This is a genomic window from Lysinibacillus sp. UGB7, assembly GCF_049058285.1.
Lineage (GTDB): Bacteria > Bacillota > Bacilli > Bacillales_A > Planococcaceae > Lysinibacillus > Lysinibacillus sphaericus_B.
This window is the reverse complement of sequence record NZ_JBMGUV010000035.1, coordinates 1-55,170: the sequence shown is the minus strand read 5'-3', so window position 1 is coordinate 55,170 and position 55,170 is coordinate 1. Positions and strand designations below refer to the sequence as shown.

Genomic DNA, 55,170 nt, shown 5'->3' with positions numbered 1-55,170 from the left:
TGTAAAAAGGTCAAAGAGAAATCTTTGGCCTTTTTTTATTTTAATTGAAATAGTAATGAGGAAGACTATTTTGTTTGGCACTAGAACGGAAAAAAGTGTTTGATTAAAGAATAATAGTATATCCATATTGTATTGGCATTGATTGAAGTTGTTAGGTGCTAGTCTATAAAGACATTAGAAAAGTTATTTTTAATGGAGTATAGTGGGGAATTTGAAGAAAATTATGAGATGCAAAATTTGAGAGAATTAAAGTCAATACTCTTGGCGTATTAAAAGCAAATGATAGACTCCGTCTAAGAAGTATAAGATGACAATAATGTCTACCCTTTATAATGAATCATATTGCGAGGAGGCGATCTTATCTATTTTGTAGGATCGCTTTTTTATCTAGCTAGAATCCCGTATAATTAAAGGACAATATAACGGAAATGGGTGTCTTGTTTTGCAAAAGAAAAAGCCAATTGTGGAAGGATTAGAACGTTTTCGACAACAACAAAATATATCTTTTCATGTGCCAGGTCATAAGCATGGTGAATTGTCTCATTTGCCGCAAGCTTTTAAAGATGTAATGCGTTATGACGTGACCGAATTATCAGGTCTAGATGATTTACATCATCCAGAGGAAATGATTTTAGAGGCAGAGGCTTTACTGGCTGAAACATATGGTGCGATGAAAAGTTTCTTTTTAGTAGGAGGCACAACTGTTGGGAACTTAGCAATGATTTATGCCACGTGCCGAAAAGGCGATAAAGTTATTGTACAACGTAATGCACACAAATCTATTTTCCATGCTATTGAGCTTGTTGGAGCAAAGCCTATATATGTTTCACCGCTTTGGGATGATCAAACATTAACAGCCACACATATTTTATTTAAAGACCTTAAAGAAGCAGTGGATAATTATCCAGAAGTGAAGGCAGTTGTTTTAACGTATCCTACTTATTATGGTATGGTTTCAAAAGAACTGCAGCAACAAATTGCCTATTGTCATGAAAAAAGGATACCTGTCTTGGTAGATGAAGCGCACGGAGCTCATTTTAGTGTTTGTGCATTATTTCAACCTTCTGCATTAACATATGGGGCAGATGTTGTAGTGCAATCTGCGCATAAAACATTACCTGCCATGACAATGGCATCGTTTATGCATGTTAACTCACAATTAGTTGATGTTGATAAAATTAATCACTACTTACGTATGCTACAATCCAGCAGTCCGTCCTATTTATTGTTAGCATCTTTAGACGATGCACGCTATTATGTACAGACATATATGGAGAGTGATGGTGCATATATAATAGAGAAAAAAAATCAGTGGGTAGAAGCATTACGTGCCATTGGTTCGCTGCAGGTAATCGAAGTAGATGATCCTTTAAAGTTATTGCTTCGTGTGGATGGTTATAATGGTTTCCAATTACAAGAGGCATTAGAAGCTAAACATGTTTATGCGGAGCTAGCAGATGCTCATCAAGTGTTACTTGTATTACCACTTTTGAAGCTTGGACATATCTATCCATTTGCCGAGATACGTGTGCGTATTAAAGATGCTGTGACAGCGTTATTATGCACAGAAAAAAAAGAAATACTAACTGCTACGCAAACAGCGTATCATTTTATTGCCATTTCCGAACCTACTTACACGTTCGAGGAAATAGCCGATATGGATAAGGAATGGCTTCCGTATATGCGTGCAATGGGACGAACTGCTGCAAGTATGATTATACCTTATCCGCCGGGTATTCCATTATTAGTTCCAGGAGAAAAAATAACAGTGGCAAAGTTGAGTCAGCTTGAGGAGTTATTAGCAACTGGTGCAACTTTTCAAGGAAATCATCGCTTAGAAGAAAAAATGATCGAGGTCATGAAATAGTTGGAGGCAATAACAGTATGAAATGCAATTTATTTATAACATTTGAAGGGCCAGAAGGTGCTGGAAAAACAACAGTCATTCAAAAGATTACTGAGCGATTTGCAGAAAAAAATATAAATGTGTTAGCGACAAGAGAGCCGGGTGGCATTGAGATTGCTGAAAAAATTCGTACCATCATTTTAAACCCGGCACATACGGCGATGGATGAACGTACAGAGGCGTTATTATATGCAGCAGCGAGAAGTCAACATTATTTTGAAAAGGTACGACCAGCTTTAGATGCTGGTAAGATAGTTATTTGTGATCGCTTTATCGATTCATCTTTAGCTTATCAAGGATATGCACGTGGTATTGGTGTAAATGAGGTATTATCTATTAATGAGTTTGCCATTGGGAAGGAATTACCGGATATTACAATTTTATTTGACCTTGCACCAGAAGTTGGTTTAGCGCGTATTCATGCACATGATGAACGCGAAGTGAACCGTTTAGACGTTGAAAGCTTGGCCTTCCATGAGAAGGTTCGTGAAGGATATTTACAATTAGTTGAACGTTACCCTGAACGTATACGTGTTATCAACGCAGACCAAAATATTGAGCATGTTATTGAAGATGTATGGTCATTATTGACTGAAGCAATGCAGTAAAAGTGTGAAGTTGTCTACCGTATTGTGATATAATGGTAACATCTAATTAATTTTTGTTTTACAGGTGAAGGCCTTTAAAATAGATTTTCATTAGATGTTAGTGAATCTGGATTGTGATTAAACAATTTTAAAACCTTTCAAGGTTAATTTTATAATAGGGGTGAGTGCGGATGAAGTTAGTCGTAGCTGTGGTGCAAGATCAGGATAGTAGCCGCTTATCGAATGCTTTAACGAAAAATCAGTTTCGCGCAACAAAGTTAGCGAGTACAGGAGGCTTTTTACGCTCTGGTAATACGACGTTTCTCATTGGAACGGAAGACTCCCTCATACCTAAAGTTTTAGATATAATTCGTGATAATTGTCGAGCGCGTGAACAAATGGTTGCACCGGTTTCACCATTAGGCGGTAACGCAGATTCATATATACCTTATCCTGTGGAGGTAGAGGTAGGAGGCGCTACTGTTTTTGTATTACCAATCGAACAATTTCACCATTTTTAAATTTAAATCAGAAAGTACTTACAGATAGAGAACATCGCGTCAGGCTTTGAATTAGTATTGTATGCCCAATGTTAATTTAAGACGCGAGGTTTTCTGTGTGAAATTTTGAATAGATATAGATAAGGGCAAGTTCGTTAAGGCGAATTTGATATGACAGCGTGTGGGGGCGAATACAGCTTGAAAATCAATCAAGATATACGTGTTGGGTTAAATACTAATCGCAAAGAGCCACTACAAAATAATAATCTAAATAACCGATTTGGTGATATGGTCGTCAAGCAAGGTTCTAAATTGCAGACTGAACAGCTAACACGATTATTGGGGGATATTTCTACTGCTGGAGATCGTGTTGCAAGATCCCGCAATTTACGTGAACTTGCTCGATTTAAAATGCTTGTGAAGCGCTTCTTACAGGAAACTGTAGAGCATGGTATGGAATTAAAACAATCACATACATGGAATCGCTTTGGCGAAGGGAGACGCTTAAAAATAATCGAAACGATCGATACTCGTCTCGTGGAGCTTGCACAGGATCTTTTAGATGAAGAAAAGGAAGCAATAGACCTTCTCGATAAAATCGGAGAGATTAAAGGCTTATTAATTAATTTATATATGTAAAACCCGTGTCTTTTCACTTGTAGGCGCGGGCTTTTTTCAAATTTATTCAACAGGAATCCTTACTCCACAGCATATAGGGTGAACTTCAGGGTTCAATTAAACAGTGGATGATAAAAGAGCTGGTTAAGGTCGTTAGCTTAGAGAACACTTTAACCTAGGAAATAATTTTATCTGCCCAAAGCCTAGAAATGTCAGCGGCAGGCACAAAGGTTAATAGAAAACACCATGACTAGTGTTAATCGTTAAATGACCAACATAGTGTTGACTTAAACACAATTCAGAATCAGGACAGATATGTTTATCAGCGCCAAGGCGAAGTGATAACAAAGCGTCAGCTACAGATATTTTGTAGAGACAGGGTATATTACGCCAAGGCGTAGTTGATAGAGGAAGGAATTTAATGAAAATGGCCAAGAATGTTGAAGAGCTATTCACACTACAACCAGTCGTAATGAAACAGCTTCAAACGATTTTTGACAAAAATAGATTGGCCCATGCTTATATTTTTGATGGCGAAAAAGGGACAGGAAAAGCAGATATCATGCAATTTTTTGTCAAATTAATGCTATGTGAGCATCCGCAACATAATGTTCCATGTGAAACATGTCGAAATTGCAGACGTGTTGAATCGGGAAATCATCCTAATATTCATCAAATTTATCCAGATGGACAATTCATTAAAATTGATCAAATTAGAGAACTTATTGCAGAAATGAAGATGGTGGGTGTTGAGGAAGGGCGTAAAATCTACGTACTTCATCATGCAGACCGTCTCAATATTGCATCAGCTAACATGATATTAAAATTTTTAGAGGAACCAGAAGGCGAAGTCACGGCTATATTATTAACTGAGCAAATGCAGTCTATTTTACCAACAATACGCTCGCGCTGTCAGCATATAAAATTTCAGAAAATGCCACGTCAAGTACTGTTAAAGCACTTGCAGGAAAACAATATTCCTCAATCGATGGCTTCTACCGTGAGCATGATGACGAACGAGCTCGAAACGGCTATTTTTTTAGCAAATGATGAGCAGTTTGCACATGCTCGAAAAACAGTGTTAAAATTAGTAGAGGCAATTCGTAAAAATGTACATGAAGCGATGCTCGTTGTACATGAAGAATGGTTGCCACTGTTTAAGGAAAAAGGCGAGATGGAGCAAGCATTGGATTTACTACTATTTGCTTACCGTGATATAGTGTCAATAAAAACTAATCCCGAAGCAGCTTGTACTTATCCAGACATGTTACAGTCCTTTAAAGAAACCGCGTTACATTCGACTTACGAACGCCTGTCTAGTCAAATGGAAGCCATATTACAGGCTCGCGCATCTTTACATCGTAACATGAATAGGACGTTAATGATGGAGCAGCTAATGCTAAATCTGCAGGAGGGATATACATTTGTATAATGTAGTGGGAGTCCGCTTTAAAAAAGCGGGTAAAATATATTATTTTGATCCAGCATCATTTCTACTTGAAGACAGCCAATATGTCATAGTAGAGACAGCTCGCGGTGTAGAGTACGGGAAAGTGGTTGTTCCTCAAAAAGTAGTGGGGGATAATGATGTTGTATTACCACTTAAGCAAGTACTACGGCCAGCAGATGAACGTGACCGTATACAAGTTGAGGAAAATGCGGCTGAGTCAAAGCGGGCATTTGAACTAGCAAGTACAAAAATCATCGAGCATAAACTAGAAATGAAGCTTGTTGATGTTGAATATACATTTGATCGTAATAAAATCATCTTTTATTTCACAGCTGAAGGGCGTGTTGATTTCAGAGACCTTGTAAAGGATTTAGCTTCTGTTTTTAGAACACGTATTGAGCTTCGTCAAATAGGTGTTCGTGATGAAGCAAAGCTATTGGGAGGCATTGGTCCTTGTGGCCGTATGCTATGCTGTTCAACATTTTTAGGTGATTTTGAGCCAGTTTCTATAAAAATGGCAAAAGATCAGAATCTATCTTTAAATCCTTCCAAAATATCTGGACTTTGTGGTCGCTTGATGTGCTGCTTGAAGTACGAAAATGATGAATACGAAGAAGCTAAAGAAGGTATGCCAGACATTGGTGAAATAACAATGACACCAGATGGCCGTGGGAAAGTAGTAGGTTTAAATGTGCTGGAAAGACTCATTCAAGTATATTTACAAGAGCAAGAGCGCACAGCTGAGTATACACTAGAGGAACTACTAGCAGGCGAAAAAAATCTTATATAAGATAGAGAATTAACGAGGTGGCTTGGGTGAAGGACCGTAATTTCTTAGATACCGTTATGGAGTTCGAACAACAGCTCGAAGCAATGCAGGAGCAGTTTAGTGCATTGAAGCAATTTGTAGCGTTAATGATGGAAGAACATAAGGCACTCGAAACAGAAAATCATCACCTTCGTACACGTTTAGAAGAACTGCTTTCGAAAGAAAACATCGTACAAGCTACAAACGAGAAAAAAGAGACTCCATTAGATATTGGCGAGGGATATGATAACTTAGCACGTCTATACCAAGAAGGTTTTCATGTTTGTCATGTTCACTTTGGTAGTTCACGTAAAGGTGAAGATTGCCTGTTTTGTCTATCATTTTTAAATAAACAAAATGTGTAATAGAAGACTGATTCCCGCTTCGGTGGTATCAGTCTTTTGTTTTGTATAGTAGGAGGAAGAATTATGGAAAATTGGTTGAAGGATGATGAAAGGCTGGACTACTTATTGGCAGAGGATTTACGTATTATCCAGAGCCCATCTGTTTTTTCTTTTTCATTGGATGCAGTGCTACTTTCGAAATTTGTCAATGTGCCATATCATAAAGGGAAAATTGTTGATTTATGCTCTGGTAATGGTGTAATTCCATTGTTTTTGAGTGCGCGAACAAAGGGGCAAATTACAGGAGTAGAATTACAACCTCGTTTGTTTGATATGGCAGAGCGAAGTATTCTATACAATAAATTGGAGAAACAAATTCATATGGTGCTTGGTGATGTGAAACAAATTCCATCACAACTTGGTATTGAAAAGTATGATGTTGTGACTTGTAACCCTCCGTATTTTCTAGCTCATGAAGCGAGCGATAAGAATTTAAGTGAGCATTATGCCATTGCACGTCATGAACTTCATTTAACGTTAGAAGAAGCAGTGCAGTCTGCCAGTAAATTATTAAAGCAAGGTGGAAAAGCCGCATTTGTTCATCGTCCTGGTCGTTTACTTGATATAGTCACAGCTATGCGTTTAAATCGACTAGAGCCCAAGCGTATCCAGCTGATTTATCCGAAAGAGGGTAAAGAAGCGAATACTTTATTAATAGAAGGAATTAAAGATGGTAAGCCAGATTTGAAGATTTTAGCACCTCTATATGTGTACGATGCAAACAACGAATATACAGCTGAAGTGAAAGAAATGCTTTATGGAAAAGAACAATAGACATTACTTCTATGTACTAGAATGTGCAGATCAATCTTATTATGCAGGCTATACAAATAATGTAGACAAACGTGTTGCAACACATAATGCAGGTAAGGGTGCAAAATATACAAGAGCAAGAGGTCCGGTGAAATGTATTTATGTAGAGGCCTTTAATACAAAACAAGAGGCAATGCGTGCAGAATATGCTTTTAAGCAATTAACACGGACGCAAAAGACAAAATATGTAGGGAGGAATGAATTATGATATCGCAAAAAAGTACGATGCATGATGGAGGATGTTTATATCTAGTAGCGACACCCATTGGTAATTTAGAGGATATGAGTGTACGTGCACTGCGTATTCTAAAAGAAGCGGATGTGATTGCTGCGGAGGATACACGAAATACGAAGAAGTTATGTAATTATTTTGAAATTGAAACATCGTTGGTGAGTTATCATGAACATAATATAAACGTGGGAGGAGAGAAACTTTTAGGCTTCTTACGTGAGGGAAAAACGGTAGCGTTAGTAAGTGATGCGGGGTTACCTTGTATTTCAGATCCAGGTGCAGATATTGTTGTAAAAGCAATCGAAGAAGGTTTTGCAGTTGTACCAGTGCCAGGAGCGAATGCTGCATTATCAGCTTTAATTGCTTCCGGTTTAACCCCGCAACCATTTTTCTTTTATGGTTTTTTAAACCGTGGTAAAAAAGAACGTCGACAACAATTGGAGGTGCTAAAAAAACGCCAAGAAACGATTTTATTTTATGAGGCACCTCATCGATTAAAGGAAACATTAAAGGATATGGAGCTAATTCTCGGCAATCGTCGTGTTGTACTAGCACGTGAGCTAACAAAGAAATTCGAGGAATTTTTACGCGGTACATTAACAGAAGCAGTAGAATGGTCGCAATCTGAGGAAATCCGTGGAGAATTTTGTATTGTCCTAGAAGGCAATAGCAATGTAGAAGAGGAAAATACAGAAGTAGCATACTGGGAGGCAATGACTGTTGTCGATCATGTCGATTATGTGATTGCTGAATCAGGTGTTACTTCAAAAGAAGCAATTAAAGAAGTAGCCAAATTACGTCAAGTAGCTAAACGTGATATTTATAATGAATACCATAGCGAGTAAATATGAAATCGGTTGTCTCTAAGGAGGCAACCTTTTTTGTTAAGCTAATTATTTATCTTCCATCGTGAGGCATGAAACTACTATAAATTGTCTAAATTCTAAATTGATAATAATTTTAAAAAAGGGTACTCTTAAGGAAGGGAAGTCTGACATGGACAGTATGAGTCAATGTTGAGATATTTCCAATGAGAAATAATTAAATTTCTCATATAAAAAAGCAATTTATAGCAAATAATAAAAAAACACCTAAATCCCCGTTGTCGATTTAGGTGTAGGAAAGTGATTATTTTTTTAAGTTATTTTGAATTTCATTCATTAACATTTCTGCGCCTTCTGGACTTAAAATTAATTTGCCTCCAACTAGACGGAAGTTATCATCAGAAACTTCACCAGTAACAGCACAAGTCATATTAGGCATATATTTCTTTAAGATAATTTTGTCATCATCGACATAGATTTCTAAAGCGTCCTTTTCAGCAATACCTAATGTACGGCGAAGTTCGATAGGAATTACTACACGACCTAATTCATCGACTTTACGAACGATTCCTGTTGATTTCATAATTTTTTTCCTCCTGAAAATTAAAAGTTATATTGGTGTTTCGTCAAATTTCGACATTATTTCCTTGTCTGATAGTTATCATACCAAGTAATGCCATAAACGTCAATTAATTAATACAGCATTAATTTTCTAAGTGTAAAAATTTCTGAGAAGAAAACAGATATATTGGTTTTTTTAAAAGGTTTTTATTATAGATTTAAATTTATAGTAAAAAAGCTTCCTTTAAAATACATTAAATGGATTTATATATTATTCGACAATTTTCGCAATCAATAATCTTTCATTGAAACGAATTTCGTACTTCGTTAGAATAGATAGTATATTGTGAAACAATGGAGGCAGTACTCGTGAGCGAACAAAACAAAACATTCTATATAACAACCCCAATTTACTATCCAAGTGGAAAATTTCATATTGGTACCGCGTATACAACAGTAGCTTCTGATACTATTTCTCGTTACAAACGATTACGTGGATATGATGTACGCTTTTTAACTGGGATGGATGAACATGGTCAAAAGATTCAAGAAAAAGCTACTGAGGCGGGAAAACATCCTCAAGAATATGTAAATGAGATTGCAGATACTGCGAAAGAGCTATGGTCTTTGATGGACATCTCTTATGATGATTTCATCCAGACTACTGAGGAGCGTCATACGAAAGCTGTCGAAAAGATTTTCCAAAAGTTTTTGGATAATGGCGACATCTATAAAGGCGAATACGAAGGGTGGTACTGTACACCTTGTGAATCATTCTTTACGGAGACACAATTAGTAGAAGGTAACTGCCCAGACTGTGGACGTCCTGTTCACAAAGTAAAAGAAGAATCGTATTTCTTTAATATGAAGAAATACGCAGATCGTCTATTAGCTTATTATGGAGAAAACCCTGAATTCATTGAACCGGAATCTCGTAAAAATGAAATGATCAACAACTTTATTAAACCAGGGCTAGAAGATTTATCTGTTTCAAGAACTTCATTTGATTGGGGCATTAAAGTACCTGGTGATCCTAAGCATGTTATTTATGTATGGGTAGATGCGTTAACAAACTATATTACATCTTTAGGCTATCTTTCAGACGATGAAACATTGTTTAACAAATATTGGCCTGCAGATGTACATGTTGTAGGAAAAGATATCGTGCGCTTCCATACAATCTATTGGCCAATTTTCTTAATGGCTCTGGATTTACCTTTACCAAAAAAAGTGTTTGCACATGGTTTCATCATGATGAAAGATGGAAAAATGTCTAAATCAAAAGGAAATGTTGTTTATCCTGAAATGCTAATAGAGCGCTATGGGTTAGATGCTACACGTTATTTCTTATTACGCGAACTACCATTTGGCTCTGATGGAGTATTTTCACCAGAGTCATTCGTTGAACGTACAAACTTCGACTTGGCTAATGATTTGGGCAATTTATTAAACCGTACAATTTCAATGATTAACAAATATTTCGACGGCATTATTCCTGCTGAAAATCTACAACCGACAGAATTTGATACAGCATTAAAAGCGCAAGCAGAATCTGTTCGTATTAAATATGAAGAAAGTATGGAAAAAATGCAGTTTAGTGTCGTATTAGCAGACTTATGGACGCTAGTTTCACGTACTAATAAGTATATTGATGAAACACAACCATGGGTATTAGCGAAAGAGGAATCAGACAAGCCGAAACTAGGGTCCGTTATGCGAAATTTAGCAGAAAGCTTACACCAAATTGCTGTCATGTTACAACCATTTATGACATCTACACCGATACGCATTATTGACCAACTCGGTTTAGATAACAAATTCTTAGCATGGGAAACAATTGAAACATTCGGCAATACTATTCCAGCAAACATTAAAGTGGCAGATAAAGGTATTCCTATTTTCCCTCGTTTAGATAGTGAAATCGAAATCGCCTATATACGTGAGGAAATGCGTGGCTCAGTGAAAACCCCTCAAGTCGAAGAACCAAAAGCAGAGCTTGCATCTGAGGAGATTCCAGTAATTCCAGAAATCACCATAGATGATTTTATGAAAATAGATTTCCGAGTAGCGACGGTTACTGCATGTGAATCTATACCGAAAGCAGACAAATTATTAAAGCTCCAAGTAGACCTTGGATACGAGCAACGTCAAGTAGTTTCGGGAATTGCTAAGTTCTATTCGGCAGAGGAGTTAATTGGTCAAAAAGTTATCGTGGTAACAAACTTAAAACCAGTTAAATTACGTGGTCAATTATCGCAAGGAATGATCCTAGCTGGTGAAAAAGATGGGATTTTAAAGTTAGCAACAGTTGATCCAAAACTTGAAAATGGTGCAAAAGTTAAGTAAAAAATTCATGAAAGGCCTGCTGAATGGAAAAAAATTCAGCAGGCCTTTCCAATCTGTCTTAAAAATATTCAATTTGTTATTTCAAAATAATTCTTTCGTATTATTTAACGGATATTGGTGGGTATATAGTAACAAAAAGCCTAATAGCAGTTGTGTGAAATGTCATAAAGACAAATTGTTTGTAACGCATTTGTAATGTTTACGCAAAATATGAAATAATATTTTTTAATAAAATCAATGTTAGGAGAATGACAATGTTTATCGATACACATGTACATTTGAATGCAGATCAGTATGAAGAAGACTTACAAGAAGTAATTAGTAGAGCACTTGAAGCTAAGGTTGAGACTATGGTTGTTGTTGGTTTCGACCGTAAAACTATCGAGAAAACAATGGAACTAATTGAACAACATGATTTTATTTATGGTGTTATCGGTTGGCATCCGGTTGACGCGATCGATTGTACCGAAGAGGATTTGAAGTGGATTGAAAACTTAGCAGCACATCCTAAAGTGGTTGGTATTGGTGAAACTGGTTTGGACTATTATTGGGATAAATCGCCAAAGGATGTTCAGCAAGCACTATTCCGCAAACAAATTCATTTAGCGCAAAAAGTAAAATTACCGATTGTTATTCATAACAGAGACGCTACAAGTGATGTTGTACAAATTTTACGTGAAGAGAATGCTGCTTCTGTAGGAGGCGTTATGCATTGTTATAGTGGCAGTGTAGAAACTGCACGCGAATGTATTGCTATGAATTTTATGATTAGTCTTGGGGGGCCGGTGACTTTCAAAAATGCCCGGATGCCAAAGGAAGTCGCAACAGAGATACCTTTAAAGCATCTGATGATTGAAACAGACGCCCCATATTTAGCCCCACATCCATATCGTGGGAAACGTAATGAGCCAGCATTAGTGCCATTAGTTGCAGAAGAAATTGCCCGTTTAAAAGAGTTACCAATTGAGGATGTAGCGAGGGAAACTACAGCCAATGCGAAAAAATTTTTTGGGATTAACGATTAACTAGCTGAGACGCCTCCAATACTGGATTTGTGGTGGGCTTAAAAAAGCACAGTCATTTTTTTTGAATTACATTTGGGTTGACAGTGCTAAATCTAGTCCGTATAATCCAACTTTGTATTAAGGAGGCGTTTTTTCATGTCAAATAAATCCATGAAAAACTTGTTCTTAGGATCATTGAGGAGTAAGCAAACAATGATAAGAATTACAACACTTATCTTGTTTGTAACTGTAATATCATTCGTACTTTATCAAGGTACCAAAAAAACCGTAACGCTTGACGCTAACGGAGAAGCAATTGAAGTAGCAACGCATGCCAAAACTGTAGAAGAATTTTTACAAAATCAAAATATAGATGTAGCAGCGCATGACAAAATATCACCCTCTCTGAACACCAAAATTGTTAACGGAATAGCAATTACATGGGAACAGGCAAAAGAAGTAACCATTTCAGTTGACGGAAATCAGTCAAAAGTTTGGACAACTGAAAAACTAGTGAAGAACATTTTGAAGGATGCCAATATCGAAGTATCAGAGCATGACGCATTAGTTCAAGGTTTGGATACAGAAGTAGGAGCAGATAACAAAATCGATATTCAAAAAGCGTTTCAGGTAGCGCTTGTCGATGGCTTAGAGAACAGACAAGTTTGGTCCACTTCGACTACGGTCGCTAACTTTTTAAAACAACAGGGAGTTCAGTTAAATGAATTCGATCGTGTCGAGAATAACCTGGAGGACGTTATCACTCCAGAGAGTAAAATCGCAATAGTTCGCGTAGAAAAGGTTATCGATGTAGTGGAAGACTCTTTAGATTTCGCAGTTGAAAAGAAGCAAGACGCTTCTTTGCAAAAGGGAAAAGAGAAGGTAGTAACAGCGGGCGAGAAAGGTTCAATTTCTCGAACGTATGAAGTCGTGAAGGAAAATGGCAAGGTTGTGGCGAAAAATCTACAATCTGAAAAAGTAATAAAAGAGCCCACTAAGAAAGTGGTTTCAGTGGGAACTAAGAAGCTTGTAGCGAGTGCAACGACTGTATCACGTGGTTCAACGGAGCCCGCTAGTGGGAAAGAATTTTATGTAACTGCAACAGCTTATACGCCTTATTGTAAAGGTTGTTCGGGGACATCTGCTACAGGCATCAATTTACGTTCGGACTCTGGCCTGAAAGTAATTGCAGTAGATCCATCTGTTATTAAGCTTGGCTCAAAAGTATGGGTTGAAGGTTATGGAACAGCGATTGCTGGGGATACTGGCGGCTCAATTAAGGGTAATAAGATCGATATACTAGTACAATCAGATGCCCAGGCTCGTAAATGGGGGCGTAAGAAAGTGCGCATTAAAGTATTAAATTAAAAAAATTGTAAAATATATCAAACGTTATTCACTAAGCATTGGCTTTCCTGTATTGACTGGCAGGAAAGCTTTTTTACGTAAAAAAACAAAGAGCCGAGTATTTCTGTACAATCCTACAGGGCAGTTGTAAAATGGTCTGAAGATAAGGTAGAAAAGAGGAGCTTTTTTTGCAAATTCAAGAAATCATCGTTGTTGAAGGAAAAGATGATACGACAGCAATAAAACGAGCTGTTCAAGCAGATACAATAGAAACGAATGGGTCTGCTATTTCAGAGGAGACACTAAAGCGTATTCAACATGCACAGGATAAACGTGGTGTTATTGTTTTTACAGACCCAGATTATCCAGGACGTCGAATTCGTGCTATTATCGAGCAGCGTGTAGAGGGCGTGAAACATGCATTTTTGCCAAAAGCAAAAACAATCGCGAAAAACGGTAAAGGTTTAGGGATTGAGCATGCCGCAGATGAAGATATTCGTGAGGCGTTACTGCTAGTCTATACCCCAAATAGTGAAAATCAAATCGCCGATGATATCACACTTGAAGATTTAATGACAGCAAGTTTAATTGGCCATCTACGAGCAAAAGCACGTCGTGATCGTCTAGGGGAAATATTGAATATCGGCGCAACAAACGGTAAACAACTTCATAAAAGATTAAAAATGTTTCAAATAACAGAAGAGCAATTTGGTGCGGCTGTCGCACAGTTAGATCAGGAGGAAAATAATGCATAAGGATATTGCAACGCCGATTCGAACACAGGAAATTTTAAAGAAATACGGATTTTCATTTAAAAAGAGCTTAGGTCAAAACTTTTTAATTGACCCAAACATTTTACGAAATATTGTTAGTCATGCAAACTTAACCGAAAACAGTGGTGCTATTGAAGTGGGACCTGGTATTGGCGCATTAACAGAGCATTTAGCACGGAGCGCAAAAAAAGTCGTTTCGTTTGAAATCGATCAGCGTTTATTACCAGTACTAGAGGATACATTAAGTCCATATAATAATGTATCGATTATTCACTCAGATATTTTAAAGGCAGATGTAGCAAAAGTAATTGAAGAGGAAATGCCCGGTATTGAAGATATTATGGTCGTGGCTAATTTACCTTATTACGTTACAACACCGATTTTACTGAAATTATTAAATGACCGTCTACCAATCCGAGGCTTTGTTGTGATGATGCAAAAGGAAGTTGCAGATCGTATAACAGCAAAGCCAGGAACGAAGGAATATGGCTCGTTGTCGATTGCAATCCAATATTATGTGAAGGCTGAAATTGCGATGACAGTACCGAAAACTGTATTTATGCCACAGCCTAATGTAGATTCTGCCGTTATCCGCCTTATTAAACATGATGAACCACCAGTAAAAGTTCTGAATGAGGATTTTCTGTTTGTAGTCACACGTGCATCATTCGTACAGCGTCGTAAAACAATCTTCAATAACTTACAGTCAGGTTTACCGAACGGCAAGGCGCATAAAGAAAAAATATTAGAAGCTTTAGCGGCTGCAGATATTGAACCTACACGTCGAGGAGAAACACTTTCCATTTTTGAGTTTGGGAAATTAGCCGACTGCTTGTATCCAACGTTTGCAAAGTAATAAATTTTGTTAACATTTTCAAGAAGTATGAAAAAAAATATAGTTTTTTATAAAAAATAAGTTGACAACATTTATTGTTGGCTGATAAAATATTATATTTTGTTGACATTTTTGGGCGTATCGCTTATAATATTTATTAGTGAGGTGTAAGCGAAAATGCCAAAAACTTTAGCGGACATTAAAAAGTCGTTGGATTGTCATTTGGGTAAACGTTTGCAGTTGAAAGCAAACGGTGGTCGCAAGAAAACGGTCGAGTGTGCGGGGATATTGCGTGAAACATATCGTGCAATCTTTGTAGTCGAACTTGATCAAGAAGACAATACGTGCAAGCGCGTATCGTATAGCTACACAGATATTTTAACTGAAGCAGTAGAGATTACATTTTTAGACGAAGCTCAGGCTGCTGTCGCAAAATAGTTTCTAGTACTTATTTCTATATTTTGAAGCACTCATGCATGTTAAAACTGCATGAGTGTTTTTCGTTTTATGGGACATACTAAATTCGTCAGTTGTAAAAGGAGGAGTTTATATGCCTAGAAAAGGTATCATGTCACCTCGATTAAAAGAAGAGATTGCCAAAGAACTTGGATTTTATGATGTTGTGGAAAGAGAAGGCTGGGGCGGCATAAAAGCTCGAGATGCGGGTAATATGGTTAAACGTGCCATTAAAATGGCAGAACGAGCAAGTAGTGAGCAAGAGCGTAATAAGTAGTTTATTTATAATAGAATAGACTATTTATCAATTTTACTTCATTCAACGGCAAAGGATTTAAAACCTCTGCCAACACAACAAAACAACTGACGAAAGAGAACCGTTAAGCCGTAGAAGGTAAACGGTTCTTTTTTTCAGTTTTCGTTTTCTCATTATGGTAAAATAAAATGAATAATCTTGCGCGAAAAGTGAACGCGGATGTCACGGATTTTGAATTGTGCATGCACAATTCAAAATCTGGACGCAATCACGCCAAGGCGAAATTGATACGTGCTGTTGTTATGAGGGAGGAAGTAAGATGCTTTATGTAAAGGCGCCTGCGAAAATTAATTTAACATTAGATGTGCTATATAAAAGACCGGATAATTATCACGAAGTAGAGATGGTTATGACGACTGTCGATTTGGCAGATCGCATTAGCTTAGAGTCTCGAGAAGATGGTGTAATTGAAATTATCTCAACTGATAATTTTGTGCCAAATGACCACCGTAATTTTGCTTATCAGGCAGCGCGTCTTATTAAAGATACATACGGCATTGGGCAAGGTGTATCCATTACAATTGAAAAAGAAATACCTATTGCAGCAGGGCTTGCAGGCGGTAGTAGCGATGCAGCGGCTACATTAAAGGGCTTAAATGAGCTATGGAATTTGGATTTATCAATAGATGAGTTGGCCGAACTAGGCGCTAAAATCGGTTCAGATGTTTCATTTTGTGTATACGGGGGCACAGCACTAGCAACCGGACGTGGGGAAAAAATTCAAGAATTGCCTGCACCCCCAAACTGTTGGGTTGTGCTAGCCAAGCCGAAAATAGGTGTATCAACAGCAGAAGTATACGGTGGGTTAAAGGTTGAAGGCTTATCGCACCCAAATACTAAGCAAATGATTCAAGCCATTGAAACAGAAGATTATGAGTTGCTTTGTGCATCATTAGGAAATGTTTTGGAAACTGTAACATTTGATTTACATCCAGAGGTTGTGATGTTAAAAGAACAGATGAAGCGTTTTGGGGCGGATGCGACATTAATGAGCGGAAGCGGTCCTACGGTGTTTGGTCTAGTGGATAGTGAAGCTCGAGTGAGCCGTATTTATAATGGCTTACGAGGTTTTTGCGAGGAAGTTTATGCTGTGCGCATTTTAGGAGAGCGAAATACGCTTGCTTAAAAACGCATAATTGTGTTAATTTTACCTATAAATATTCGTGTTTAGGAGAGGGTCGCATGAAATGGAAACGTAGTGAACGACTAGTTGATATGACGTACTATTTACTAGAACATCCACATCAGCTGATCCCGCTAACTTATTTTTCAGAACTATATCAATCTGCAAAGTCTTCGATTAGTGAAGATTTAACGATTGTAAAAGAAACTTTCGAAGAAAAAGGAATCGGGTTATTGATGACAGTGCCGGGCGCTGCAGGGGGAGTAAAGTATATTCCTAAAATGTCCGAAGCAGAAGTTCGATTAGTCACACAGGATTTAAAGGCAGAGCTAGAACATTCAGATCGGTTATTGCCAGGTGGTTATTTATTTATGACAGATTTACTTGGTAATCCGGATTTAATTAATCGGGTAGGAAAGGTGTTTGCATCTGCATTTGCTGACCAACAAATCGACGTTATTATGACCGTAGCAACAAAAGGAATTTCAATTGCCCATGCTATTGCGAGACATTTGAATGTACCTGTTGTTGTTGTGAGAAGAGATAGTAAGGTAACTGAAGGTTCTACCGTTAGTATAAACTACGTATCTGGTTCTTCCAGAAGAATTCAGACAATGGTATTATCAAAAAGAAGCATGAAGAGTGGGCAGCGCGTGCTTATCACCGATGACTTTATGAAAGTCGGTGGTACGATGAATGGCATGAAAAATCTATTAGAGGAGTTTGACTGTCAGTTAGCAGGCATTGCGGTGCTTGTCGAAGCAGAGCATGCAGACGAAACGTTAGTAGATGATTATTACTCACTTGTAAAGCTTCATGAAGTTAATGAAAAAGATCGTACAATTGCATTAAGTGAAGGTAATTACTTTTCAAAAAGGGAGAAATGACAAATGAATGAAGTAGCAACAACGAATGCACCAGCAGCAATCGGACCATACGCGCAAGGAATGATCGTGAATGGCATGTTTTATAGTTCAGGTCAAATTCCGCTAACTGCATCTGGTGAATTAGTAGACGGTGACATTGTCGCTCAAACGCACCAAGTATTTGCTAACCTTAAGGCAGTATTAGAAGCTGCGGGCTCATCACTAAACAATGTAGTGAAAACGACAGTCTTTATGAAAGATATGAATGATTTTGTTGAGATGAACGAAGTATATGCTAGTCATTTTGGACAACATAAGCCTGCGCGCTCAGCAGTAGAAGTCGCACGTTTACCAAAGGACGTAAAAGTAGAAATTGAAGTTATTGCCATTGTAAAGTAAAAATATAGAAAACCCTTTGAAAGAATAGCAAGCTCTTTCAAAGGGTTTTTTTACTAAAGAGAAGAATAGTTGACAAACAATTGTCAAACTTTCCGCAAATTAGAGAAAATATTATAAAGAATTAGAGATGAAGTATTCAAATTTTTTAGAAAATTTGGTAGACTATAAAAAGGAAAATATTCGGTAATGCAGAATATGATATTTTCATTTAGGCATCTAAGAAGAGAGGTGGTGAGAAAATGGAAGTTACTGATGTAAGATTACGTCGTGTACAAACGGATGGCCGCATGCGTGCGATTGCTTCCATTACACTCGACAATGAGTTTGTGGTACATGATATTCGTGTAATTGATGGTAATACAGGTCTATTCGTCGCTATGCCTAGTAAACGTACACCAGATGGAGAATTTAGAGATATTGCACATCCCATCAATTCTACTACACGAAATAAAATTCAAGATATTATTTTACATGCGTATCACAATTCTAGCGAAGCTGAAGAGGCGGAAGAATTAGAAGGAATTGGTGTGTAGCAAAAAGAGAATTAATGCCAGCTTAAAGATTTATTTCTAATTTACTATAGTTTTGGTGATAGTTATTAAGAACTCTTCGGAATGAGGGGTTCTTTTTATTTTATGAAAAAATAAAAAAGTGCAAATTTAAGGCATACATAATAACATTCGAGCATAAGGCGTGATTGAATTAGGAATTCATCGATTTGTCAAGTCTACATGCCTTGAAATGAGTTGAATTTTGCTATATAGTCATAAGAGAAAATGAGCGTATTGGAGGACTTACAGATGAGCAACATTTTTGCTGTCATTTTGGCTGCAGGTCAAGGTACACGTATGAAGTCCAAATTATATAAAGTACTACATCCAGTATGTGGGAAGCCCATGGTACAACATGTAGTGGATCACATTCAATATTTAGGTGTTAATCGCATCGTGACGGTTGTTGGACATGGTGCAGAAAAAGTGCAGCACCAACTTGGTGAAAAAAGCGAGTATGTTTTACAAGCTGAACAGTTGGGTACAGCACATGCTGTTCAACAGGCACAGGCTATTCTAGGTAATGAAGAAGGCACAACTTTAGTTGTATGTGGTGATACACCACTTATTCGCCCTGAAACAATGAAGGCTTTGTTCGAACATCACCAAGCTAAAAATGCCAAGGCGACAATTTTAACAGCTGTTGCTGAAAATCCAACAGGCTATGGTCGCATTTTACGTGACGACCATGGACAAGTGAAGCAAATTGTTGAGCAAAAGGATGCTACTGCAGCGCAACAACTTGTGAAGGAAATTAATACTGGCACATATTGCTTCGATAACAAAATGTTATTTGAGACTTTAAAACATGTAAAAAATGATAACGTTCAGGGAGAGTACTATTTACCTGATGTGATTGAACTTTTACAAAAACAAGGTGACATCGTCGAAGCATTTGTAACGGAAGATTTTGAAGAAACATTAGGGGTTAATGACCGTGTTGCGTTGTCACAAGCAGAGACGTTAATGCGTGCGCGTATTAATGAGCGTCATATGCGAAACGGTGTAACAATCATTAATCCAGAGGCTACGTATATTAGCCCAGATGCAGTTATTGGCTGTGATACTGTTATTCAACCAGGTTCTATGATTGAAGGCGTTACTGTTATTGGTGAAGATTGTATTATTGGACCAAACACGCAAATCATAGATAGCCGTGTTGGCGACCGTACTTCTGTGCATTCATCTGTAGTGCGTGAAAGCGCTATAGCAGAAGACACGGCTATTGGACCGTTTGCAAATATTCGACCACTTTCAGATATTGGTAGCCACGTGAAAATAGGTAACTTTGTAGAAGTGAAGAAAAGCAAGTTAGGGAATGACACGAAAGTATCGCATTTAAGCTATATTGGTGATGCTGAAATAGGAAGTAACGTCAATGTTGGCTGTGGTTCCATTACAGTGAATTATGATGGGAAGAATAAGTTCCAAACAATTATTGAAGATGATGTATTTGTAGGATGTAATACTAATCTAGTTGCACCAGTAAAGGTTGGTAAAGGTTCATTTATTGCAGCGGGATCTACAATTACAAAAGAAGTTCCTGAAGATGCATTGGCAATCGCCCGTGCAAGACAAGAAAACAAACCGAATTATGTAAGCAAATTAAATTCAAAATAATTATCAACTATACAGGAGGCCATCATGCCGTATCAATATGCAAACTCACAATTAAAAATATTCTCACTTAACTCTAACAATCCACTTGCTCAAGAAATTGCGCAGGAAATGGGTGTAGAATTAGGTAAATCTTCTGTGAAACACTTCAGCGATGGAGAGGTTCAAATTAGTATTGAAGAAAGTATTCGTGGTTGTGACGTGTTTATCGTGCAGTCTACTTCTGCACCTGTAAACGAACATTTAATGGAGCTTTTAATAATGGTAGATGCGGTTAAACGTGCATCTGCTCGTACAGTTAACGTTGTAATGCCTTACTATGGTTATGCTCGTCAAGACCGTAAAGCAAAAGCACGTGAGCCAATTACAGCTAAATTAGTGGCAAACTTACTTGAAACGGCTGGTGCAACGCGTGTCATCGTATTAGATTTACACGCACCACAAATCCAAGGGTTCTTCGATATTTTAATCGACCACTTAATGGCAGTACCTTTACTTTCTGATTACTTCAAATCAAAAGGTATTCCTACGGAAGAAATCGTCATAGTTTCTCCTGACCATGGTGGTGTAACACGTGCTCGTAAAATGGCAGAACGCTTAAAAGCACCAATTGCAATTATTGATAAGCGCCGTCCAAAACCAAATGTTGCAGAAGTAATGAACATTGTGGGGAATGTTGATGGTAAAGTGGCAATCTTGATTGATGATATTATCGATACTGCAGGTACAATTACGATCGGTGCAGATGCATTACGTGCTGCAGGCGCAAAAGAAGTTTATGCTTGCTGCTCTCACCCAGTACTATCAGGTCCAGCTATCGAGCGTATCGAAAACTCAGCTATTAAAGAACTAGTTGTAACAAATACAATTCAGCTTTCTGATGAGAAAAAATCTCCAAAAATCACAGAGCTTTCAGTAGCTAAATTAATGGCAGATGCAATTTCTCGCGTATACGAAAATAAATCAGTAAGTACGTTATTCGATTAATCAGATTTAGTTATTAGTAAATCTTTAACTGCATGTAATCAGATTTTGTGGATTAATGACTAGTTAAATGGCCTAAACGTGTAGTGAACTTAGCATAATTTGTGACAATTTAAGGACAAATCCGCATTTTTTAGTGGATTTGTCCTTTTTGTATGCCTGTTATGTGTGAAAATCTTTACTAAAGGGTATACTAGTAATTATTACTAATTATAGTTACGTTACTGTTAGAATATAGATGTAACTATTGTTAGAGCCGATAGCAGATGTCTACTGTTTATACATGCGTTAAACAACTACATCTTTGCTTAGGCTAATTTTTCTTGGAAGGGGAAGGTATAGATATGAGTACAGTCTTAAGTGTAAAAAAACGCGAAGCTGGGCATCGTTCGACATTAACCCAACTTAGAAAAGGGGGAGCCATACCAGCGGTGATTTACGGCTACAAATTAGTTTCAACCCCGATTTCTATTTCTGCGAAAGAATTTAAAAAGTACGTTCAAAAAAATGGACGTAATGGCGTTTTTCCGATGGAGTTAGATGGGACAAGAGTAAATGTTGTCGTATCTGAAATGCAACAATGTAGTTTGAAGGATGAAGTAAATCACATTGATTTTTTAGCCATTAATATGTCTGAAGAATTAGAGATTGATGCAGCCATAACGCTTGTTGGTGAGTCTGTTGGTGTAAGTGAAGGTGGCATATTAATGCAGCCAAACTTGGAAATAAAAATAAAAGTGAAACCGAATGAAATCCCAGAAACAGTTGAGGTTGATATTACTAAACTTGCAATCGGAGATTCTATTACGGTAGCAGATATTCGTAACCAGGTAAATTTTGATATTATAAGTGAAGATGATTATATATTGGTAACCGTCATGGCACCAGTTGCCTCTGTAGCGGAAGAAGACATAGTAAATAGCGATGAATAACTACTAAAAGTATGCTTAAAGGGAATGCTATCAAGAAGGTCGTGAGTGACTATCTTGATAGCATTTTTGTCGTAAAAAAGTATAATTATCGAATTTGGAAATAATAAGGATTAATATATATGGATATAAAATGAGAATGAATGAAGTTGTTTTTATTAGCGTAACTTTCGTTACATTTCTTCATGAAGAAATGTAACGAAATGTTTTCTTAGAGCTCAATATGGTAAAATAATGACTATTAGATTGAAAAGAGAGGTACTTATGAAAATTATCGTTGGTTTAGGGAATCCAGGTAAACCTTATGAGCATACAAGACATAATATTGGTTTTGATGTGATCGATGCATTAGCGCAAAAGTGGGATGCACCTTTAACAAATTCAAAATTTAATGGTATGTATACTACCGTACATCGTCCAGAGGGAAAGGTTCTACTTGTTAAGCCTTTAACATATATGAATTTATCGGGAGAATGTGTTGGCCCACTCATGGATTATTTTGATATGAATGTAGAAGATTTAATTGTTATTTATGATGATTTAGATTTAGAAACAGGAAAGCTACGTTTACGCCAAAAAGGTAGTGCAGGTGGGCATAATGGAATTAAGTCATTAATTCAGCATTTAGGCACACAAGAATTTAATCGTATACGGATTGGTGTTAATCGTCCTCCAACAGGCATGAAGGTAGCGGATTATGTGCTTTCAAAATTTGCTAAAGAAGAGGAAGGCGTCATTGGGGAGGCGATAGACAAGAGTGTAAATGCCATAGAGGCATCACTCTCAAAACCGTTTCTCGATGTGATGAACCACTTTAACAGCTAAGAGTGCTCTAAATCAACTAACTTTAGTTAAACTCCCTATGGATGTCACAGATGTCTTACAGGCGAAGATGAAATGATAGGCATGGATTTATAAATTTTTAAATCGAATGGTCTTAGCACAATGCTGATGTAATTGTATGTATACCAATAGCGTAATGGATAGTGCATAATCTTTTTCGGTAATGTCTATACTTTAAGTAGTAAGTTGCTTAAAGGGAGGATGATTTGGAGATGTCTGTTCGCTATCGATGTCGGCATTGTGAAGTAGAAATAGGGACACTACCATTTGATGCAGATGATACAATTCGGAAGTTGCATATTTTCGAGATGGGTGAGGCGGATGATTATGTTGAAAAGGATCAGCATGGCCAAACAACTGTGCACTGCATATGTGAGCAATGTGAGGATTCGCTTAAACAATATCCAGATTATCATGCACTCAATAAATGGATACAATAACTAGGAACATGCTTTGGCGCACAATGTGTGCGTTCAAAGCTTTTTCCGTTTTTAACTTTAGTTAGTAGAAGTCTGCCTGTTGAGACGATGTGAATTGTGCCACATGCAGTTCTATATCTGATGCGTCGACAACTATACGATGAAGTTTAGCGGCAGATGTTTTTTCAGAAGAAAAGCAAGCGATAACTACAATAGCGCTGATGCGTGATTGGATAATTAAACAATTAAAAATGCGTATAATCATACTAGATTAATAGTATAGGGCGAATATAAATAAATAGAATTTTTGCGCTGAAAGGAGCTTTTGACTGTGAAAGTTTTACGAAAGCTTGTGTCGCAGGACAAACACATTACATCATTTATACAGGAAATTCAGAGCGGGCTTACGGCATCGCAGCTAATTACAGGGTTAACAGGGAGCGCACGTCCAGTGTTGATCGATGCGTTGTTTGAATATGTACAAAAACCAATTTATATTGTGTCACCCAATTTATTGCAGGCGCAAAAGATGGTTGACGAACTTGTTGGCTTGTTGGGTGAGGAACGTGTGCATTATTACCCGGCTGATGAATTTATTGCTGCAGATTTATCGGTTGCATCGCCAGAACTGCGTGCTGAGCGTATAGCAACGTTAGATAGTTTAGCGAGGGGCGAGAAAGGTGTTTATATCGTCCCTGTAGCGGGCTTACGTAAAATGATGCCACCCAAGGAGCATTGGCTAAGATATTATTTACAGACAGCTGTTGGCGAGGAAATTCACATTGAGGAATGGCTACAAACACTAGTGGCGATGGGTTATGTGCGCAATTCAATGGTGACGACACCAGGTGAATTTGCATTGCGTGGAGGAATCTTAGATATTTATCCACCATATTTAGAAGCACCTATTCGAATTGAGCTATTTGATACGGAAGTAGACTCAATTCGTACATTCTCTGCGGACGATCAGCGTTCCATCGATAAATTGCAAAAGGTTCGTATTCTACCAGCGTCAGAGGTAATTTTGACAAAGGAAGAAAGAGTGACATTAGCAAGTCGCTTAGAAGCAGCATTAGCTATTAGCTTAAAAAAGGTGAAAAAACAGGAGACAAAAGAACTTCTTTATCAACACATACAATACGATATTGAATTGCTACAACAAGGAAATCTACCGGATTATGTGAACAAATATGGTTCTCTTTTATATGAGAAAACAACATACTTAGGTGATTATTTTGCACAGGATGGCATCGTGTTATTTGATGAACTTGGACGCATTCAGGAAGTTATGGATGCGTGGGAGCGAGAAGAGGACGAGTGGTTTTTATCGCTGATTGAAGAAGGAAAGATGGTGCATGATGTAAAGCCAGCCTTCTCTTTAAAGGAAATTTTAGCGATGCTTTCACAGCAGAAACTATTTTTATCATTATTTTCACGTACATTTGCGGGCGTATCATTTAATAAAGCGACTAACTTTTCTTGTAAACCGATGCAGCAATTCCATGGGCAGATGGCGTTGTTGCAAAGTGAAATTGAACGGTGGATGATGGGCAAATTTACTGTGCTGATAGTCGCTAGAGATAAGGATCGTGCTAAACGTGTGCAGCAGGTGCTAGAAGAATACGATATCCATGCAACAAATGGGGAACCCAATGAGCCGGGGATTTATATTGCTGATGGTGTTTTGTCGAGTGGTTTTGAATTACCGCTACAGCGTTTGGCGATTGTAACCGAGGATGAATTATTTAAACAACAGGCAAAGAAAAAAACGCGTGCTCAAAAAATGACCAACGCAGAACGTATTAAAAGCTATACAGAAATTAAACCTGGCGATTATGTCGTACATGTACATCATGGTATAGGGAAATATATTGGTGTGGAGACACTAGAGGTAAACGGTACGCATAAGGATTACTTGCATATTCGTTACCGCGCTGACGATAAATTATATGTACCTGTAGAGCAAATTGATCTAATCCAAAAATATGTGGCATCTGAAGACCGTGAACCGAAGCTACATAAATTAGGTGGTGCAGAGTGGAAAAAGGCTAAAGCAAAGGTTTCCTCTGCCGTTCAAGATATTGCTGATGATTTAATTAAGCTGTACGCTAAGCGTGAAGCGGAAAAAGGGCATGCTTTTGCGCTTGATAATGACGATCAGCGTAATTTTGAAGCATCGTTCCCTTATGAAGAAACAGAGGATCAGCTACGTTCAATTGTTGAAGTGAAACGCGATATGGAGCGCGAACGACCGATGGATCGACTTGTATGTGGAGACGTTGGGTATGGTAAAACAGAAGTAGCAATCCGTGCAGCATTTAAAGCCATTCAAGACGGCAAGCAGGCTGCCTTCCTTGTACCGACAACTATTCTGGCTCAACAACATTATGAAACCATTCGAGAACGATTCCAAGACTTTGCCATCAATGTAGGATTATTATCTCGTTTCCGTACGAAAAAAGAGCAAACAGCAACGCTAAAAGGATTAAAAGAAGGGCAAGTCGATATTGTCATTGGGACGCATCGAATTTTATCGAAGGATTTGACGTTCCAAGACCTCGGTCTACTTATTGTGGATGAGGAGCAGCGTTTTGGTGTTACACATAAAGAAAAAATTAAGCAGTTGAAAACCAATGTGGATGTTTTAACGTTAACGGCAACGCCAATACCAAGAACACTGCACATGTCCATGGTTGGTGTACGTGATTTATCGGTTATTGAAACACCACCTGCAAATCGTTTCCCAGTACAAACATATGTCATGGAGCATAGTGGTGCATTAGTTCGTGAAGCAATTGAACGAGAAATGGCACGTGGTGGCCAAGTATTCTACTTGTACAATCGAGTGGAGGATATGGCTCGTAAGGTCGATGAGATTCAAGTGCTTGTCCCTGAGGCACGTATCGGACATGCACATGGAAAAATGACTGAATCGGAATTAGAATCTGTGATTTTAGCCTTTTTAGAGGGTGACTACGATGTGCTTGTTACGACAACGATTATTGAAACCGGTGTTGATATACCTAATGTGAATACGCTTATTGTGCACGATGCTGATCGGATGGGTTTAGCACAGCTCTATCAATTGCGTGGTCGCGTTGGGCGTTCGAATCGTGTGGCCTATGCGTATTTTATGTATCAGCGTGATAAGGTACTAACAGATGTGGCTGAGCAACGGTTGCAGGCCATTAAAGAATTCACGGAGCTAGGGTCAGGTTTTAAGATTGCGATGCGCGATTTATCAATTCGTGGTGCTGGAAACTTGCTTGGCGCACAGCAGCATGGCTTTATTGATTCAGTCGGTTTCGACTTGTATTCACAAATGCTTGAAGAGGCCATCGCAGAACGCCAGACAGGTGTGAAAAAAGAGGATAAGCCTGAGATAGAAATTTTACTTACTGTCGATGCCTATATACCGGATGCCTATATACCAGACGGCTATCAAAAAATTCAGATGTATAAGCGCATTAAGGCAATGGATCAAATCGAGGATTACGGAGAGATCATAGAGGAGCTAGAGGATCGCTTTGGAGATTTGCCGGTTGAAACAGAGCGTTTACTGCGTATTGCTCGTATGAAGGTTTGGGGCTTAGGGGCAGGCGTAATATCCGTTAAGGAAAAACAAAAGGTTATCTCAATTCTATTTTCTCAAGAAGGTACAGCAAAGGTCGATGGTAGCAAAATTGTTACAGAGTCAATGAAATTTGAGCGAGCTGTTGGTTTTGGCATGGACGGCATGCAATTGATTTTAACGATTGATGAACGTAAGTGCGGAAAATACCAATCCTTTGATATTTTAGAAGAAATGATGCAGATTATTGACGGAGCAAAAAAAGAACAGTGAACAAAGGCTAAACATTATCTTGGGTGATAATGTTTAGCCTTTTGTTTTTACTTATTCATTTTCCATTTATAACTGGTTTGAAAAATATTGTTGGTTTTGGCATCCTTTTTCTTCAGTTTTTGCATAGATTGTTTATTTAAAATCCATACTATTGTTGAATACAAATTTGATTGTAGCGAAAGCGAGGCATTTAGATGAAAGCAACAGGGATTGTTCGTCGTATTGATGATTTAGGGCGTGTGGTTATTCCGAAAGAAATTCGTAGGACGCTACGTATTCGTGAGGGTGACCCGTTGGAAATTTACACGGACCGTGAAGGAGAAGTCATTTTAAAAAAATATTCTCCAATTAATGATCTAGGGGAATTTGCGAGAGAATATGTAGAAACTTTATATGAAACACTAGGCACTCCAGCATTTGTAACGGACCGAGATGAAGTGATTGCAGTTTCGGGTATCGGTAAGAAAGAGTATATTAATCGTCGTATTACATCCTTCGCGGAAGGTTTTATGGAAGAACGCTCTACAAAGATTGAAAAAATGGAAACAACAATTGAAATTGTGCCTGGACAATATGAGCAGGTAAAATCTTATTGTGCAACGCCAATAATGGTCAATGGCGATCCGATTGGCTGTATTATTGTTCTCTCCAAAGTGCATTTTGTCGGTGAAGTAGAAGTAAAAGTTGTTGAAACAGCTGCAAATTTCTTAGCTAAGCAAATGGAATAATTAATGAATACTTAAAGTTATTGTGATACCTTCTAGGCGAAACAATAACTTTTTTTTGTGTACATAGTTGTAAGCTATAGTAATGGAGAAGTAAACGGGCGCGTCAAACTTTTGAATTATGCTATACTATTGGCATTGTTAAAGAAGGAAAGAGGATAGTTTATGTCGGAACGTTTTGGCATGAAAAGTTACATGAAGGGTGCTGCTTTATTAACGATTGCGGCTCTTATTGTAAAAGTACTAAGTGCCATTTATCGTGTACCTTTTCAAAATATTGTTGGCGATGAAGGTTTCTATATTTACCAACAGGTATATCCGGTTATTTCTATTTTTGTTGTTTGGACATCGAGTGGTTTCGCGGTAGCCATTTCTAAGATGCTTGCAGATAATGATTGTATAATAGACCCCATAGAAAGAACACAGAAAAGAAGCGGCATTATGCGTATAGTGTTTCGTTATTTAACGTTGCTATCGTTCGTATTTTTTTCAGTATTATTTGTTGGTGCGGACATGCTAGCGGATTTGATGGGTGATGCTAAGCTTGCACCATTACTACGTACAGGTTCCTTTATAGTGTTTGTCATGCCGGCCTTGGCTATTTTAAAAGGTGGCTTTCAATCAAGAGGTATTATGGAGCCGATTGCTTATGCACAAGTACTAGAGCAAACCGTAAGAGTATGTGTAATTTTGGCAGGTACCTTTATTGTGATGACAACGACAAAGTCATTATACGGTGCCGGACAAATGGCGATAACAGGTACGGTCATTGGTGAATTTTTTGGCTTCTTACTACTTGCGTTTATCTTTAAAAAACGCTTCGGACCATCTGTAGGTAAGCAACGACAACGACTAGCAAGCCTACCTGTTTTGAAAGAAGTCACTCTACTAAGCTTAAGTGTAAGCATGAGCAGTCTGTTATTACTTGGCTATCAGCTAGTAGATTCTTTTACCATCTATTCACTACTAATTGATAGTGGGATGGATCAGACCGTAGCAAAGGAAACGAAGGGTATATATGATCGTGGACAACCATTAGTACAGTTAGGTATTGTCATTGCTTCTTCGCTATCGCTGGCCATTGTCCCGCTTGTTGCCCATATGTCCAAAAAGAGGGAAGGGCGGAGTGCCATCCCGTTTATTCAACTAACCTATAAATCGTCTGTATTATTTGGTTGGGCGGCATCACTAGGCTTACTATTAGTAATGCCTTATATTAACGCGATGCTCTTTAAAACAGATACACTGTCAGATGTACTTATGTTATACGTGCTACAAATTGTACCTTTGTCAATTATTTTAACGTTTACTGCAATTTTGCAAGGCTACGGCAAATTAAAAAAGCCAGCGCTCTTTTTATTTGCAGGCTTCATCATGAAAATATTGTTGAATGAGCTGACCATTGGTTCGCTTGGCGTGTTAGGTGCAGCCATAGCTAATAATGTAGGGTTGTTATTCTCGGCGCTAGCCCTTGTTTTCTATTTAAAGAAAATAACAGGTATAGCATTAGCGCCTGCCGATTTTTATAAAAAGGTCAGTGTGGCATCACTAAGTATGACTGTGGTTGTAGTCCTCTGGTTACAAATTGTGCCCACATTTTTGAGCCGTTTTTTCTCGGCGCGTTTGGTTGCTATGGTAGCGGGTCTCAGCGCAGTTAGTATAGGTGCGTTTGTTATGATTACTATCATCGCAAAGCTTCGTGTCTTTGTGGAAAAAGAGTGGTATTTATTGCCTTTTGGTAGAAGGATGGCGGTATACCAACTATGGTTAAATCGAAAGAAGTAGGTGGATTTATTGAATACATTAACAGTAATTGGCCTTGGGGCTGGTGATTTTGAGCAATTACAAATGGGTGTTTATAAAAAGTTGAAGTCTGCAAAACAATTATTTGTTCGTACTGTCGACCATCCAGTACTAGATGCGCTTTCAGCAGAAGGTTTGCACTTTGATAGCTTTGATGCGGTATATGAAAAGCATGGTACATTTCAGCCTGTATATGAGGAAATTGCAGAGAAACTTATCAAAGCAGCGACAATTGGAGACGTAATGTATGCTGTTCCTGGACATCCACTTGTAGCAGAGCAAACGGTACAGCTTCTAATTGCTGCAGCAGATGAGCATAAAGTAAATTTAGTCATTGAGGGCGGCCAAAGTTTTTTAGATCCTATTTTTGGTGCTTTAAAAATAGATCCAATTGAGGGCTTTCAGTTACTTGATGGCACCAGTTTTTCCATGAATGATATCAACATGCGTCAGCATATTTTAATTGCACAAGTATATGATACATTCAGTGCATCTGAAGTGAAGCTTACATTGATGGAGAAGTATGATGACGAATATCCCGTAACAGTTGTTACCGCAGCGGGTTCTTCGCAGGAGAAGTTAGTGACTGTACCACTTTATGAGCTCGACCAAAGTGTTGAGGTGAATAATTTAACAACTGTCTATGTGCCACCTGTGAAATCGCAGGAGGACGCGTTGCGAGATTGGACAACCTTCCGTGATATTATCTCAACATTACGTGGACCAAATGGCTGTCCTTGGGATCAAAAACAAACACATGAATCCCTAAAAAAATATTTACTTGAAGAAGCTCATGAATATTTGGCTGCTGTGGATGCAGCGGATGACTTTGCGATGATTGAAGAGCTTGGTGATGTTTTATTACAAGTATTCTTACATGCACAAATTGGAGAAGACCAGGGCTACTTCTCACTAGAGGACGTTTTGGCTTCGATAAGTGAAAAGATGATTCGTCGCCATCCACATGTCTTTGGCGATGTAACAGTAGAGGATGCAGATGGTGTTGTCGCAAATTGGGAGGCTATTAAAGCTGAAGAAAAAGGAATTAGTGAAAAGCCATTGTTGGATGAGGAATATCGTGCGTCATCTGCCTTGCAAACGGCTTATAATTATCAAAAACGGGCAGCGAAGGTTGGCTTTGATTGGCCCGATGTGAACGGTGCTTGGGACAAGTTTGCTGAGGAATGGCAGGAATTTCGCAATGAGGTGACGAATGGTTCTAATGCAACGCGTCTCGATGAGTTTGGGGATGTATTGTTTACCCTTGTTAACTTAGCACGTTTCTATAAGCTATCACCGGAGGAAGCCATGCTACATGCTAATGAGAAGTTTGCAAGACGCTTTGACTATGTAGAGGAAAAAGTGAAAGCAAGTGGTAAGCTATTTACAGAATATACTTTAGAACAATTAGACGCTTTTTGGGATGAAGCGAAGCAGTTAGAAAAGGAGTAAAAAAATGCGATTAGATAAATTTTTGAAGGTTTCACGATTAATTAAACGACGCACATTAGCAAAAGAAGTGGCCGATCAAGGTCGTATTACGATTAATAGTAAGGTAGCTAAAGCGAGTAGTAGCGTAAAAGCTGGTGACGAGTTAGCCATTCGCTTCGGACAAAAAATTGTAACTGCACGTGTGGAAGAATTACGTGATACGGTGAAAAAAGAAGATGCTGTAAAGATGTTTACAATTTTAAAAGAGGAGCGACTTGACAAGGTTGAGCCTGAATTTATCGACGACGAGGATTGATTTTTCTTAACTTTAGTCACTTTAAATCTCTCAATACCGAGGGCGGAATTTATTAAAAGTATGGCAACTTTGATAAAGTTGTCATGCTTTTTAGGTTGTCCGCATAAATTGAACAGAAGCTAGGACGACTAAAGGAGGAAAAAAATGACGCTACATCAAGAAAGTAATCGTTACACAATTCCATCTGGAGAGCATATTTTAACGATTCGTAATCGTAAAAGAATGGACATGACTTCTGTAAAATCAATTGAACGCTTTGATCAGGAAGAGTTTTTCATCAAGACGTCCCAAGGGCATTTGTTAATCCGTGGAGAAGAACTGCATATTGTTCATTTAGATGTAGACAAAGGATTATTAACACTTGAAGGAACTGTAAAGACCTTACAGTATGACGAGGAGGAAAGTGGCTTCTCGAAAGGTTTCCTTCATAAGTTATTTGGATGATTGTTAGTGAGCAATTTGTTCAACTATTAGTCATGGTTTTGAGCGGTATAGCAGTTGGTTTTATTATTGATAGCGTAAGGCTAATTGTTTTTTCAACTCCAAAAAGGTCAAGCCTCCGAAAGTGGATGATGTTATTTGAGTTATTAACGTGGATTTTACTTGGGGGGCTGACATATTATTTATTATTTTGGCTAAAAGATGGCGCTTGGCGGGCTTATGACCCGCTAGCGCAAATAGCCGGTATTTTTTTGTATCAAACGTTTTTTCAAACTTTTTTACGTTTCATCGCAAGGATTTTGGTGAATATAACATGGAGACCCTTTTGGTTCATTGTACGTTTAATAATCGCCTTTATTCGACAGATTTTTCAACTACTTGTTAATATTGGTGCATTTGCCGTAAGGCCTTTTGTCAAAATTTATTCGTATTTGTCCTACACTTTATTAAAAAAATTTCGATATATCAAGTATAATAAAAGACAACAATAACTTCGGAGGTGCGGACATGGCTAAACGTCATTCATCAAATGATGAACAGCAAAACTATACGAAGCTTGATAATGACTATGTCCGTAACACGGATAAAGCTATCAATCGCAAAGCGCAATCACGGAAACGGAAAGTGCGCCGTATTGTCTTTTTTGCGATTGTGCCAGTCGTCATTATTGCTTTTCTCTTAAATGTGCTATCGAATCAATCCGAGACGTTAGAGATAAAAGAGAAGAAAAAGGTAGAAGTAAATCAGCATTTAACAGAACTAAAAGAAGAACAAGAGATATTAAATCTCAAAATTAAACAATTAGAAGATGATGAATACATTGCAAAGATTTTACGCAAAGAATACTTCTTAACTAAGGAAGGCGAAATTAATTTCGTTATTCCGGAAGAGGAAGATAAAGATAAAAAAGACGACTGAAAAGCTATGTATTGTTGACACTCTTTTTTAGTCATATATAATGAAAAGAGAAACTTATTGCAGTAAAAAGTTTGATTACATTGATTACATGGCTCAAAGAGTCGCTTAATTTTTAAGGAGGAGCATTTTTTTTATGTCAATTGAAGTAGGCAGCAAGGTACAAGGTAAAGTAACAGGAATCACAAATTTTGGAGCATTCGTTGAGCTGCCAGATGGCAAAACAGGCTTAGTACACATCAGTGAAGTTGCTGATAATTATGTAAAAGATATCAATGAGCATCTAAAAGTTGGAGATGAAGTTGAAGTAAAAGTGATGAATGTTGAAGCGGATGGAAAGATTGGTCTTTCAATTCGTAAGGCAAAGCCTCAAGTTGAGAGACCAGAACGTCCTCAACGTCCACGTCGTGACAATCGCTCTAACGATCGTAACGAACGCCACCAGCCAAAAGAAAACTTTGAGCAAAAAATGGCACGTTTCTTAAAAGACAGTGATGAGCGTCTAGCAACAATTAAACGTGCAACAGAGTCTAAACGCGGTGGTCGCGGTGCTAGAAGAGGGTAGTTTGCTGACTGTTTTAATCGTAGAAAAAGTGTGTTAAATAACGTGGGGATTGGTTTTTGTTAAGGACAAAGGCTGATCCCTTTTTGTATTGATTGCGTCAAACAGTATGTGAATTTTTATTGGGTACTTGAGAGCAGGACAATGATGTGAACATGGTAAAAAGAATTTATTTCAATCGCAATAAAAAAGCACGTAATTCAATTTTTTTATAAATTGAAGTTACGTGCTTGTAGTGCATAGGAAGCTACCACTATATGTTTTTCTATAGTGTAGATGTTGGTCCTTTTTTCTTTTTAGGTGCTGGCACAGTTGGCTGTTCGATGGAATCTTTAGCTAGTTTTTCAGTCGGATGGACTACCATTTTTACTAGTAGAAACACGCCATATATGCTAATAATTAGTCCAGTGAATAATAATAATAGTTGTATGACAAATGGCAATTTAATGAGGATCGATATGAGAATAATCATCGAGCCACTGCCGCAAATTAGAGCGGCTTTAGTTAATGAACTCAAAGAAAGTAAACCTCCAATAACAAGTACATTTTAATCTAAGTATGCCACAATTTTTGCAAGGTGACATAACAAAAGAACGAACTATCCTCATGCAGCCATTTGTATTTGTCGAAACATCTTAGTTGATGGTTGTACTAAGTTTATGACATTGCACTGAATTTTTCATAGAAAAAGCGTCTCAGAAGCAATTCTGAGACGCTTTTTTGCACGATGACCCCTACGGGATTCGAACCCGTGTTACCGCCGTGAAAGGGCGGTGTCTTAACCGCTTGACCAAGGGGCCTACTATGGTGGCGGCCGAGGGGATCGAACCCCCGACCTTACGGGTATGAACCGTACGCTCTAGCCAGCTGAGCTAGGCCGCCAATATTCTGATGGAGCGGAAGACGAGGTTCGAACTCGCGACCCCCACCTTGGCAAGGTGGTGTTCTACCACTGAACTACTTCCGCATAGCCCTTTTTAAAGGACAAATTAAATAATACAAGCGATCATAACAAGTGTCAAGTATCTTTATAAAAAAAGTTAAAAAAATCCGCGATAAATGAAAACATATAGAACGAGTGAACAACTTCTGTGTTAGCTGCCGCCGTTAAGAGTAAATAATATTACTGTCATTTGTACACTTTGACTATCTTTATCTTAATCATTTTGTAGGAATTTGTTCTTGTCTAGTAATTATCATGTAGATTTTCAACTCTCATAGTAAAGAAAACTACTGAGGGTATGTACCGACCAGTTTTTATAGTAGTTGCTGCCATTTCTCGTATTTATGCATACGTATTCGTCGAAATATTTATATTTTTTTCTGTCATCGTCAGACAATCTTTCCGCACATAATTTCTTATAATAGCCAAAAGTGTAGAAAGGGGATATTGAAATGACAAGTGTTGAATGGTATGAAACAGAGAATGTAGAAGACCAAAAATTAGGGGCGAAAAAAAGACAATTATTACTAGGCTCTTTATTTTTTTTAACATCCTTTTTTTTAGCTCAGTCTGTTGTGTTTGAAGCAGCTGTACCTTTCTCCGTCCCTTTTTGGGCAATTATTCGTAGTAAATATAAAGAATATGCCAAGTTTGTGCTATTTGGAAGTTTGATTGGGTGTTTTTTTCTCGGATTTGGACAAGTTGTCATTTTGGCCTTACAAATAGTTATGTATGAATGCATCATGCGTTTTCGCTACTGGCAGTTGCCCCAAAGTATAGCCGTTTCATTAGCTGTAATACTAATCCAAATTCTGTGGCAGGGAGTTGTGTATCAGGGCTTACCGCCAGTACTTGTACAGTTTTATGTGGGGTGTGAAGCAGCCTTAGCACTAATCATGACATTATTTATGCAGGTCTTGTTTGTAAACTCCTATGAATGGTTTACTAGCCATTGGACATACGAAAAGCTTGGCTCAGGGTTAGTGGTATTTGCCGCCATGCTCACGGGGATGCAGACAGTGGTTATTAGTTATTTTTCATTGCCAATCTTTTTATTACAGTTACTTATTTGCTTTGGCGCTTTGGTAGGGAGTGTACCTTTAACGACGGTAATCGGGGCGGTGCTTGGAACGTTAATAGGTGTTGCAAAGCTTTCTTTTACAGGTATGTTATCTGTTGCTACTTTAACCGGGCTATGTGCTGGTATGGGAGCTCGAGCGGGGAGATTTGGCGTGGCGATTGGAAGTATAATGCCAAGTGTGTTTTTTTTATTTTACGATGCAACATTGCCGTTAGATAGCGTATATTTTACATCAATTGTTATTGGAAGTATTGTTTTCTTAGTCATTCCGAAAAGCTATTCGGATAAGGTGAGGGACAAGTTGTTTCCACAACGTGAAGAGGTATTATTGGCACGTCAGCATTGGTTGACAGAGCATGTCACATATAAGCTAGAGCATTTTCAACACTTTGTACAATTCATGAAGGAACTGGTATTTGAGCGTTTTATGACAGCTCCTGTAGAAGCGAAGGAAGAAGTCGCACCAATGAATACATGTTTAAGCTGCTTTCGTTATGATAGGTGCTGGGGGGCACAAAATAATGGTATGGACAAGCTGATGACAGATTGGTTCCATATGAAGGGCGTGGGGAAAGAGTCATCCATTCATCGCGTAGAAGACCAAATACGCTATAAATGTGTAAAATCGACGAAGATTTTCGAAGAGTTAGATACAGAGCTGTATAGAGAGCGCATTAATGGCCAATATTTCCACGGGAAGAAAATGATCGCACTGCAATTACGTGATATGAGCAATCATCTAAATCAGTTAATTGCGGAGATGAAGGAAGAGACTATTTCTTTCGTCAGTGTGGAAAAAGATATTGTTCAACGTTTGAAGGATGCACATATCGAGTGTTTTCAGCTAGATGTGTTAAGCAATAAGGCAGGTGCACGAAAAATTGTATGTGCTTTAGCGCCTGCACAAGTCAATTGGGAGGATGATACGACATTAGCGGAACGGATGATCTTGCCAATATTATATGAAACTTTCGATGAACCTTTTGAAATTGACAAGGTAGTTGCGTGTGATGTACCATTTCGCCACATTCAAGTTAGCTTTAGGTCTGCTATTAGCTTCGAAGTAGAGTATGATATATATAGTATGTCAAAAGATGCAACATTGTACTCTGGCGACTCTCATGCCCTATTTCAATTGCACCCAGGGCTCTTTGCAATTTTATTGTCAGATGGTATGGGACAGAGTAAAGAAGCTCAACATGAGAGTAGGAAATTGATTCACTTGATGCGTGAATGTTTAAATTTCAATATGAACCCAGAGACAGCCATGCATACCTTGCATTATGTAATGTCATTGAAGCAGCAAAATGATATGTATGCAACACTCGATTTTGCCCTTGTTGACTTGCAACATGGTGATTTATGGTCATGGAAGGCTGGCGGTATGTCTACGTATATCTTACGTGGTAAAGAGGTGTTGAAGGTTGAAAGTAATGCTGCACCAGTTGGATTCTTGTCTATTTCAGCGGTTGAGGCTGAAAAAAGAAAGCTGAAGGCGGGGGATGTCATTCTCATGCATTCAGATGGCTTGTTTTCAAGTGTAGCTGATTGGGATGAACAGGAAGAGACATTTTTAGCTCAAGCACAGCAGGTTGCTGGCACAAATAAATCGATTCAAGAAAAATTAACTACAATCATGCAGTCTTTCCAAGCTTATTATGAAATAGAGGATGATTGTACAGTATTGATGTTAGAAGTTACACATGTTGTCCCAACTTGGGCTGTATTTAGACCAGTACAATACTCCATGAGTAAATCATCATAAAAGAATACGAAAAGGGGAGGAGAAGCGTTTGTCATTTGAATTAAAAGTTAAACAATTTATTGAAGAAGAGCAATTATTACAGCAAGACGACCATCTTCTCGTCGCCGTTTCGGGCGGTGTAGACTCAATGGCATTGCTCCATTATTTTGTAAAAACAAAAAAACAATGGGGAGTTAAAATAGAAGCAGTGCATGTCGATCATATGCTGAGAGGTGAGGCATCAGCGGAGGATAGAGCTTTTGTACAAAGTTATTGCAACAAATACGGCATTATCTTACATGCAACGGCTATCCCGATACCTGAAATTATGGCTTTGGAAAATGGTAACTCACAGCTTATTTGTCGCAGAGAGCGCTATCGTTATTTTGGAGAAGTCATGCAAAATACGGTGGCTACCAAGCTTGTAACTGCACATCATGCGGACGACCAACTGGAGTCAGTATTAATGGCCCTGACGAAAAATGCAACGATGAATAGTATGCAAGGTATTCGCCCACAGCGTTTTTTTGAAGGAAAATCATTAATTCGTCCGTTTTTAACGGTTACAAAAACCGAAATAAGGGAATATTTACAGAAGCAAGGTTTAGATTATAGAGAAGATGCTAGCAATAATAAAGACGTTTATGTACGAAATCGTTTCAGACACCATGTAGTACCTTTATTGAAAGTAGAAAATCCACGAGTGGCAGAACAGGTGAGTCATTTTACACAGCATTTGCAAGAAGATGAGGCATTCTTGATGACACTGGCACATGAGGTATTTTCAAAGATAGTGAACAGAAACAACGGAAATATGTATAGTATGAAAATTGAAGCATTTCAATTGGTACCACTTGCTTTACAAAGGAGACTCATTTTAATACTATTAAACTATCTTTACAAAGATTCAAATACGATACAAAGTTATGCATTAATGACTTCGCTTTCAAAGCTATGTGATACGACGGCGGGTTTTGCTGAAGTTCACTTGCCAGAAGGTTTTATAGCAGTTCGTAGTTACGGAAAATTAACGATTCACCAGAAAGAATCATTCGAAGACCAAACTGCTGTTGAAAAACAGATACTTTCGATTGCAAATAGTTGGATAACATTGTCAAATGGTGTACGACTGTGCTTAGTTAAGTTACCTGAATTATCAACTGAATTGCTGTCGGATACTGCACAACTTTTTTATTTTAACGCTAGCAAACTTACACTTCCGCTCTATGTTAGGGCACGTAAGGAAGGAGACCGAATGCTGTTAAAAGGAATGGATCAGCCGAAACGCTTATCTCGCCTTTTTATAGATGAAAAGATTCCTTTAAATGAGCGAAATAGCTGGCCGTTACTGATTTCTCAATCTGATGAGGTCGTAGCGGTAATTGGTGTGCGTATGGGTGTTTTCTTTTCAACAACCGCACAACCAAACGATGATACAGTGCTCATCGTAGACTAATGGTCTTTGTAAAATATTTCACCCTTATATAGGCTGAAAATTTTTGATACACACGAGGAGGAATCGATATGTTACAAAATGACATCGAAAAAATTATGATTACGGAAGAACAATTGCAAGAAAGAATTGCTGAGCTTGGTGCTCAATTGACAGAGGAATACCAAGATTCATTCCCGCTAGCTGTAGGTGTACTTAAAGGAGCGATGCCTTTTATGACCGACTTGATGAAACGTTTTGATTCTTTCATCGAGCTAGATTTTATGGATGTCTCTAGCTATGGAAATGCTACGGTTTCATCTGGTGAAGTGAAAATCTTAAAGGACTTAAATACAAGTGTTGAGGGACGTGACGTATTAATTATCGAGGATATTATCGATAGTGGTTTAACTTTAAGCTACCTGGTTGATTTATTTAAATACCGTAAAGCAAAATCCATCAAAATCGTAACACTTTTAGACAAACCATCAGGTCGTAAAGTGAACCTATCTGCAGATTATGTTGGTTTTAAGGTACCAGATGGATTTGTTGTTGGTTATGGTTTAGACTATGCAGAGAAGTACCGAAACTTACCGTATATCGGCATTTTGAAGCCAGCGGTATACTCTTTTTAATTTTAAATAGTTAATCTGCATACGCTAGCTGTATAAAATTAAAGCCTCCAGCGGATGCTATAGATTTTGACATGTGTTAGCACAATTCAAAATCTTGACACATTGTTTAACTGTACGAAAGTATGGTGCTAGGTACAATTAAGCTGGAACGTAATTTGCTACAAATAAATATGTTTAGATTTTGACAAAAATCGAACGAAACTTTTTTTAAGTAAGGCTTTTCGTTGTATGATGAAATCATGATATGTTAAGATTTTACTTATAATTTTTCTGTTTGTAATGAGGAGGCTGGAGATGAATCGAATATTTCGATATACCATATTTTATTTACTGATTTTCTTAGTGATTATCGGTATATTTGGTACTTTCAACGGTGGTAAATCGCCAACGAAAGAAATTACTTATCCGGAGTTTTTAGAGGCTCTTGATAAGAATGAAATTACAGAAGCAAAAATTCAACCTGATAAATCAGTTTATATCGTTGAAGGTTCAATGAAAGGCTATGAAAAAGGCGAAAGTTTTACAGTGAACCTACCACGTGACAATCAATCATTAATGGATCGAATCGATGCTGCTGCGAAGGATAAGAATAGCAATATTGATTTTTTAAAAGCACCAGAAACTAGCGGATGGGTACAGTTTTTCACAGGGATTATCCCATTCATCATCATCATCTTCTTATTCTTCTTCCTAATGAGTCAATCTCAAGGTGGCGGCAATAAAGTAATGAGCTTTGGTAAAAGTAAAGCTAAACTATATGATGATCAAAAGAAAAAAGTTCGTTTTACAGATGTAGCGGGTGCAGATGAAGAGAAGGCGGAACTTGTAGAGGTTGTTGACTTCTTAAAGGATCACCGCAAATTCACTGAAATCGGTGCACGTATTCCAAAAGGTATCTTACTTGTAGGTCCTCCAGGTACAGGTAAAACGTTACTTGCTCGTGCGGTAGCGGGTGAAGCTGGCGTTCCGTTCTTCTCAATTTCAGGTTCTGACTTCGTAGAAATGTTTGTCGGTGTCGGTGCATCACGTGTTCGTGATTTATTTGAAAACGCGAAGAAAAATGCACCATGTATCATTTTCATCGATGAAATTGATGCTGTAGGTCGCCAACGTGGCGCAGGTCTTGGTGGTGGACACGATGAGCGTGAACAAACACTGAACCAATTGTTAGTTGAAATGGATGGCTTTGGAGCAAATGAAGGTATTATTATCATCGCCGCAACAAACCGCCCAGATATTTTAGATAAAGCATTATTACGTCCTGGTCGTTTTGACCGTCAAATTACAGTAGGGCATCCTGATGTAAAAGGTCGTGAAGCGATTTTAAAAGTGCATGCACGCAATAAACCTTTAGCAGATTCAGTTGATTTAGGAGCTGTAGCGCAACGTACACCTGGTTTCTCAGGTGCGGACTTAGAAAACTTATTAAACGAAGCAGCTCTTGTAGCGGCACGTAAAAGTAAACGTTCGATAAATATGGCAGATATCGATGAGGCATCTGACCGAGTGATTGCAGGTCCGGCGAAAGCTAGTCGTGTGTATTCAGCCAAAGAGAAAAAACTTGTTTCCTTCCATGAGGCGGGGCATGTGGTTGTGGGTCTAGAACTTGATGAAGCGGATACAGTACACAAAGTAACAATCGTTCCTCGTGGTCAAGCGGGCGGTTATGCGATTATGTTACCGAAGGAAGAACGTTTCTTCACAACAAAACAAGAGCTTTTAGATCGCATAGCGGGCCTTCTTGGTGGTCGTGTAGCTGAGGAAATTGTACTGGGAGAAGTATCCACTGGTGCACATAATGACTTCCAAAAGGTAACAAGCATAGCTCGTGCAATGGTTACGGAATATGGTATGAGTGAGAATCTTGGCGCTATGCAATTTGGCTCAAGTCAGGGTGGCAATGTATTCTTAGGTCGTGACTTTAATTCTGATCAAAATTATTCAGATTCGGTTGCCTATGAAATTGATAAAGAAATGCAAAAAATTATCGATACGCAATATGAGCGTACGAAACGTATTTTAACGGAAAAACGTAATTTACTTGATTTAATTGCCACAACGTTGATGGAAAAAGAAACATTGAACGCGCAAGAAATTGAGCATTTACGTGATCACGGGGTTTTACCAGAACCAGAGGTTGTTGAACAACTTGATGCTCCAAAAGTTGAAGCGCAGCCAATGTTAGAAAAGGTTAGTCAACAACCAGTTCTAAAAAAAGAGCTACTAAGTGATGAACCGAATCCAACAACAGCTGATTTACCGAAAGACGATGGTGAGCGACAAGATACACCAAAAGGTTTCGATGAAAAACGTGATTAATTACGTAATGGACTGTTTACGAATTTCGTAAACAGTCTTTTTCTTTGCCTTTTTTTAGCATAAAGCTTTAGGATATAGTTAGTGTATTGTGCATTTGCATAATAAATGGATAGGAGTGTTGAACATGGGAAACGTAACATTGAATAATGGTCTTGAAATGCCGTTAGTGGGCTATGGGGTCTTTCGTGTGCCACAAGGCGAGGACTTGGCAGAGGCCGTGAAAACAGCCATTGCAAAAGGTTATCGTAGTATAGATACAGCGCAAGTGTATCGGAACGAAGAAAGTGTTGGACAAGGAATTCGTGCAGCAATCGCTGAAGGATTAGTAACACGTGAAGAACTATTTGTGACATCAAAGGTGTGGAACGACGGGCTTTCCTATGAAGAAACACTTACAGCCTATGATCGTAGTCTAGAAAAATTAGGGTTAGAATATTTAGACCTATATTTGGTTCATTGGCCTGGTATAGATACAAATCATATTGAAGCATATAAAGCGCTTGAAAAAATTTATCAAGATGGTCGTGTGCGCTCAATTGGTGTAAGCAACTTTCATGTGCACCATCTAGAAAATTTATTGAGAGAGACAACGGTTATCCCAGTTATCAATCAAATTGAATTCCATCCGCATTTAACGCAAGAGGAAGTGCGCGCATATTGTAAGGAACATGCTATTCAAGTGGAGGCATGGTCACCACTGATGAATGGTGCCTTGTTGGAGGAAGAATTGATTCAAGAGTTAGCAGCAAAATATAGCAGAACACCAGCACAAATTGTTTTACGTTATGATGTTCAGCATGGTGTTGTAACAATTCCAAAAACAATGACGCCTGCTCGTATGACAGAAAATCTAGATGTCTTTAATTTTTCGCTGACGGATGAAGAAATGGCGAAGTTAGATGCAATAAACGATGGCTTACGTTGTGGTCCAGACCCTGAAAAATTTAATTTTAAATAATGTTTCAAGGAGCAACCTTCAGTACATGTTGGTTTGCTCCTTTTGTCATGAGTATGATTGCTATTTCCTTGGTTTAAAATTATGGTATCATTTTCTAAAGTGTTCTAACTTTTATCAGTAGAGAGCTTTGCTGAGCTCAGTTCAACAAGTTGTTAATTCAGTGGACGTTAGAATGCCTACTGAATAAAGTTATAGCCTCTAAAGAATGTCGCAGAATAGCAATCGTGTTGATTGACTTTGTGCGAACAAAGTACAAACTCATTAGACTGAAAAGCGGACAGGAAAACTTTCGTCGAGGCACAAGGGATATGGAGGCTTCAGGCATGATTTTAGTATTAGATGCAGGAAATTCAAATATAGTATTAGGCGTTTATGATGCTAATGACCAACTAGCATACCATTGGCGAATGGTGACCGATCTTCATAAAACGGAAGATGAGTATGCGATGCAAGTACGGGCATTTTTTCATCATGCAGGCATTTCATTTGAACAAATTACAGGCATTATTATATCCTCGGTTGTACCGCCAATAATGTTTTCATTAGAAGCGATGTGCCGGAAGTATTTTCAAAAAAAACCTCTTGTCGTGGGTCCGGGTGTGAAAACAGGATTAAATATTAAATACGAAAATCCAAGAGAAGTTGGCTCAGATCGTATAGTTAATGCTATAGCAGCGCTTGATGAATACAAGACACCACTCATTATTGTTGATTTTGGTACGGCGACAACATTTTGTTATTTGAATGAAAAGGGCGACTATATGGGTGGTGCTATTGCTCCGGGTATTACCATTTCCACAGAGGCATTGTATACGCAGGCGGCTAGATTACCACGTATCGAAATAATGCAACCTACACATATTGTTGGGAAAACAACCGTTTCTGCAATGCAGGCGGGAATTTTTTATGGCTTTGTTGGGCAAGTTGAGGGCATCGTTAATCGCATGAAGGCACAAAGTAAGGAAGAGCCGCTTGTTATTGCAACTGGTGGGTTAGCAAATTTAATTGCTGGAGAGACGCAAGCTATTGATGTAGTCGATCCGTTTTTAACATTAAAAGGCTTATATAAGCTATATAAACGCAACTACTAAGAAATGAGGGACTATCATCTATGAAAGATTATTTAGTAAGAGGTTTAGGGTTTAATGGGCAGGTCCGTGTTTTTGCAGCCTGTACAACAGCGACAGTGGGAGAAGCCCAACGTCGTCACAATACATGGCCGATCGTGTCGGCGGCACTTGGTCGTTCCATGACAGCGGGTGTAATGATGGGAGCTATGTTGAAAGGTGAAGAAAAAATTACCGTTAAAATTGAAGGTGATGGTCCAATCGGTCCTATGGTGATTGATAGTAATGCCAAGGGTGAAGTTCGTGGCTTTGTGACAAATCCACACGTGCATTTTGATTTAAATGAGTACGGTAAGTTAGATGTGCGTGCAGGTGTTGGGACAGAGGGTGCATTAACGGTTGTAAAAGACCTTGGCCTACGTGATATGTTCTCCGGACAAACGCCAATCGTATCAGGGGAAATTGCAGAAGACTTTACTTACTATTTTGCTACTTCTGAGCAGGTGCCATCATCTGTAGGTTTGGGTGTATTAGTAAATCCGGATAACACGATTCTTGCAGCTGGTGGTTTTATTCTTCAGCTAATGCCAGGCTGTGAAGAAGAAACAATAAATGAAATCGAGCAACATCTTGCGACTTTAGAGCCTGTTTCAAAAATGATTGAAAAAGGCTTCACACCAGAACAAATTTTAGAAGCTGTTTTAGGGAAAGATCATGTCCGAATTTTAGATTCAATGCCGGTTGAATTTAAATGTCAATGTTCAAAAGAGCGATTTGGTGCAGCAATTTTAGGATTGGGGTCAGCAGAAATACAAGAAATGATTGTAGAAGATGGCCAAGCGGAAGCGCAATGTCATTTCTGTTTAGAAACATATCATTTTGCAAAAGAAGAGCTAGAAGGGTTCATCGATGAGCTCAACGCGTAATCGACGGCCTCTAGCTTCTACCACATCCAACCAAACGCACTTATCGCAACGTCGTTTAAAGACGAAACCGGTTTTAATAGTACTCGCTATTTTGTTATTAGGAAATGTTTTATGGTTTATAGCTTGGATGGTTCCCAATAAAGCACAGGAAATCGGTAGTGACGAACAAGTTGCTACCATTGACGGTGATGCTATAACACGCCAAGAGTGGATGATTGCTATGGAAGAACGTTATGGCAAAGAGACATTACAAAATTTAGTCAATGAATCCGTAATGGAGAAGGCAGCAAAAAAATTTAAAATTAAAGTATCGGATAAAGAAATTGATTTAGAGCTTGCTTTAATGCGCTCAGCTCAAGATAAATTCGATACGGCAATGCAAAACCTCTCAGCTGAACAACTACGACAAAAAATACGTTCGCAGCTTATTTTAGATAAGGTACTTACAAAAGATGTGGTCATTAAAGAGGATAGTATAGAAAAATACTATGAGGAAAATAAGGCCCTTTACAATATTGAAACAAGCTATCGTACAGATTTTATCGAAGTAGAATCCAAAAAAGAAGCTGAGGAAGCATTAAGCGAACTGAAAAGCGGTTCTGATTTTTCAGTACTAGCCCGTGAAATTTCAGTGGATAGTGCATCCGCAAGTTTAGGTGGAGATATTGGCTTTTTAACAGACAAACAGGACAATATCGAGCCTGCAATACTGAAGGCAGCTAAAGCATTATCAGCTAAAGAGGTTAGTAAGGTATTTAAGCTAGATAATGGCCACTATGGCATTGTGCAAGTGCAAGAAGTAATAGAGGGTCAATCCTTTACATATGACGATGTGAAAGAACATATTGAACGTGAGCTTGCACTAGAACAGTTACCACAGTCTATGACACCAGAAGCATTTTGGTCAGAATTTAAAGCAACTTGGTACTACGGAGAAGAAAAGAAATGATGAGAAGCCAGAAAGTTGCATACTTTCTGGCTTCTAATAAATATTCTGAAAATATAAGTTTTATTTATTGACAATCGAATGGAAAACTTGATAAAATACAAAATAAGTAAAACCTATAAAAATAGTAGGGATTGGGAGTGGGATGATCAATGAGTAAATTAGCAAACTCAGTAGCTGAATTAGTTGGTAAAACGCCAATCGTAAAATTAAATCATGCAACAAATGAAAATGAAGGTACAGTATACGTAAAATTAGAATATTTTAACCCAGGTAGTTCAGTAAAAGACCGTTTAGCATTAGCGATGATCGAAGCAGCTGAAAAAGATGGTACTTTAAAACCTGGTGGCACAATTATTGAACCAACTTCGGGTAATACAGGGATTGGTTTAGCTATGATTGCTGCGGCAAAAGGCTATAAATCGATTTTAGTAATGCCAGAAACGATGAGTTTAGAGCGTCGTAATTTATTGCGTGCTTATGGTGCAGACCTTGTGTTAACACCAGGGCCAGCAGGTATGAAAGGTGCAATTGCAAAAGCAGAAGAATTATCTGCAGAGCATGGCTACTTCCTCCCACAACAATTCACAAACCCAGCAAATGCTGTTGTTCACCGTTTAACAACAGGTCCTGAAATCGTAGAAGCATTCGAAGGTTTAAAATTGGATGCATTTGTAGCGGGTGTTGGTACAGGTGGTACAATCACAGGTGCTGGTGGCGTATTAAAAGAAAAATACCCAGAAATCGAAATTATCGCTGTTGAACCAAAAGATTCCCCAGTGTTGTCAGGCGGGCAACCGGGTCCACATAAAATCCAAGGTATTGGTGCTGGCTTCGTACCTGAAGTTTTAGATACAGATGTTTATTCTTCAGTATTCCCTGTAGAAAACGAAATTGCTTTTGATGTAGCTCGAAAAGTTGCGCGAGAAGAAGGTATCTTATGTGGTATTTCTTCAGGTGCAGCTATCTACGCTGCCATTGAAACGGCTAAACGTTTAGGAAAAGGTTCAAACGTTCTTGCCATTGTTCCTTCAAATGGTGAGCGTTACCTATCAACTCCTTTATATCAATTTGAAGACTAATCTTACTTTTTGTTACGAGACTCCATTAATTGGAGTCTCGTTTTTCATTTCGCAAAAAAAATTAGCCTCTCTGCATTTTTCACGTTAAGATGGAATCACATCATAAGTTTTAAAGGGGAGTTGCAACGTGAGGACATTACATACGACAACATTGACGATGGATGCAGACGCATTTTTTTATAGCTATAAAAGGCAAACAGAAGAAGAACAGGCACATGTTTTTTTAGAAAGTGGACGTGGAGGACATTTTAACATTGCTGCTTGGCAACCATTAGCAACAGCACAGTCGATTGAGGATGGCTTGCATGTAAGATGGAGAAATGGGAATAGCGAAATTTTATACGGGGAACCACTTGCTTTACTGGAAGAATTAGTCGCAAAATATCAAATTCCTTATAATGGGGAGCTCCCTGTTTTCCAGGGTGGAGCGATTGGCTTTGTGTCTTATGATTATGCACGCAAAATTGAAGTGTTGCCAGAGCTAGCGACGGACGATTTGGCTGTGCCAGATATTTATTTTTACATTTTTGACTGCTGGGCCGTACATGATGTAAAGACGAACAGCGTTACGCTTATGAAACTAGAAGGCTGTGATGTGAATCTGGAGGAGCGATCACATGCATGGCAGGCTGCAGCTCAAGAAGGCTTTGCTACACGCAAATTCGAAAAGGCAAGTGCAGTTGAGGTTGTAAATGATGAAAGTGAATTGCTCGTATCTTTGGCGGGGACTGATTTTGAAGCGGCAGTAAGTAAAATCCAAACATATATCGCGCAAGGGGATGTATTTCAGGTGAATTTGTCTGTACGTCAATCAAAAAAATTAAATGCTACAGCTATGGATGTGTATGAGGCATTACGTGCATTTAATCCTTCACCTTATATGGCTTACATTGAAGCGCCTGATTTTGCTGTTGTATCTGGTTCGCCAGAGTTGCTAGTGAAACGCCACGGAAACGATTTATCAACGCGACCAATTGCAGGAACGCGCCCAAGAGGTAAATCACAAGAGGAAGACTTAGCATTAGCACAGGAATTAATTGATAACGAGAAGGAACGCGCTGAGCATGTGATGCTTGTCGATTTAGAACGTAATGATTTAGGGAGAGTATCAGCCTATGGAACTGTTGAGGTAGACGAGTTCATGGTTATTGAACGCTACTCACATGTAATGCATATTGTTTCTAATGTTCGGGGTGAAATAGCTGAAGGCAAAACCAATGCTGATGTAGTTCGTGCGATGTTCCCGGGTGGAACCATTACAGGGGCACCTAAAATACGAACAATGGAAATAATTGAGGAACTAGAGTCAGTGCGTCGAGGGTTATATACAGGGTCCATCGGCTGGTTAGGCTATACGGGTGATATGGAGTTTAATATTGTGATACGAACAGCATTTATCCAAGATGGCGTAGCCCATATTCAAGCAGGTGCAGGTATAGTTATTGATTCTATTCCAGCAAGGGAATACCAAGAGTCTTTAAATAAGGCGAAAGCGATGTGGCAGGCAAAGGCGATGGCAGAGGAGCGAGTAAAATGATTTTAATGATTGATAACTATGATTCTTTTACGTATAACCTTGTTCAGTATTTTGGAGAGTTTGGGCATGAACTGGTCGTGAAACGAAACGATGTGTTAACGGTGCAAGATATTGAACAGCTTGCCCCAGATATGATTGTTATTTCCCCAGGGCCATGTAGTCCAAACGAAGCCGGAGAAAGCCTAAATATCATCAAGTATTTCGCGGGAAATATTCCGATTTTAGGGGTTTGTCTCGGTCATCAAGCAATTGCACAAGTTTTTGGTGGCAATGTTATTCGTGCTGAGCGATTAATGCATGGTAAGACATCTCCAGTGTTGCATGCTGAGATTGGCCTACATACAGGTATGCCAAATCCATTTCAAGCAACTCGTTATCACTCGCTTATTGTAGAGAAGGATTCATTACCAGAATGCTTCGAAGTGACAGCATGGACTATGGAAGGTGAAATTATGGGTATTCGACATAAGGATTATCCAATTGAAGGTGTTCAATATCATCCCGAGTCTATCATGACAGAGCAGGGCAAAAAACTGTTGCACCATTTTATAGAACTGTACGTAGAGGGAGCAAGATAAATGCAGTGCTGGATGAACGGAAATTATATAGCGGCAGCAGATTTACGAATTTCCCCATTTGATCATGGTTTTTTATATGGGCTTGGTTTTTTTGAAACATTTCGAACATACAACGGGAAAGTGTTGGATTGGGCGGCTCATATAGAAAGGTTACAGGCAGCTCTTGCGCAATACCGTATTTACATGCCCTATTCAAAGGATGATTTACTTGCAGTGATCGACCATTTAAATATTATGGCTGGCGGTCAAGATGGTTATTTTCGTATAAATGTATCGGCTGGAGATCATGGAATTGGTTTACAGCCAATGGAGTATAGGAAGCCAAATGTAATCGTTTTTCGTAAGGAGTTACATGATACCCCTCGTGGCAAGGAAAAAACAGCGCGATGGTTAGAGACACGACGTAATACTCCTGAATGTGATATTCGTGTGAAGTCACATCATTATGGCAATAACGTTTTAGGGCGCTTTGAATTGCCGTCTTTGGTGGAACAAGAAGGTTTCTTTTTAACGGGTGCTGGCTATGTAGCGGAAGGCGTTACATCTAATATTTTTTGGGTGAAAAATGATATACTATATACGCCTTCCTTAGAGGCGGGCATCTTACCTGGGATTACACGGGCATGGGTAATTGAGCGAGCGCAGTCTCTTGGCATTAAAGTGCAGATAGGGCTTTTTGCTAAAAATGAGACAGAGCAAGGTTCAGAATGCTTTATTACAAATTCTGTGCAAGAGCTTGTTCCAATTCGAGCATTAGAGAACGTGCAGCTACTTGGCAATAAAGGACCTATTTATTTGCGATTACATGAAGCGTTCGTAAAGGAAATGGAACAAGGATAAAAGGAGTATCAATATGCTAGAAAAATATAAAAATCCGTTAACGATTAACGGAATTACTTTAGACTATACTAGGGAAACGTTTGTCATGGGGATTTTAAATGTCACGCCTGATTCTTTTTCAGATGGAGGCAAGTACAATAACGTCGCGTCAGCTGTCGAACAAGCGAAGAAGATGGTAGCTGAAGGAGCTAAAATTATTGATGTTGGCGGTGAATCCACACGGCCGGGCTATGAGCGCATTTCCGATGAAGATGAGATTGGACGTATTGTGCCGGTTATTCAAGCCTTGCTTGCGGAAGTGCCAGCTATTATTTCAGTTGATACGTATAAAGCGAATGTGGCACGTGCAGGGATTGAAGCAGGTGCACATATCATTAACGATATTTGGGGTGCAAAGGCAGAGCCTGCGATCGCCCAGGTTGCAGCACAACTAAATGTGCCTATCATTTTAATGCATAATCGTGAAAACCAGAACTATGGTGCTGATTTTTGGGCAACAGCACAGGCTGACTTAGAAGAAAGTATTACCATTGTCAAGAAGGCTGGTGTACCCGATCATCATATTATTTTAGACCCAGGTATCGGCTTTGCGAAAACGACAGCTCAAAATATTGAAATGATGCAGCATTTAGATGATTTAGTAGCTATAGGTTATCCCGTGCTACTGGCAACATCGCGTAAGTCAATGATTGGTAATGTATTGAAGCTTCCAGTTGAGGAGCGTTTAGAAGGTACCAGTGCAACAGTTGTTTATGGCATTGAAAAGGGGTGTCATATGATTCGTGTGCATGATGTGAAGGAAATGGCGCGTGCGACGTATATGACGGATGTGTTAGTGGGTAAACGACTGTACGAGGAGGAAGCTTAATGGATTATATTCATTTAAAGGACATGCAGTTTTATGGCTATCATGGTGTGTTAGAAGCGGAAACAAAGCTCGGACAACGCTTCCGTGCCAATGTTTCACTCGCGGTGGATATGACTCAAGCTGGTGAAACGGATGATTTGGTATATACTGTGAATTATGCTGAGGTTTATGCGATATGTCGAGATATTGTAGAGGGTCAACCCTTCAAGCTAATTGAAGCGCTTGTATCAAAAATGGCAAACACCATACTCAAGGCATATCCTGACAAAGTTAAAGGTGTCCGTGTGGAGCTCATTAAGCCAGATCCACCGATACATGGCTATTACAAAGAGGTGTCTGTTGAAATGACAAGAGGTGAATTCTGATGAATAGGGTCTTTCTATCAATCGGGACAAATATTGGAGAGCGCTATGAAAATCTTCAGCATGCTATTAAGATTTTAATGGATAAAAAAAGAATAGAGGTTATCCGCATTTCTTCTATTTATGAAACAGCAGCTGTAGGCTATACGGATCAAGCGGATTTTTTAAATATTGCGGTCTATGTTAAAACGAGTTATTCTTCTTCTGAAATGTTGAAAATTTGTCAGTCGGTCGAAAACGAACTAGGGCGTATTCGTGAATTTCGTTGGGGTCCTCGAATCATTGACCTTGACATTTTACTCTATAATCACGAAAATATTGAAACAGAGAGCTTAATTGTTCCACATCCAAGAATGTATGAACGAGCTTTCGTGTTAGTACCACTGATAGAAATTACGCCTACTCCAGTGGGTGAGCAATTACAGCTAGCACATGAAACATTGAAACAGTTGAATTGTGAAAAAGAAGGCGTAACTTTATGGAAAGAATCACTAGAGCAAGATATCATATATGCCTTTAAGTAAGCCATACAACCTAAAGAGATACTTGTTATCAATGTGGATGACAATAATTACCCATTGAAAGCCGGATTTGATAAATGGACCATCTGAGGATTTATTACAATAATGGCATAGACATTAAAAATAGATATTTAGGGATTAAAGGGTGAGAACCCATTAGAAGGAGGAAATCAACGTTGAGTCAGACAACTGAGAAGCCGTTCCGAATTGGTGATATTGTTATGGACAACCGTGTCGTATTAGCGCCAATGGCTGGAATTTGTAATTCTGCTTTCCGGCTAACAGTTAAAGAATTTGGAGCAGGGCTTGTATATGCTGAAATGATTAGTGATAAAGGCATTGTCCATAAGAACGAAAAAACATTAAGTATGCTATATATTGATGAACGTGAAAATCCACTATCTTTGCAAATTTTTGGTGGAGATAAGGCGACGTTAGTAGAGGCCGCAAAGTATGTAGACGAAAACACAACAGCGGATATTATTGATATTAATATGGGATGCCCTGTCAATAAAATCATTAAATGTGAAGCGGGCGCTCGCTTACTTCTAGATCCAAATAAAATATACGAAATGGTAGCAGCTGTTGTAGATGCGGTGAAAAAACCTGTTAGTGTAAAAATGCGAATTGGCTGGGATGATCAACATGTATTTGCTGTTGAAAATGCTCAAGCTGCAGAACGTGCTGGTGCATCAGCGGTAGCAGTGCATGGCCGTACACGTGTTCAAATGTATGAAGGTAAAGCCAATTGGGATATTATTCGTCAAGTTAAAGAAAATGTATCTATTCCTGTACTCGGAAATGGCGATGTGGAAACACCGCAAGATGCGAAGCGTATGCTTGAAACGACTGGAGTAGATGCAGTGATGATTGGGCGTGCTGCATTAGGAAATCCATGGATGATTTATCGTACGGTGCAGTATCTGGAAACAAGAGAATTAAAAGAAGAGCCAGGTGTACGTGAAAAAATTGATGTGTGTCTATTGCACTTCGAACGTCTTGTTCAATTAAAAGGTGAAAGCGTAGCCGTACGTGAAATGCGCAAGCATGCATCATGGTACTTGAAAGGTATTCGTGGTAACGGTAAAGCGCGTAATGCTATTAACCAAACAGAAACAGCTGTAGAGCTTCGTGCCCTATTAAATGAACTGGTGCATGAATATGAGGAACGTGAGTCTAATCTTCTTATACCAACAGCGAAAGAAATGATTCTATAAAAGAAAAAGGAGGCATCTCTAGTTGAGATGTCTCCTTTCAGATTGTAGACAAACTCAAAAATTGAGTTTGTTTACAGTCTTTTTTCTTTTCAAATAGAAGTTTCTATATGAACTTGTTGCTTTCCGCTACGGCGGACGCTTTTTGCGGGCATGGCGTCAGTCTCCTCGTCACTACGTTCCTGCGGGGACTTTTGCTCATGCTATTCTTTGCAGAAGTCGCCGCCTGCGCTCCAATCAACGAGTGGTCGTCTATAAACGATTGAGGTATCTGAAAATCATTGAACGTCCTATTTGGGTGCATCATCATCAAAGTGACATGAACAAAACTACAAACGTCGAAAAGAAACGATTGAACGTGTATTTGAAGAATAGCTCACTGGACATGGCAAAGTCCAAAATTGGCAGAAGAGTACTGCTCTCGTTAATAGGGGCTATTACTATTTCTGATAATATGTCAAAAAATTTAGTGTAAACTTTTTGGAGCTTAGCTCACTGGACATTCTATTTTTATTGAGAACTTCAATTATTTGAATTATTAATCATTTAGACTCTCGTGGAAATTAAACCGAAACAGATGAATACAACATTAAAATTGTGTACAATAGAAATATTATGGACGTAAACGCGGACAATTTAATAAGGAGTGAAACAAGTGTCAAACATAGAAGAATTAAATGATCAGCTTTTGGTGAGACGCCAAAAAATGACGACTATACGTGAAAATGGTCAAGATCCGTTTGGTAGCCGTTATGAACGAACGCATTTATCAACAGAAGTAATTGAACAATTTGCAGATCAAACAAAAGAACAGCTAGAAGAAAACCTTCAAGAGGTTATTATCGCAGGCCGTATTATGACAAAGCGCGGTAAAGGGAAAGCTGGCTTTGCACATATTCAAGATTTAAGCGGACAAATTCAAATTTATGTACGTCAAGATCACGTTGGTGAAGAGGCTTACGAATTATTTAAACAAGCTGACTTAGGTGATATCGTAGGTATCCGTGGTAACGTCTTCCGCACACAAGTAGGGGAGCTTTCAGTAAAAGCGGAAGGATTTACATTCCTTACGAAGGCATTACGTCCAATGCCAGAGAAATTCCACGGCTTACAGGATGTAGAGCAACGTTACCGTCAACGTTACTTAGACTTAATGACAAATGAAGATAGCAAAAATACGTTTATTACACGTTCTAAAATCATTCGCGCTATTCGAAACTATTTAGATAATGCGGGGTATTTGGAAGTTGAAACGCCAATGCTTCATACGATTGCTGGTGGTGCGGCGGCTCGTCCGTTCATTACACACCATAATGCGCTTGATATGGAACTATATATGCGTATCGCTATTGAATTGCACTTAAAACGTTTAATCGTTGGTGGACTTGAAAAAGTATATGAAATTGGTCGTGTTTTCCGTAACGAAGGAATTTCAACACGTCATAATCCTGAATTCACAATGATTGAGCTATACGAAGCATACGCAGACTACAAAGATATTATGTCTTTAACAGAGAACTTAATTGCACATGTAGCGCAAGAAGTTCTTGGTACGACAACAGTTCAATATGGAGAAGATGAAATCAAGCTCGCAGCAGGTTGGAAACGTGTCCATATGGTAGATGCCGTTAAAGAGGCTACAGGTGTAGATTTCTGGCAAGCTATGACAAAAGAACAAGCACAAGCGCTTGCTCAGGAACATGGAGTAGAAGTTAAACCTTCACATGAAGTGGGGCATATCATTAATGAGTTTTTTGAGCAAAAAGTAGAAGAGACACTTGTACAACCAACATTTGTATTCGGTCACCCAGTCGAAATCTCTCCACTAGCTAAGAAAAATCCAGAGGACGAGCGCTTCACAGATCGTTTTGAATTGTTTATCGTTCGTCGTGAGCATGCAAATGCCTTCACAGAACTAAATGACCCGATTGATCAGCGTGAACGCTTTGAAGCACAATTAGCTGAAAAAGAAGCAGGAAATGATGAAGCGCACGAAATGGATAATGATTTCGTAGAAGCGTTAGAGTATGGTATGCCGCCAACAGGTGGTTTAGGTATTGGTATTGACCGTTTAATCATGCTATTAACGAACTCACCATCAATCCGTGACGTACTATTATTTCCAACAATGCGCCACATCACGAAATAATGTCCTATTAAAAGGAGGCCCGAATAAAAAGGGCCTCCTTATTTTATTGAGATTTAAAAAAAACAGGAGTATAGTAGAAAAACAATGTCATAGATTACACGAAAGTAAGAAGTCTTGGTGCTCGAAAAGTATATAAATAGCTTACTAATGACGAATTTATCACAAAAAATATTTTTATAGTAAAAACACTTGCACTCGTTGTAGATTCGTGATAAATTATTACTTGTCGTTAAGACGACGCAAGAAAAACATAACAAACTTAAAATTGCATCACAAAAAGAGGTTGACAACAACATCTTGCAATGATAGAATATAAAAGTTGTCACTTTTGACGAGTTGAAAAACTTCTGAAAAAAGTTGTTGACAACGAACATGAGAAACGTTATGATATAAGAGTTGCTGAAAACAAAAAGCAACAAC

General features: G+C 38.5%; 54 protein-coding genes and 3 tRNA genes. 52 read left to right on the top strand and 5 right to left on the bottom strand.

Annotated elements, in window-relative coordinates:
- Positions 1-442 precede the first annotated feature (442 nt).
- From ACOMCU_RS23190 to rsmI, 10 genes are all read left to right on the top strand, one after another.
- Positions 443-1,867 carry an aminotransferase class I/II-fold pyridoxal phosphate-dependent enzyme gene (locus ACOMCU_RS23190; protein ID WP_421051547.1) on the top strand — a complete coding sequence of 475 codons (1,425 nt, stop codon included), beginning with the start codon at positions 443-445 and terminating at the stop codon, positions 1,865-1,867.
- A gap of 17 nt (positions 1,868-1,884) precedes the next feature.
- Complete coding sequence (gene tmk / locus ACOMCU_RS23185; RefSeq protein ID WP_010857006.1) at positions 1,885-2,514, top strand: dTMP kinase; 630 nt, start codon at positions 1,885-1,887, stop codon at positions 2,512-2,514.
- Positions 2,515-2,684: 170 nt separating this feature from the next.
- Complete coding sequence (locus ACOMCU_RS23180; protein WP_010857007.1) at positions 2,685-3,014, top strand: cyclic-di-AMP receptor; 330 nt, start codon at positions 2,685-2,687, stop codon at positions 3,012-3,014.
- A 177-nt stretch (positions 3,015-3,191) separates the two neighbouring features.
- Positions 3,192-3,632, top strand: coding sequence for a YaaR family protein (locus ACOMCU_RS23175; protein ID WP_010857008.1), 441 nt, complete (start codon positions 3,192-3,194; stop codon positions 3,630-3,632).
- Between the two features lie 406 nt (positions 3,633-4,038).
- Positions 4,039-5,043, top strand: coding sequence for a DNA polymerase III subunit delta' (holB, locus tag ACOMCU_RS23170; RefSeq protein ID WP_036130853.1), 1,005 nt, complete (start codon positions 4,039-4,041; stop codon positions 5,041-5,043).
- Entirely contained in the window at positions 5,036-5,851 is an 816-nt protein-coding gene (locus tag ACOMCU_RS23165; protein WP_010857010.1) for a PSP1 domain-containing protein, read from the top strand. Before holB ends, ACOMCU_RS23165 begins: the two co-directional genes overlap by 8 nt.
- A gap of 26 nt (positions 5,852-5,877) precedes the next feature.
- Positions 5,878-6,234 carry a DNA replication initiation control protein YabA gene (gene yabA / locus ACOMCU_RS23160; protein WP_010857011.1) on the top strand — a complete coding sequence of 119 codons (357 nt, stop codon included), beginning with the start codon at positions 5,878-5,880 and terminating at the stop codon, positions 6,232-6,234.
- Between the two features lie 63 nt (positions 6,235-6,297).
- The gene (locus ACOMCU_RS23155) at positions 6,298-7,047 is read left to right on the top strand and encodes a tRNA1(Val) (adenine(37)-N6)-methyltransferase (protein ID WP_010857012.1); all 750 of its coding nucleotides are present in this window, start codon (positions 6,298-6,300) and stop codon (positions 7,045-7,047) included.
- Positions 7,031-7,294 (top strand): GIY-YIG nuclease family protein, encoded by a 264-nt coding sequence (locus ACOMCU_RS23150; protein WP_010857013.1) that lies wholly within the window; start codon positions 7,031-7,033, stop codon positions 7,292-7,294. Before ACOMCU_RS23155 ends, ACOMCU_RS23150 begins: the two co-directional genes overlap by 17 nt.
- Complete coding sequence (gene rsmI, locus ACOMCU_RS23145) at positions 7,291-8,163, top strand: 16S rRNA (cytidine(1402)-2'-O)-methyltransferase (RefSeq protein ID WP_010857014.1); 873 nt, start codon at positions 7,291-7,293, stop codon at positions 8,161-8,163. Before ACOMCU_RS23150 ends, rsmI begins: the two co-directional genes overlap by 4 nt.
- 283 nt (positions 8,164-8,446) lie before the next feature.
- Here the strand turns inward: rsmI and ACOMCU_RS23140 are convergent, their stop codons facing one another.
- Positions 8,447-8,725, bottom strand: a complete 279-nt coding sequence (locus ACOMCU_RS23140; RefSeq protein ID WP_010857015.1) for an AbrB/MazE/SpoVT family DNA-binding domain-containing protein — start codon at positions 8,723-8,725, stop codon at positions 8,447-8,449.
- Positions 8,726-9,072: 347 nt separating this feature from the next.
- Here ACOMCU_RS23140 and metG point away from each other — a divergent pair, with 347 nt between their 5' ends.
- The 25 genes from metG (at position 9,073) to ACOMCU_RS23015 (ending at position 33,551) form a co-directional block, all read left to right on the top strand.
- Positions 9,073-11,049 (top strand): methionine--tRNA ligase, encoded by a 1,977-nt coding sequence (gene metG, locus ACOMCU_RS23135; RefSeq protein ID WP_421051545.1) that lies wholly within the window; start codon positions 9,073-9,075, stop codon positions 11,047-11,049.
- A gap of 254 nt (positions 11,050-11,303) precedes the next feature.
- Complete coding sequence (locus ACOMCU_RS23130) at positions 11,304-12,074, top strand: TatD family hydrolase (RefSeq protein WP_010857017.1); 771 nt, start codon at positions 11,304-11,306, stop codon at positions 12,072-12,074.
- A 135-nt stretch (positions 12,075-12,209) separates the two neighbouring features.
- The gene (locus ACOMCU_RS23125) at positions 12,210-13,421 is read left to right on the top strand and encodes a G5 and 3D domain-containing protein (RefSeq protein WP_010857018.1); all 1,212 of its coding nucleotides are present in this window, start codon (positions 12,210-12,212) and stop codon (positions 13,419-13,421) included.
- A gap of 167 nt (positions 13,422-13,588) precedes the next feature.
- On the top strand, positions 13,589-14,155 hold the full coding sequence (rnmV, locus tag ACOMCU_RS23120) for a ribonuclease M5 (RefSeq protein ID WP_421051544.1): 567 nt from the start codon (positions 13,589-13,591) through the stop codon (positions 14,153-14,155).
- On the top strand, positions 14,148-15,029 hold the full coding sequence (rsmA, locus tag ACOMCU_RS23115; RefSeq protein ID WP_010857020.1) for a 16S rRNA (adenine(1518)-N(6)/adenine(1519)-N(6))-dimethyltransferase RsmA: 882 nt from the start codon (positions 14,148-14,150) through the stop codon (positions 15,027-15,029). The genes rnmV and rsmA overlap by 8 nt, the downstream gene beginning before the upstream one ends.
- Positions 15,030-15,185: 156 nt before the next feature.
- Complete coding sequence (veg, locus tag ACOMCU_RS23110) at positions 15,186-15,446, top strand: biofilm formation stimulator Veg (RefSeq protein ID WP_010857021.1); 261 nt, start codon at positions 15,186-15,188, stop codon at positions 15,444-15,446.
- Positions 15,447-15,558: 112 nt separating this feature from the next.
- Positions 15,559-15,741, top strand: coding sequence for a small, acid-soluble spore protein, alpha/beta type (locus ACOMCU_RS23105; RefSeq protein ID WP_421051543.1), 183 nt, complete (start codon positions 15,559-15,561; stop codon positions 15,739-15,741).
- A gap of 298 nt (positions 15,742-16,039) precedes the next feature.
- Positions 16,040-16,906 carry a 4-(cytidine 5'-diphospho)-2-C-methyl-D-erythritol kinase gene (ispE, locus tag ACOMCU_RS23100; protein WP_010857023.1) on the top strand — a complete coding sequence of 289 codons (867 nt, stop codon included), beginning with the start codon at positions 16,040-16,042 and terminating at the stop codon, positions 16,904-16,906.
- A gap of 56 nt (positions 16,907-16,962) precedes the next feature.
- Entirely contained in the window at positions 16,963-17,790 is an 828-nt protein-coding gene (gene purR, locus ACOMCU_RS23095; RefSeq protein WP_010857024.1) for a pur operon repressor, read from the top strand.
- Positions 17,791-17,793: 3 nt separating this feature from the next.
- Positions 17,794-18,168: a RidA family protein gene (locus ACOMCU_RS23090; protein ID WP_010857025.1), complete on the top strand. Its 375-nt coding sequence runs from the start codon at positions 17,794-17,796 to the stop codon at positions 18,166-18,168.
- 239 nt (positions 18,169-18,407) lie between these two features.
- Entirely contained in the window at positions 18,408-18,701 is a 294-nt protein-coding gene (gene spoVG, locus ACOMCU_RS23085; RefSeq protein WP_219363875.1) for a septation regulator SpoVG, read from the top strand.
- A gap of 267 nt (positions 18,702-18,968) precedes the next feature.
- Positions 18,969-20,339: a bifunctional UDP-N-acetylglucosamine diphosphorylase/glucosamine-1-phosphate N-acetyltransferase GlmU gene (gene glmU / locus ACOMCU_RS23080; RefSeq protein ID WP_421051542.1), complete on the top strand. Its 1,371-nt coding sequence runs from the start codon at positions 18,969-18,971 to the stop codon at positions 20,337-20,339.
- Between the two features lie 24 nt (positions 20,340-20,363).
- Complete coding sequence (locus tag ACOMCU_RS23075) at positions 20,364-21,323, top strand: ribose-phosphate diphosphokinase (RefSeq protein WP_010857028.1); 960 nt, start codon at positions 20,364-20,366, stop codon at positions 21,321-21,323.
- A 341-nt stretch (positions 21,324-21,664) separates the two neighbouring features.
- Positions 21,665-22,252 (top strand): 50S ribosomal protein L25/general stress protein Ctc, encoded by a 588-nt coding sequence (locus ACOMCU_RS23070; RefSeq protein WP_010857029.1) that lies wholly within the window; start codon positions 21,665-21,667, stop codon positions 22,250-22,252.
- 261 nt (positions 22,253-22,513) lie between these two features.
- Positions 22,514-23,074: an aminoacyl-tRNA hydrolase gene (pth, locus tag ACOMCU_RS23065; protein ID WP_010857030.1), complete on the top strand. Its 561-nt coding sequence runs from the start codon at positions 22,514-22,516 to the stop codon at positions 23,072-23,074.
- 230 nt (positions 23,075-23,304) lie between these two features.
- The gene (locus tag ACOMCU_RS23060) at positions 23,305-23,532 is read left to right on the top strand and encodes an anti-sigma-F factor Fin (RefSeq protein WP_010857031.1); all 228 of its coding nucleotides are present in this window, start codon (positions 23,305-23,307) and stop codon (positions 23,530-23,532) included.
- A 310-nt stretch (positions 23,533-23,842) separates the two neighbouring features.
- Positions 23,843-27,355, top strand: a complete 3,513-nt coding sequence (mfd, locus tag ACOMCU_RS23055) for a transcription-repair coupling factor (protein ID WP_421051540.1) — start codon at positions 23,843-23,845, stop codon at positions 27,353-27,355.
- 194 nt (positions 27,356-27,549) lie between these two features.
- Complete coding sequence (gene spoVT, locus ACOMCU_RS23050; protein WP_010857033.1) at positions 27,550-28,083, top strand: stage V sporulation protein T; 534 nt, start codon at positions 27,550-27,552, stop codon at positions 28,081-28,083.
- Between the two features lie 162 nt (positions 28,084-28,245).
- The gene (locus ACOMCU_RS23045; RefSeq protein ID WP_421051538.1) at positions 28,246-29,865 is read left to right on the top strand and encodes a putative polysaccharide biosynthesis protein; all 1,620 of its coding nucleotides are present in this window, start codon (positions 28,246-28,248) and stop codon (positions 29,863-29,865) included.
- 9 nt (positions 29,866-29,874) lie between these two features.
- Positions 29,875-31,335, top strand: coding sequence for a nucleoside triphosphate pyrophosphohydrolase (gene mazG, locus ACOMCU_RS23040; RefSeq protein WP_421051537.1), 1,461 nt, complete (start codon positions 29,875-29,877; stop codon positions 31,333-31,335).
- 4 nt (positions 31,336-31,339) lie between these two features.
- A complete protein-coding gene (locus ACOMCU_RS23035; RefSeq protein ID WP_010857036.1) occupies positions 31,340-31,630 on the top strand; it encodes an RNA-binding S4 domain-containing protein in 291 nt (96 codons plus the stop codon).
- 144 nt (positions 31,631-31,774) lie between these two features.
- The gene (gene yabP / locus ACOMCU_RS23030; RefSeq protein WP_004229167.1) at positions 31,775-32,074 is read left to right on the top strand and encodes a sporulation protein YabP; all 300 of its coding nucleotides are present in this window, start codon (positions 31,775-31,777) and stop codon (positions 32,072-32,074) included.
- A complete protein-coding gene (gene yabQ, locus ACOMCU_RS23025; RefSeq protein ID WP_010857037.1) occupies positions 32,071-32,562 on the top strand; it encodes a spore cortex biosynthesis protein YabQ in 492 nt (163 codons plus the stop codon). The genes yabP and yabQ overlap by 4 nt, the downstream gene beginning before the upstream one ends.
- A gap of 16 nt (positions 32,563-32,578) precedes the next feature.
- Entirely contained in the window at positions 32,579-32,989 is a 411-nt protein-coding gene (locus tag ACOMCU_RS23020) for an FtsB family cell division protein (RefSeq protein ID WP_421051535.1), read from the top strand.
- A 133-nt stretch (positions 32,990-33,122) separates the two neighbouring features.
- The gene (locus ACOMCU_RS23015) at positions 33,123-33,551 is read left to right on the top strand and encodes a S1 domain-containing RNA-binding protein (RefSeq protein WP_010857039.1); all 429 of its coding nucleotides are present in this window, start codon (positions 33,123-33,125) and stop codon (positions 33,549-33,551) included.
- Positions 33,552-33,813: 262 nt separating this feature from the next.
- Here ACOMCU_RS23015 and ACOMCU_RS23010 read toward each other — a convergent pair whose 3' ends face one another.
- The 4 genes from ACOMCU_RS23010 to ACOMCU_RS22995 all read right to left on the bottom strand — a co-directional run bounded on the left by ACOMCU_RS23010 (position 33,814) and on the right by ACOMCU_RS22995 (position 34,515).
- Positions 33,814-34,065, bottom strand: a complete 252-nt coding sequence (locus tag ACOMCU_RS23010; RefSeq protein WP_010857040.1) for a hypothetical protein — start codon at positions 34,063-34,065, stop codon at positions 33,814-33,816.
- Between the two features lie 211 nt (positions 34,066-34,276).
- Positions 34,277-34,348, bottom strand: a tRNA-Glu gene (locus ACOMCU_RS23005).
- Positions 34,349-34,353: 5 nt separating this feature from the next.
- Positions 34,354-34,430, bottom strand: a tRNA-Met gene (locus tag ACOMCU_RS23000).
- Between the two features lie 10 nt (positions 34,431-34,440).
- Positions 34,441-34,515 (bottom strand) — tRNA-Gly (locus ACOMCU_RS22995).
- 428 nt (positions 34,516-34,943) lie between these two features.
- On the opposite strand from ACOMCU_RS22995, the gene ACOMCU_RS22990 reads away from it, so the two are divergent.
- The 17 genes from ACOMCU_RS22990 to lysS all read left to right on the top strand — a co-directional run bounded on the left by ACOMCU_RS22990 (position 34,944) and on the right by lysS (position 54,750).
- On the top strand, positions 34,944-37,337 hold the full coding sequence (locus ACOMCU_RS22990; protein ID WP_421051534.1) for a SpoIIE family protein phosphatase: 2,394 nt from the start codon (positions 34,944-34,946) through the stop codon (positions 37,335-37,337).
- A gap of 28 nt (positions 37,338-37,365) precedes the next feature.
- A complete protein-coding gene (gene tilS / locus ACOMCU_RS22985) occupies positions 37,366-38,772 on the top strand; it encodes a tRNA lysidine(34) synthetase TilS (protein ID WP_421051533.1) in 1,407 nt (468 codons plus the stop codon).
- Between the two features lie 68 nt (positions 38,773-38,840).
- Positions 38,841-39,383 (top strand): hypoxanthine phosphoribosyltransferase, encoded by a 543-nt coding sequence (gene hpt, locus ACOMCU_RS22980; protein WP_010857043.1) that lies wholly within the window; start codon positions 38,841-38,843, stop codon positions 39,381-39,383.
- 294 nt (positions 39,384-39,677) lie between these two features.
- Positions 39,678-41,702, top strand: coding sequence for an ATP-dependent zinc metalloprotease FtsH (ftsH, locus tag ACOMCU_RS22975; protein WP_010857044.1), 2,025 nt, complete (start codon positions 39,678-39,680; stop codon positions 41,700-41,702).
- 124 nt (positions 41,703-41,826) lie between these two features.
- On the top strand, positions 41,827-42,660 hold the full coding sequence (locus ACOMCU_RS22970; protein WP_010857045.1) for an aldo/keto reductase: 834 nt from the start codon (positions 41,827-41,829) through the stop codon (positions 42,658-42,660).
- Positions 42,661-42,983: 323 nt separating this feature from the next.
- Entirely contained in the window at positions 42,984-43,751 is a 768-nt protein-coding gene (locus ACOMCU_RS22965; RefSeq protein ID WP_421051532.1) for a type III pantothenate kinase, read from the top strand.
- Between the two features lie 20 nt (positions 43,752-43,771).
- Positions 43,772-44,653, top strand: a complete 882-nt coding sequence (hslO, locus tag ACOMCU_RS22960; protein ID WP_010857047.1) for an Hsp33 family molecular chaperone HslO — start codon at positions 43,772-43,774, stop codon at positions 44,651-44,653.
- Positions 44,637-45,602: a peptidyl-prolyl cis-trans isomerase gene (locus ACOMCU_RS22955; RefSeq protein ID WP_010857048.1), complete on the top strand. Its 966-nt coding sequence runs from the start codon at positions 44,637-44,639 to the stop codon at positions 45,600-45,602. Before hslO ends, ACOMCU_RS22955 begins: the two co-directional genes overlap by 17 nt.
- A 149-nt stretch (positions 45,603-45,751) precedes the next feature.
- Complete coding sequence (gene cysK, locus ACOMCU_RS22950) at positions 45,752-46,681, top strand: cysteine synthase A (protein ID WP_010857049.1); 930 nt, start codon at positions 45,752-45,754, stop codon at positions 46,679-46,681.
- A 157-nt stretch (positions 46,682-46,838) separates the two neighbouring features.
- Entirely contained in the window at positions 46,839-48,218 is a 1,380-nt protein-coding gene (locus ACOMCU_RS22945) for an anthranilate synthase component I family protein (protein WP_421051549.1), read from the top strand.
- On the top strand, positions 48,215-48,796 hold the full coding sequence (gene pabA, locus ACOMCU_RS22940; protein WP_010857051.1) for an aminodeoxychorismate/anthranilate synthase component II: 582 nt from the start codon (positions 48,215-48,217) through the stop codon (positions 48,794-48,796). The genes ACOMCU_RS22945 and pabA overlap by 4 nt, the downstream gene beginning before the upstream one ends.
- Positions 48,797-49,636: an aminodeoxychorismate lyase gene (gene pabC, locus ACOMCU_RS22935; RefSeq protein WP_421051531.1), complete on the top strand. Its 840-nt coding sequence runs from the start codon at positions 48,797-48,799 to the stop codon at positions 49,634-49,636. It abuts the gene before it with no gap.
- 13 nt (positions 49,637-49,649) lie between these two features.
- Positions 49,650-50,504, top strand: a complete 855-nt coding sequence (gene folP, locus ACOMCU_RS22930; protein WP_010857053.1) for a dihydropteroate synthase — start codon at positions 49,650-49,652, stop codon at positions 50,502-50,504.
- Entirely contained in the window at positions 50,504-50,869 is a 366-nt protein-coding gene (folB, locus tag ACOMCU_RS22925) for a dihydroneopterin aldolase (protein ID WP_421051530.1), read from the top strand. Before folP ends, folB begins: the two co-directional genes overlap by 1 nt.
- Positions 50,866-51,390, top strand: a complete 525-nt coding sequence (gene folK, locus ACOMCU_RS22920; RefSeq protein WP_036129659.1) for a 2-amino-4-hydroxy-6-hydroxymethyldihydropteridine diphosphokinase — start codon at positions 50,866-50,868, stop codon at positions 51,388-51,390. The genes folB and folK overlap by 4 nt, the downstream gene beginning before the upstream one ends.
- A 173-nt stretch (positions 51,391-51,563) precedes the next feature.
- Positions 51,564-52,604, top strand: a complete 1,041-nt coding sequence (gene dusB / locus ACOMCU_RS22915) for a tRNA dihydrouridine synthase DusB (protein ID WP_421051529.1) — start codon at positions 51,564-51,566, stop codon at positions 52,602-52,604.
- 643 nt (positions 52,605-53,247) lie between these two features.
- Positions 53,248-54,750, top strand: coding sequence for a lysine--tRNA ligase (gene lysS / locus ACOMCU_RS22910; protein ID WP_196228847.1), 1,503 nt, complete (start codon positions 53,248-53,250; stop codon positions 54,748-54,750).
- The last annotated feature ends 420 nt before the right edge of the window (positions 54,751-55,170 follow it).

Coding starts and splice junctions, on each gene's coding strand:
- rsmI (WP_010857014.1), top strand. CDS start 7,291: ATGATATCGCAAAAAAGTACGATGCATGATGGAGGATGTTTATATCTA.
- ACOMCU_RS23155 (WP_010857012.1), top strand. CDS start 6,298: ATGGAAAATTGGTTGAAGGATGATGAAAGGCTGGACTACTTATTGGCA.
- ACOMCU_RS23020 (WP_421051535.1), top strand. CDS start 32,579: ATGGCTAAACGTCATTCATCAAATGATGAACAGCAAAACTATACGAAG.
- ACOMCU_RS23045 (WP_421051538.1), top strand. CDS start 28,246: ATGTCGGAACGTTTTGGCATGAAAAGTTACATGAAGGGTGCTGCTTTA.
- ACOMCU_RS23130 (WP_010857017.1), top strand. CDS start 11,304: ATGTTTATCGATACACATGTACATTTGAATGCAGATCAGTATGAAGAA.
- ACOMCU_RS23015 (WP_010857039.1), top strand. CDS start 33,123: ATGTCAATTGAAGTAGGCAGCAAGGTACAAGGTAAAGTAACAGGAATC.
- pabA (WP_010857051.1), top strand. CDS start 48,215: ATGATTTTAATGATTGATAACTATGATTCTTTTACGTATAACCTTGTT.
- ACOMCU_RS23035 (WP_010857036.1), top strand. CDS start 31,340: ATGCGATTAGATAAATTTTTGAAGGTTTCACGATTAATTAAACGACGC.
- hpt (WP_010857043.1), top strand. CDS start 38,841: ATGTTACAAAATGACATCGAAAAAATTATGATTACGGAAGAACAATTG.
- folB (WP_421051530.1), top strand. CDS start 50,504: ATGGATTATATTCATTTAAAGGACATGCAGTTTTATGGCTATCATGGT.
- spoVT (WP_010857033.1), top strand. CDS start 27,550: ATGAAAGCAACAGGGATTGTTCGTCGTATTGATGATTTAGGGCGTGTG.
- purR (WP_010857024.1), top strand. CDS start 16,963: ATGAAATGGAAACGTAGTGAACGACTAGTTGATATGACGTACTATTTA.
- ACOMCU_RS22990 (WP_421051534.1), top strand. CDS start 34,944: ATGACAAGTGTTGAATGGTATGAAACAGAGAATGTAGAAGACCAAAAA.
- yabP (WP_004229167.1), top strand. CDS start 31,775: ATGACGCTACATCAAGAAAGTAATCGTTACACAATTCCATCTGGAGAG.
- pth (WP_010857030.1), top strand. CDS start 22,514: ATGAAAATTATCGTTGGTTTAGGGAATCCAGGTAAACCTTATGAGCAT.
- ACOMCU_RS23060 (WP_010857031.1), top strand. CDS start 23,305: ATGTCTGTTCGCTATCGATGTCGGCATTGTGAAGTAGAAATAGGGACA.
- ACOMCU_RS23150 (WP_010857013.1), top strand. CDS start 7,031: ATGGAAAAGAACAATAGACATTACTTCTATGTACTAGAATGTGCAGAT.
- spoVG (WP_219363875.1), top strand. CDS start 18,408: ATGGAAGTTACTGATGTAAGATTACGTCGTGTACAAACGGATGGCCGC.
- hslO (WP_010857047.1), top strand. CDS start 43,772: ATGAAAGATTATTTAGTAAGAGGTTTAGGGTTTAATGGGCAGGTCCGT.
- cysK (WP_010857049.1), top strand. CDS start 45,752: ATGAGTAAATTAGCAAACTCAGTAGCTGAATTAGTTGGTAAAACGCCA.
- glmU (WP_421051542.1), top strand. CDS start 18,969: ATGAGCAACATTTTTGCTGTCATTTTGGCTGCAGGTCAAGGTACACGT.
- rsmA (WP_010857020.1), top strand. CDS start 14,148: ATGCATAAGGATATTGCAACGCCGATTCGAACACAGGAAATTTTAAAG.
- ACOMCU_RS23180 (WP_010857007.1), top strand. CDS start 2,685: ATGAAGTTAGTCGTAGCTGTGGTGCAAGATCAGGATAGTAGCCGCTTA.
- ACOMCU_RS22965 (WP_421051532.1), top strand. CDS start 42,984: ATGATTTTAGTATTAGATGCAGGAAATTCAAATATAGTATTAGGCGTT.
- ACOMCU_RS23125 (WP_010857018.1), top strand. CDS start 12,210: ATGTCAAATAAATCCATGAAAAACTTGTTCTTAGGATCATTGAGGAGT.
- ACOMCU_RS23140 (WP_010857015.1), bottom strand. CDS start 8,725: ATGAAATCAACAGGAATCGTTCGTAAAGTCGATGAATTAGGTCGTGTA.
- yabQ (WP_010857037.1), top strand. CDS start 32,071: ATGATTGTTAGTGAGCAATTTGTTCAACTATTAGTCATGGTTTTGAGC.
- folP (WP_010857053.1), top strand. CDS start 49,650: ATGCTAGAAAAATATAAAAATCCGTTAACGATTAACGGAATTACTTTA.
- veg (WP_010857021.1), top strand. CDS start 15,186: ATGCCAAAAACTTTAGCGGACATTAAAAAGTCGTTGGATTGTCATTTG.
- ACOMCU_RS23070 (WP_010857029.1), top strand. CDS start 21,665: ATGAGTACAGTCTTAAGTGTAAAAAAACGCGAAGCTGGGCATCGTTCG.
- ACOMCU_RS22955 (WP_010857048.1), top strand. CDS start 44,637: ATGAGCTCAACGCGTAATCGACGGCCTCTAGCTTCTACCACATCCAAC.
- ACOMCU_RS23075 (WP_010857028.1), top strand. CDS start 20,364: ATGCCGTATCAATATGCAAACTCACAATTAAAAATATTCTCACTTAAC.
- holB (WP_036130853.1), top strand. CDS start 4,039: ATGGCCAAGAATGTTGAAGAGCTATTCACACTACAACCAGTCGTAATG.
- ispE (WP_010857023.1), top strand. CDS start 16,040: ATGCTTTATGTAAAGGCGCCTGCGAAAATTAATTTAACATTAGATGTG.
- ACOMCU_RS23090 (WP_010857025.1), top strand. CDS start 17,794: ATGAATGAAGTAGCAACAACGAATGCACCAGCAGCAATCGGACCATAC.
- ftsH (WP_010857044.1), top strand. CDS start 39,678: ATGAATCGAATATTTCGATATACCATATTTTATTTACTGATTTTCTTA.
- ACOMCU_RS23105 (WP_421051543.1), top strand. CDS start 15,559: ATGCCTAGAAAAGGTATCATGTCACCTCGATTAAAAGAAGAGATTGCC.
- pabC (WP_421051531.1), top strand. CDS start 48,797: ATGCAGTGCTGGATGAACGGAAATTATATAGCGGCAGCAGATTTACGA.
- ACOMCU_RS22970 (WP_010857045.1), top strand. CDS start 41,827: ATGGGAAACGTAACATTGAATAATGGTCTTGAAATGCCGTTAGTGGGC.
- ACOMCU_RS22945 (WP_421051549.1), top strand. CDS start 46,839: ATGGATGCAGACGCATTTTTTTATAGCTATAAAAGGCAAACAGAAGAA.
- tmk (WP_010857006.1), top strand. CDS start 1,885: ATGAAATGCAATTTATTTATAACATTTGAAGGGCCAGAAGGTGCTGGA.